General features: G+C 65.9%; 40 protein-coding genes and 1 pseudogene. 17 read left to right on the top strand and 24 right to left on the bottom strand.

The features are described from left to right. From AAFP05_RS05705 to purL, 4 genes are all read right to left on the bottom strand, one after another. Positions 1-2,553 (bottom strand): AAA family ATPase (locus AAFP05_RS05705; protein WP_341728888.1); only part of this gene is annotated, 2,553 nt, incomplete at its 3' end. Between the two features lie 130 nt (positions 2,554-2,683). After that, entirely contained in the window at positions 2,684-3,529 is an 846-nt protein-coding gene (locus AAFP05_RS05700) for a hypothetical protein (protein ID WP_341728887.1), read from the bottom strand. Between the two features lie 140 nt (positions 3,530-3,669). Next, complete coding sequence (locus AAFP05_RS05695; protein WP_341728886.1) at positions 3,670-5,007, bottom strand: M20/M25/M40 family metallo-hydrolase; 1,338 nt, start codon at positions 5,005-5,007, stop codon at positions 3,670-3,672. Positions 5,008-5,183: 176 nt separating this feature from the next. Further along, positions 5,184-7,439: a phosphoribosylformylglycinamidine synthase subunit PurL gene (gene purL / locus AAFP05_RS05690; protein ID WP_341728885.1), complete on the bottom strand. Its 2,256-nt coding sequence runs from the start codon at positions 7,437-7,439 to the stop codon at positions 5,184-5,186. A 109-nt stretch (positions 7,440-7,548) separates the two neighbouring features. Between purL and AAFP05_RS05685 the strand changes: the two genes are divergently transcribed. The 6 genes from AAFP05_RS05685 to AAFP05_RS05660 all read left to right on the top strand — a co-directional run bounded on the left by AAFP05_RS05685 (position 7,549) and on the right by AAFP05_RS05660 (position 13,229). Further along, complete coding sequence (locus tag AAFP05_RS05685) at positions 7,549-8,454, top strand: BadF/BadG/BcrA/BcrD ATPase family protein (protein WP_341728884.1); 906 nt, start codon at positions 7,549-7,551, stop codon at positions 8,452-8,454. A 45-nt stretch (positions 8,455-8,499) separates the two neighbouring features. After that, complete coding sequence (locus AAFP05_RS05680; RefSeq protein WP_341728883.1) at positions 8,500-9,267, top strand: cytochrome b5-like heme/steroid binding domain-containing protein; 768 nt, start codon at positions 8,500-8,502, stop codon at positions 9,265-9,267. A 134-nt stretch (positions 9,268-9,401) separates the two neighbouring features. Next, positions 9,402-10,391 (top strand): ABC transporter substrate-binding protein, encoded by a 990-nt coding sequence (locus AAFP05_RS05675; protein WP_341728882.1) that lies wholly within the window; start codon positions 9,402-9,404, stop codon positions 10,389-10,391. Between the two features lie 57 nt (positions 10,392-10,448). Beyond that, positions 10,449-11,453: an iron chelate uptake ABC transporter family permease subunit gene (locus AAFP05_RS05670; protein ID WP_341728881.1), complete on the top strand. Its 1,005-nt coding sequence runs from the start codon at positions 10,449-10,451 to the stop codon at positions 11,451-11,453. A gap of 10 nt (positions 11,454-11,463) precedes the next feature. Next, positions 11,464-12,477, top strand: coding sequence for an iron chelate uptake ABC transporter family permease subunit (locus AAFP05_RS05665; protein WP_341728880.1), 1,014 nt, complete (start codon positions 11,464-11,466; stop codon positions 12,475-12,477). Beyond that, on the top strand, positions 12,474-13,229 hold the full coding sequence (locus tag AAFP05_RS05660; RefSeq protein WP_341728879.1) for an ATP-binding cassette domain-containing protein: 756 nt from the start codon (positions 12,474-12,476) through the stop codon (positions 13,227-13,229). Before AAFP05_RS05665 ends, AAFP05_RS05660 begins: the two co-directional genes overlap by 4 nt. A gap of 19 nt (positions 13,230-13,248) precedes the next feature. Here AAFP05_RS05660 and purQ read toward each other — a convergent pair whose 3' ends face one another. Both purQ and AAFP05_RS05650 read right to left on the bottom strand, forming a co-directional pair. Continuing rightward, positions 13,249-13,923, bottom strand: a complete 675-nt coding sequence (gene purQ / locus AAFP05_RS05655; protein ID WP_341728878.1) for a phosphoribosylformylglycinamidine synthase subunit PurQ — start codon at positions 13,921-13,923, stop codon at positions 13,249-13,251. Continuing rightward, a pseudogene (locus AAFP05_RS05650) lies at positions 13,920-15,054 on the bottom strand (phosphoribosylaminoimidazolesuccinocarboxamide synthase). Before AAFP05_RS05650 ends, purQ begins: the two are co-directional and overlap by 4 nt. Before the next feature lie 90 nt (positions 15,055-15,144). Between AAFP05_RS05650 and AAFP05_RS05645 the strand changes: the two are divergent. Both AAFP05_RS05645 and AAFP05_RS05640 read left to right on the top strand, forming a co-directional pair. Then, the gene (locus AAFP05_RS05645) at positions 15,145-16,167 is read left to right on the top strand and encodes a hypothetical protein (RefSeq protein WP_341728877.1); all 1,023 of its coding nucleotides are present in this window, start codon (positions 15,145-15,147) and stop codon (positions 16,165-16,167) included. Positions 16,168-16,251: 84 nt separating this feature from the next. Then, complete coding sequence (locus AAFP05_RS05640) at positions 16,252-17,607, top strand: hypothetical protein (RefSeq protein ID WP_341728876.1); 1,356 nt, start codon at positions 16,252-16,254, stop codon at positions 17,605-17,607. Between the two features lie 44 nt (positions 17,608-17,651). Here the strand turns inward: AAFP05_RS05640 and purB are convergent, their stop codons facing one another. From purB to AAFP05_RS05615, 5 genes are all read right to left on the bottom strand, one after another. Next, positions 17,652-19,085, bottom strand: coding sequence for an adenylosuccinate lyase (purB, locus tag AAFP05_RS05635; RefSeq protein ID WP_341728875.1), 1,434 nt, complete (start codon positions 19,083-19,085; stop codon positions 17,652-17,654). 13 nt (positions 19,086-19,098) lie between these two features. After that, positions 19,099-20,331, bottom strand: a complete 1,233-nt coding sequence (gene purD, locus AAFP05_RS05630; protein WP_341728889.1) for a phosphoribosylamine--glycine ligase — start codon at positions 20,329-20,331, stop codon at positions 19,099-19,101. A gap of 118 nt (positions 20,332-20,449) precedes the next feature. Next, the gene (locus AAFP05_RS05625) at positions 20,450-21,280 is read right to left on the bottom strand and encodes an SWIM zinc finger family protein (protein WP_341728874.1); all 831 of its coding nucleotides are present in this window, start codon (positions 21,278-21,280) and stop codon (positions 20,450-20,452) included. Between the two features lie 63 nt (positions 21,281-21,343). Then, positions 21,344-24,679, bottom strand: a complete 3,336-nt coding sequence (locus AAFP05_RS05620; RefSeq protein ID WP_341728873.1) for an SNF2-related protein — start codon at positions 24,677-24,679, stop codon at positions 21,344-21,346. 137 nt (positions 24,680-24,816) lie between these two features. Beyond that, a complete protein-coding gene (locus AAFP05_RS05615) occupies positions 24,817-25,692 on the bottom strand; it encodes a DUF559 domain-containing protein (RefSeq protein WP_341728872.1) in 876 nt (291 codons plus the stop codon). 282 nt (positions 25,693-25,974) lie between these two features. On the opposite strand from AAFP05_RS05615, the gene AAFP05_RS05610 reads away from it, so the two are divergent. The 9 genes from AAFP05_RS05610 to AAFP05_RS05570 are packed head-to-tail and all read left to right on the top strand — an operon-like array spanning position 25,975 to position 35,642. After that, positions 25,975-27,570, top strand: coding sequence for an ABC transporter substrate-binding protein (locus tag AAFP05_RS05610; RefSeq protein ID WP_341728871.1), 1,596 nt, complete (start codon positions 25,975-25,977; stop codon positions 27,568-27,570). Further along, a complete protein-coding gene (locus AAFP05_RS05605) occupies positions 27,567-28,604 on the top strand; it encodes an ABC transporter permease (protein ID WP_341728870.1) in 1,038 nt (345 codons plus the stop codon). Before AAFP05_RS05610 ends, AAFP05_RS05605 begins: the two co-directional genes overlap by 4 nt. Next, on the top strand, positions 28,594-29,442 hold the full coding sequence (locus tag AAFP05_RS05600) for an ABC transporter permease (protein ID WP_341728869.1): 849 nt from the start codon (positions 28,594-28,596) through the stop codon (positions 29,440-29,442). The genes AAFP05_RS05605 and AAFP05_RS05600 overlap by 11 nt, the downstream gene beginning before the upstream one ends. Continuing rightward, positions 29,435-30,988: an ATP-binding cassette domain-containing protein gene (locus AAFP05_RS05595; protein ID WP_341728868.1), complete on the top strand. Its 1,554-nt coding sequence runs from the start codon at positions 29,435-29,437 to the stop codon at positions 30,986-30,988. Before AAFP05_RS05600 ends, AAFP05_RS05595 begins: the two co-directional genes overlap by 8 nt. Continuing rightward, the gene (locus AAFP05_RS05590; RefSeq protein ID WP_341728867.1) at positions 30,969-31,664 is read left to right on the top strand and encodes an urease subunit gamma; all 696 of its coding nucleotides are present in this window, start codon (positions 30,969-30,971) and stop codon (positions 31,662-31,664) included. Before AAFP05_RS05595 ends, AAFP05_RS05590 begins: the two co-directional genes overlap by 20 nt. A 1-nt stretch (position 31,665) precedes the next feature. Next, the gene (locus AAFP05_RS05585) at positions 31,666-33,366 is read left to right on the top strand and encodes an urease subunit alpha (RefSeq protein ID WP_341728866.1); all 1,701 of its coding nucleotides are present in this window, start codon (positions 31,666-31,668) and stop codon (positions 33,364-33,366) included. Next, the gene (locus AAFP05_RS05580; RefSeq protein WP_341728865.1) at positions 33,366-34,019 is read left to right on the top strand and encodes an urease accessory UreF family protein; all 654 of its coding nucleotides are present in this window, start codon (positions 33,366-33,368) and stop codon (positions 34,017-34,019) included. The genes AAFP05_RS05585 and AAFP05_RS05580 overlap by 1 nt, the downstream gene beginning before the upstream one ends. A gap of 40 nt (positions 34,020-34,059) precedes the next feature. Next, positions 34,060-34,836 (top strand): urease accessory protein UreG, encoded by a 777-nt coding sequence (gene ureG, locus AAFP05_RS05575; RefSeq protein WP_341728864.1) that lies wholly within the window; start codon positions 34,060-34,062, stop codon positions 34,834-34,836. Then, positions 34,836-35,642, top strand: a complete 807-nt coding sequence (locus AAFP05_RS05570; protein ID WP_341728863.1) for an urease accessory protein UreD — start codon at positions 34,836-34,838, stop codon at positions 35,640-35,642. The genes ureG and AAFP05_RS05570 overlap by 1 nt, the downstream gene beginning before the upstream one ends. On the opposite strand, the gene serB is transcribed toward AAFP05_RS05570, so the two are convergent. The 13 genes from serB to AAFP05_RS05505 form a co-directional block, all read right to left on the bottom strand. Beyond that, entirely contained in the window at positions 35,609-36,841 is a 1,233-nt protein-coding gene (serB, locus tag AAFP05_RS05565) for a phosphoserine phosphatase SerB (RefSeq protein ID WP_341728862.1), read from the bottom strand. The two genes, AAFP05_RS05570 and serB, sit on opposite strands and share 34 nt — an antisense overlap. A 15-nt stretch (positions 36,842-36,856) precedes the next feature. After that, entirely contained in the window at positions 36,857-38,140 is a 1,284-nt protein-coding gene (locus tag AAFP05_RS05560; RefSeq protein ID WP_341728861.1) for an adenylosuccinate synthase, read from the bottom strand. Positions 38,141-38,303: 163 nt separating this feature from the next. Continuing rightward, positions 38,304-38,978, bottom strand: a complete 675-nt coding sequence (locus tag AAFP05_RS05555; protein WP_341728860.1) for a queuosine precursor transporter — start codon at positions 38,976-38,978, stop codon at positions 38,304-38,306. Between the two features lie 117 nt (positions 38,979-39,095). Next, a complete protein-coding gene (locus AAFP05_RS05550; protein WP_341728859.1) occupies positions 39,096-39,704 on the bottom strand; it encodes a DUF559 domain-containing protein in 609 nt (202 codons plus the stop codon). A gap of 442 nt (positions 39,705-40,146) precedes the next feature. Continuing rightward, the gene (pflA, locus tag AAFP05_RS05545; protein ID WP_341728858.1) at positions 40,147-40,965 is read right to left on the bottom strand and encodes a pyruvate formate-lyase-activating protein; all 819 of its coding nucleotides are present in this window, start codon (positions 40,963-40,965) and stop codon (positions 40,147-40,149) included. Further along, positions 40,962-43,232 carry a formate C-acetyltransferase gene (pflB, locus tag AAFP05_RS05540; protein ID WP_341728857.1) on the bottom strand — a complete coding sequence of 757 codons (2,271 nt, stop codon included), beginning with the start codon at positions 43,230-43,232 and terminating at the stop codon, positions 40,962-40,964. The genes pflA and pflB overlap by 4 nt, the downstream gene beginning before the upstream one ends. A 172-nt stretch (positions 43,233-43,404) precedes the next feature. Then, positions 43,405-44,469: an FHA domain-containing protein gene (locus AAFP05_RS05535; RefSeq protein WP_341728856.1), complete on the bottom strand. Its 1,065-nt coding sequence runs from the start codon at positions 44,467-44,469 to the stop codon at positions 43,405-43,407. 2 nt (positions 44,470-44,471) lie between these two features. Continuing rightward, positions 44,472-45,776 (bottom strand): VWA domain-containing protein, encoded by a 1,305-nt coding sequence (locus AAFP05_RS05530; protein WP_341728855.1) that lies wholly within the window; start codon positions 45,774-45,776, stop codon positions 44,472-44,474. A gap of 44 nt (positions 45,777-45,820) precedes the next feature. Continuing rightward, entirely contained in the window at positions 45,821-47,107 is a 1,287-nt protein-coding gene (locus AAFP05_RS05525; RefSeq protein ID WP_341728854.1) for a PP2C family serine/threonine-protein phosphatase, read from the bottom strand. Beyond that, the gene (locus tag AAFP05_RS05520; RefSeq protein WP_341728853.1) at positions 47,104-49,476 is read right to left on the bottom strand and encodes a tetratricopeptide repeat protein; all 2,373 of its coding nucleotides are present in this window, start codon (positions 49,474-49,476) and stop codon (positions 47,104-47,106) included. Before AAFP05_RS05520 ends, AAFP05_RS05525 begins: the two co-directional genes overlap by 4 nt. Next, positions 49,473-50,639, bottom strand: coding sequence for a hypothetical protein (locus AAFP05_RS05515; RefSeq protein WP_341728852.1), 1,167 nt, complete (start codon positions 50,637-50,639; stop codon positions 49,473-49,475). The genes AAFP05_RS05520 and AAFP05_RS05515 overlap by 4 nt, the downstream gene beginning before the upstream one ends. After that, positions 50,636-51,880, bottom strand: a complete 1,245-nt coding sequence (locus AAFP05_RS05510) for a hypothetical protein (protein WP_341728851.1) — start codon at positions 51,878-51,880, stop codon at positions 50,636-50,638. The genes AAFP05_RS05515 and AAFP05_RS05510 overlap by 4 nt, the downstream gene beginning before the upstream one ends. After that, on the bottom strand, positions 51,877-52,956 hold the full coding sequence (locus AAFP05_RS05505) for an AAA family ATPase (RefSeq protein WP_341728850.1): 1,080 nt from the start codon (positions 52,954-52,956) through the stop codon (positions 51,877-51,879). Before AAFP05_RS05505 ends, AAFP05_RS05510 begins: the two co-directional genes overlap by 4 nt. Position 52,957: the final 1 nt, after the last annotated feature.

The following is a 52,957-nucleotide window of genomic DNA, read 5'->3' as shown; positions in this document are numbered from 1 at the left end:
TGCGTAGCTGAAGCCGTCGAGCAGCAGCGCCGCCACCTCTCGTTCTCGGATGCTCAGCGATCCCAGTGGATCGGCTGATGCCGGCGTCCGCTGTTCGGCCTGAGCGAGATAGCCAGCAGCTCCGAGGCTCGCATAGCGCTGCTTCGCCAGCCCGGCCGCTTCGGCAGCGAGGACACGGTCGGAGACCTTCGCGGATACCCGCGCCAGATCGGCATGAAGATGCCCCGCGTACAGCGGTAGCTCCATGTTGACCAGCGTCGTCGCCTCGATCAGCTGCTGATGCGCTGCCGCCGCATCCCCGGCCCGCTCGCGCGCCAGACCACGCAGCCAGGGCCGACACCACGTTACCCAGTCGGGCACGATCATGTCGGTCTCGATAGCGTTCAGGTGCGCGTCCACATCGTCGAGTTCGGCAGCCCAGATTTTCGCGAATGCCATATGAAGATGCCAGATCGCCCCCGCCGCGTTGGCTGCGGATGTCACGCCGCTGCCGAAGGTAGAGCGGAGCCGCGATAGGTACTCCGCCCGGCCGGATTCCCCACCGGCATGCAGCCGGACGACCTGAGCCTGGATCAGTACCGAGACCGCCTCGTGCCACGGCAGGTCGCGCAGTACCGCCTCGGACTCGCCGAGGAGCAGGTCTGCCTGTGTGAAGTCACCGCGCACCGTCGGTACCAGTGGACGCACCGCCTGAACCAGCGGATGCAAACGCCCGGGAGAAAGGTCGGCGGCGGCCTGAAGCTCCAGCGTCGCACGCTCGAACTCCCCGTCATGCCACAGCGCAAATCCAAAGAGTGCGTGGTTCACGCCGCTCACGCCGTCGACGCGTCCACTGCGCACCCGCGAGACGACCTCGGAGAGATCCCGGCGAGCGTCAGCAGCAAAACCGCAGAGCGAATAGACGGCACCTCGCCAGCTGAGTCTGTCGGTATCGGCCATCGGTGTTTCGCGGGCCTCGATCGGCACCGCTTCGAAATCCCTGCGGATGTGGTCGAAGTCGAACTCACGCGAGGCCACCTGACCGGCGACGCGCAGATAGTAGGGCCGTAGCGCGGGATCGGCGTCGGCATCATCGGGCAGCGAATCGAGGATCGTCTTGATCTGGCCCGTCGGGAAGCCGGAGACCAGCATCGTCCAGGCCTTGAGGACGAGCAGCCGCGTCCTGGTCAGACCGTCGGTATCCGCGATCGTCGCCGCAGAAGGAAGCTCGAGCGTCCGGCGGGCGTCCGCGACTCGGTTCTCGGCGATGAGTAGCCACGCAAGCACGACCGTGCGGCGGGCGATGTCTGCCATCAATCCGATCTCAACCAGTTGCGCCCGCACCGATGCGAGATCGCCGGCCAGCACGGCAGCCAGCTGCGCATCGAGCCAACGACGCTCGCGCACGGGCACCGACGAACTCAGCTGGGATGCCCAGCGCAGCAGCTGCGCCTCCCGACGGTGGTCAGGGGCGGCGTGCGCGATGCCGGCCGCATCCTCGAGATCGGCCGCCAGCAGATCGTCCCTGCGCTCAACCGCCGCCACCGCGTGTTCGAGGCGTTGCATCGACGAGGTGAGCAATTCGGACGCCTGCTGGTGCATATGACGTCGCTCGGCCGGTGGAATCGACTGATATACCGCTGCTCGCACCAATGCATGGACGATCCGTACCTCCGCGAGCGGAACGGTGGCGCGGACGACGATCAGCTGGCTGTCCGCGAGCAGCTCCAGAGCGTCGGCGGGGTCGTCGACCTGGGCGATAGCGGCGGCGTCAAGCCGATCGACCCAGTCCGATCCCACCACGGCGATCGCGCGCAGCAGGCGCGCCGCCTGCGGGTTCATCGCCGAAAGCCGTGCGTCCAGATCGCGCGCCAGCTCGATCGGGGCAGGTAGATCGTCGGGTCGTGAGAGATATTCGATGCCGTACTGCGTCAGCAGCGACCGCAGATACATCGGATTGCGACCGGTGTGGCTCCACAGCCGCTCCACGAACCCGTCGGGGATCTCTGTGCCGGCCGCAAGCTCTCGGATCATCGCGTCGGCCTCGTCCAGATCGATGCCATCGAGCCGCAGCACAGTCGTCGATGGGGCAAGGTCCAGCTGGCGCTGCCAACGATTCCGAGCACTCGCCGCAATCTCGCGGGTAGCGACCGCCACCAGTAGGCGATCCCCTCGAACTCGATCCAGCACGAGGCGAAGGGCGTCCAGCGACTCCCGATCGGCCCACTGCGCATCGTCGATGGCGATAACCAGCGGATCGTCGCGACTTCGCTCGTCGATCAAGCGCCGCAATGACTGGGCCGCTACCGCCGGGCTGTGCGGCGTCCCGTCGTCGGTGCTGGTGCGGACGACTCCGAGTTCTTCGAGCAGGCCGTAGTGCGGCTGGTAGACCGCGTCACTGCAGGTCGCCGCAACGATCACGAAATCCGGAGCGGCGTCGAGCAGCGCGCGCAGATGTGTGGTCTTTCCGGTGCCGCTGGCGCCTTCGATCAGAACAACACGCGGCCGTCCGGCGCGAGCATCAGCGATCGCCGCGTCGAACCGTGCCACTCGCTCAGGCCGCAGAAGCTGCATGGGCCCCTTCCCTTGACCTGACCAGGAAAGCAGAGTCTGACTTCGGGGTCAACGCAGCCCTCGTGGCCCGGGCCGCAGCTCTGTACCGGCCGACGGCAGTTTTCGGTTTGGCGCTCGCTGGGAGTCCGGATCAGTAGCTCTCGACGTGCGGGGTGACCACCGAGTTACCGACGAGCTGCGCCACCTGTTCGCACAACTGGTCCAGTGTGGTGACCTCGTTCTCGAAGGCCGCGAAGACCGAGTAGGTCTCGGTCGGCTCGACGGTCAGCATCGTGATGCCGGTGCAGTCGACATCGGCGCACAGCACCTGATCCCAGGTATGCGGGCATCCAGCCAGCGCCGACTGGCGCGAGCACATCCGCCCGCCGATCGCACCCTTCAAGACTGCATCGCGGACCTGACGCAGCGAATCATTGCTGATGGCCATCACCATGTGATGCGCATCGAACTCGTCGTAGGCAGACGGGAACACCGGACCGGCATCGGCCGAGACCAACTCGCTGAAATCGAAGGATCGAACGCCGGCGCTGTCATGGATCAGGCAGCGATCAGTGTCGATGACACCCAGGCGGCCATCGGCCATGCTGGCGATCGCCGCGACGTCGTTGGGCAACTCGCCCGAAGCGATCAGCTCGTCGACGATCCACTCCGGCTGCCATTCCAGCTCGCCCAGCAGGTGCACCGTAGCGGCCACCAGGCGGAACTGCGGATCGGGCGATTCCTTGGTGATGTCCATTCGGATGTTGAAGCGATCACCCTCGACCATCTGGCCGACGGGGTCTGCCTCGTCCGGGCAAGCCGCGATCACAAGCTTGCCGCTACGGGAGATGCCATGGACCAGGGCTTCGCAAGAGGTCATGGGAGCTGTTCGGTAGGCGAGAAACGAAGCGCTGCCCGCACCACGCACGATGCGCTCGGTCATTGAGCGCGCCGTTCGGTCGCAGTCGATGGCCTCGACGGGGATGCTTTTGGTCATATGAGACGAACCCCTCTCGTATGTCGTCTTAGGTAAGGCTAGGCTCAGACGGCACCAAAAGAAAGTTGATCTCAGACATTTCCGCAAGTTTCCCGTTTTCTATTGCGCGACGGGACCTGCGGACCTTCCCGTCATCGCGGCTACTCGGCCAGTCTCGCGAGCAGCAGAGCCTCCGCCAGGCAGACCGCTTCCCAGTCCGGCAGATAGAGCGACTCGTCGATGCCATGCATCCGGCAATCGGGATCACTCACTGCGGTGGCCAGCACACCGGCCTGCGGGAAGGTGTTCTGGAACTCGGCAATCATGCCGATGGTGCCGCCGGTGCCGATCTGCATGGGGTCCACTCCGAAGGCCTGATGCCACGCCCAGTTCGCCTTCTCCTCAAGATCCGCAGACAACGGCGTACGGCAGGGCTCGGCTGCCTCACCGTCGATGATCGTCAGCCGGGCACCCCATTCGATCTTCGCCTCGAGGTGCCTGCGCAGGCACTCGAGCGCGTGCGCGCCGGTGTCGCCGGGAGCGACGCGCAACGAGATGCGGGCCTTGGCCGCAGGTATCAGCGTGTTGGACGAGGTCGCGATCGGGGTGGTGTCGAGCCCGATGATCGAGATGGACGGCTTCAGCCAGGTGCGCGCCGCGATCGGTCCACTGCCGATCAGCTGGACGCTGTCGAGCACAGCAGAATCGCTTCGCACGACCTCCTCGCGCTGCTCGACGGACGTATCCTCGCTACTCACCAAGCCCTCGACGGCCACATTCCCGTCCCCGTCGTGCAGGCTGGCCAGCAAACGACACAACGTGGTCAAGGCGTCCGGGACGACCCCGCCGAACTCGCCGGAATGGATAGCGTGGCTGAGAGTCCGCACTTCGACGACGCAATCGACCACGCCTCGCAGGCTGGTGGTGAAAGCTGGCTGCCCGATCGCCCAATTGCCGCAGTCGGCGACGATGTAGAGGTCCGCAGCCAGATCGTCCGCGTTCTCGGCGAGGATTCGTCCCAGGGTGGGCGACCCCATCTCCTCCTCGCCCTCGATCAGGACGATGACGTTCACCGGCGGCTTGCCGTCGAATGCGCGCAGCGCCGCCAGATGTGCGGCGACGCCGGCCTTGTCGTCGGCGGTGCCGCGTCCGAAGAGCCGATCACCGCGGCGCTGAGCGGCGAAGGGTGCCGATGTCCATTCGGCCGGGTCGCCGGTCGGCTGCACGTCCATGTGCGCGTAGAGGCAGACCGTCGGTTTGGCGGGGTCGGCGTCGAAGTGCGCGATGATCGCGGGCTGGCCTGCGGAGTCGACCACCTTCACCCGGTCGCAGTTCAGCGCATCCAGGTGCCCAACGATCTCGTCTGCCACCCGCTGCATGTCGGACGCATGCTCTGGCTGGGCACTGATCGACGGGATCGCCACCAGCCTGATCAGATCGTCGGTCACCGATGGCAGCACAGCCTCGACGTTTTCGCGGATCGCAGCAAGATCAACCATGGCCTTGACCTTAGCGCGTCCAGTCGGACGTTGATCGCCTTCCGACGGGAGGGTCACGTTGGTGCGTCCGGCAGGACGTTTTGGTCGCCGACGCTCGCCGAAAAAATAGGCTCGCTTCCCGTCGACCACGGCCGCCCCGCGACCCACACAGCTCACTGGCCGAAAGCGTCAAAGATTCACGCCATCGCAGCGGGAATCGGGGCTTCCCAGGCGGAGCGGATCTCGTCCAGCGGCAATGCGAAGAGCCCCTCGACGATCAGTTCGCGCTCCCGGTTGACCTCACCGATCCGCGAAACCGGAACGCCGTACTCGGCGCACAACGCAACGAAGGCGTCCAGTCTCGCCGATTGCACCGACACCAGAGCGCGCGCCGGAGTCTCGCTGAACAGCGCTGCGGTGGCGTCCAGGCCCTCGGGCAGGGCGACAGTCACACCGTGGCCGCAGCGCAGGCACGACTCGACCAGGGCGATCGCCAGGCCACCGTCGGACAGATCGTGGGCACCGCTCAACAACTCCTGCTTGGCGGCCGCGATCATCACCACCGCGAGCGCCTGCTCGGCATCCAGATTCGGGAACGGAGGCAGTCCCCCGAGATGATCGTGGATCGCCTGTGCCCAGGCAGAGCCGCCGAGCTCTTCCTTGGTTTCGCCGAGCAGCAGCACTGCGTCTCCGGGAGTCCCGAAGCCCATCGGAATGCGCTGACGCACATCGTCGATCACTCCGAGGATCCCGACCTGCGGGGTGGGCAGGATATTGCGTCCGCCGGTCTGGTTGTAGAAGCTGACATTGCCGCCGGTGACCGGCACACCGAGTACCCGGCAGCCATCCACCAGACCCTTGATCGCCTCGACGAATTGCCACATGACTTCGGGATCTTCCGGTGAGCCGAAGTTCAGGCAGTCGGTCACCGCCACCGGCTGGGCGCCGGAAACGGCCACATTGCGGTATGCCTCCGAGAGCGCCAATTGGGCTCCCAGGTAAGGATTGAGCTGGCAGTAGCGTCCGTTGGCGTCGGTCGCCAGCGCGATACCGAGATTGGTCAGCTCGTCGATGCGCAGCATGCCTGCGTCGTCGGGTTGGGCGAGCACCGAGTTTCCGCGTACGAAGCGATCGTATTGGTCGGTCACCCAGCTGCGGTCGCAGAGATTCGGCGAAGCAACCAGCTTGAGCAGCTGGTGAGCCAACTCCGCACCCGCGTTCGAACGCGGCAGATGGTTGTCGTGGTCGGCATTCAGCACGTCGATCCACTCCGGACGCAGCTGCGGACGATCGTAGGTCGGCCCCTCGTGGGCGACCGTACGCGGATCGACATCGACGATGCGTTCGCCATGCCAGTCGATGAACAGCCGGTTGCCTTCGATGAGCTCACCCACGACGGTGGCCTGGACATCCCACTTTGCGCAGATCTCCATGAAACGATCAACGTCGGAAGGTTCGCAGATCGCCATCATGCGCTCCTGAGACTCGCTCATCAGGATCTCTTCGGGGCTCATCGTGTAGTCGCGCAGCGGCACCAGATCGAGTTCGCAGTGCATACCGGTCTCACCGGCAGAAGCCAATTCACTGGTCGCGCACGAGATGCCCGCCGCGCCGAAGTCTTGCAGCGCAGCGACGACGCCGGCCGCGAACAGTTCGAGAGTGCATTCGATCAGCAGCTTCTCCATGAACGGATCGCCGACCTGCACCGCCGGGCGCTTCGACGGTTTGGAGTCGTCGAAGGTCTCGGACGCCAGGATCGATGCCCCACCGATGCCGTCGGCGCCGGTCGAGGCTCCGTACAAGATCACCTTGTTGCCGACGCCGGTGGCCTTCGCGAACTTCAGGTCCTCGTGCCGCATGACCCCGACGCACAGCGCATTGACCAGCGGATTGTCCGCGTAGGTCTCGTCGAAGTAGACCTCCCCGCCGATATTGGGCAGGCCCAGGCAGTTGCCATAGCCGCCGACACCGGCCACCACGCCCGGCAGTACTCGCGCGGTGTCCGGCGCGTTCAGGGGGCCGAAACGCAGGCCGTCCATGACCGCGATCGGACGAGCGCCCATGGCCAGGATGTCGCGGACGATGCCGCCGACGCCGGTCGCCGCACCCTGATAGGGCTCGACGAAGGACGGATGGTTGTGTGACTCGGATTTGAAAGTGATCGCATAGCCCTGGCCGATGTCGACCGCACCCGCGTTGTCGCCGATGCCTGCCAGCAGCGCTCCCCGCGGAGTCGTCTGCGGCAGTTCGCCGAAGCGCTTCAGGTGGATCTTCGAGGACTTGTAGCTGCAGTGCTCCGACCACATCACGGAGTACATCGCCAGTTCGGCGCCGGTTGGACGGCGTCCCAGCAGCTCATGGATGCGCTGGTACTCATCGTCCTTGAGCCCGAGCGCAGCCCAGGGCTGCTCGGCATCCGGCGTTTCGCGGGCATTCTGCACTGTGTCGACCACATGCCAAGGCTAGCCGAGCGCGGGCGGCTTACCACTGCGTGATCGCGTTTGCGGCTCTGGTTCGCCGGTTCTGGTACATATCCGCCGATCCTGAGCCAGGCTAAGAACCATGAGCACGGTGCTGAGCCTGGACGCAGGACAAACGCGTTGCCGCCTGAGGGCGCCGGACGCCAGAGTCGTCGAGATCGGCGCGGTCATCACCGACCTTCCGGTGCTCCCCCAACTCGCCGACAGGATCCGAGCGGGCATCTCGGAATTCGGGCCCGTCGATGGCGTTGCGATCGGCTCGACCGGCCTGCCCGCCGATGCAACCGCGTCCGAGTTGCTGTCGCGGGTCGGTGGCGACGGCATCACCGATATCTGGCTGGCCCACGACTCGATCACCAACTACCTGGCCTCGCTCGGTGTCCGTCAGGGAGTGATGGTCGCCGCGGGCACCGGTGTGGTCACGCTGGCGGTCGGCCCGCAGCGCCTCGCCCGGGTGGACGGCTGGGGCTATCTGATCGGGGACGCCGGCTCCGGCTATTGGATCGGGCGGGCCGGATTGGATGCCGTGATGCGCGCCTTCGACGGGCGCGGGGCGGCCACGGCGCTGACCCCGGTCGTGGTGGCCGACTTCCCCGATCTGCCGAATCTCTACCTGAGCCTGCAGAACGACGAAAGTAAGGTCGCGCGGATCGCGTCCTATGCACAAAGCGTCGCCGATCTCGCCGACAGCGACGAGGTCTGTCACCGAATCTGCCTGGCTGCCGGACGAGAACTCGCCGCCTCGGCACTGGCCGGGCTTGAACAGGCCGGCTTGGACGAGGCCGGCGCCATCCCGGTCGGGCTCAACGGACGACTCTTCGGCTCGGCCATCGTGCGCAACAGTTTCTGCGCACTGGTGCTCGAGCGGCATCCGCAAGCCGAGTTCGTCGACGCCCACGCGAGCAGCCTGACCGGAGTCGGCCTGCTGCCGGACGTGCCCGCGGAGATGCCGCTCGCCCACCAGATCGACTACGCGGTCGCAAGGTGATCCAGTTTCATAGGTGATTGACCGATCAATCACCTATGATGAGGCATGTTCGACACCATAGATGGCCTACCCGTTCACCCGTTGGTAGTACATGCCGCAGTGGTCTTGCTGCCGCTGTCGTCACTGGCGCTGCTCGCAGTCATTCTCGTCCGACGCTGGCGCCGACCCTACGCCTGGCTCGCCGTCGCGGGGGCCGTGATCGGCACCGGCGCGGCAGCGATCTCCGTATTGTCCGGACGCCAATTGGCCGCGCACGTCGGCACCCCCGACCGCCACGCGCAGTTGGGCACCCTGCTGGCCATGGTCGCGGTCGCGCTCAGCCTGGCGGCGCTCGGCTGGTGGTTCTCGCAGCGACGGGCGACCACCGACGCCGATTCTGCCGCGACTCGTCTGCTCGGTTGGCTGACCGTGGCACTGGCCGCCGTCGCCCTGACGCTCACCGTGCTGGTCGGCCATAGCGGCGCTCAGGCCGCGTGGGGCGGCCGTATCGGCGAATCCTCCACGGGAAGCTCACCCGCCCCGAGCGGTTCGGCGTCGCCGGATGGATCGGGCACCGGGGCGGACGAGTCCACGATCGCGCCGCGGATCACCTTGGACGAAGTCGCCCAGCACGCCTCAGCGGACTCCTGCTGGGCAGCGATAGCCGGCAATGTCTACGACCTGACCAGCTGGATCGGCGAGCATCCCGGCGGCAGCGAACGCATCATCGCGCTGTGCGGCACCGACGCCACCGACGCCTTCAGCGCCCAGCACCGCGGCAATCAGCAGGCCAACGATCAGCTGGCCGAACTAAGGATCGGCACACTCGAATAGACCCGGACGCATCCAGCAGGCAAATCGTCGAAGACTGGACCAAAGCAGAAGGTTAGGCTATCCTCATCGGAACAAACGGACAGCCCCCAACAGCGCCGCCCATTCCCGGCGTCGCTGCCGACCGAGGAGAACTCTTGCTCTCACGCAGACCACTTACCGCCGTATCCGTTGCCTTGCTGACGGCCCTGTCGCTCACTGCCTGTGGTGGCGGTGCCGACAGCTCGTCCACCCCCGAAACCTCCGGGAATGCGACCTCGGTGACCATCGAGGACAACAACGGAACTCACACCATCACGACTCCCCCGACCTCGGTCGTGGCGCTCGACAACCGCACCTTCGAGACCCTGTCGCAGTGGGACGTCCAGCTCGCTGCCGCCGCGGTCTCGCTGATGCCCGACACCATCCCCTACAAGACCGACGCCTCCATCGTCGACATCGGCACCCACCGCGAACCCAATCTCGAGGCGATCGTCGCCGTCGAACCGGACCTGGTCATCAACGGCCAGCGGTTCACGCAGTTCCAGGATCAACTCGCCGAACTGGTACCCGACGCCGCGATCATCGACCTCGACCCGCGCGACGGCGAACCCTTCGACACCGAGCTGAAGCGCCAGACCACGGCGCTCGGCGAGATCTTCGGCAAGCAGGCCGAAGCCAGGCAGCTGAATGACGATCTCGATACCGCCATCGCTCGTGTCAAGGCCGCCTACAACCGCGACGACACGGTGATGGCGGTCAATACCTCCGGCGGCGAGCTCGGCTACATCGCTCCCCATGTCGGACGCACCATCGGTCCGCTCTACGACGTGCTCGACCTGACCCCGGCGCTCCAGGTCGAAGGAAGCGACGACCATCAGGGCGACGACATCTCGGTCGAGGCGATCGCCGGGTCGAATCCGACGTGGATTCTCGTCATGGACCGCGATGCCGCCGTTGCCAAGTCCGATCCGGGCTATCAGCCGGCCGCGGATCTGCTGGCGAATTCCGAGGCACTGGCCAATGTGAGCGCGGTGCAGCAGGGCAATATCGTGATCATGCCCGCGGATACCTATACCAATGAAGGCATCCAGACTTACACCGGGTTCCTGAACTCCTTCGCGGACGCTCTCGAGGCCAAGAAGTAGAACCTGGTGGTGGCGGGGTGGACATTTCACCCGATGGCCATCCCGCCGTCACCACTCATGATGAGTAGACATCACACCGCAGATGCGACACCACAGGCGCGCCCCCGATCACAGCGCAGGCTCTTCGACCCCTGGCTGATCGTCGGGGTGTTCGTCGTGGCCGCGCTGCTGGCGCTATCCCTGTTCACCGGCGTCTACGACGTCGTCAACGGTGCCGACGGCAAGCAGATCTTCGCCATCACCCGTATCCCGCGCACGATTGCCCTGGTATTGGCCGGTGCCGCGATGTCGATGTGCGGCCTGGTGATGCAGTTGCTCACCCAGAACCGTTTCGTCGAGCCCACGACCACCGGGACAACCGAATGGGCCGGGCTCGGGCTGGTCGTGGCCATGGCCTTCCTGCCTGCTTCCGGATTGACCGTGAAGATGGCGGTCTCCATCGGATTCGCGTTCATCGGCACCATGGTCTTCTTCACCTTCCTGCGTCGCGTCTCGCTGAGATCGTCGTTGATCGTCCCGATCATCGGCATCATGCTGGGCGCGGTCGTCGGCTCGGTCTCCACCTTCATCGCGCTTGAGGCGGACGCCCTGCAGAGCCTCGGGGTCTGGTTCGCCGGAAGCTTCACCTCGGTACTCCGCGGCCAATACGAACTGCTGTGGATCGTCGCGCTGGTGGTTGTCGCCGTCTTCGTCGCAGCCGATCGATTCACGGTCGCCGGACTGGGCGAGGACATCGCCACCAATCTCGGCCTGAACTACAACCGGATCGTCCTGCTCGGCACCGGGCTGATCGCGGTCGCGACCGGCGTGGTCACCGTTGTGGTGGGCAATCTGCCCTTCTTGGGGCTGATCGTGCCCAATATCGTCTCGATGGTGCGCGGGGACGATCTGCGCAGCAATCTGCCCTGGGTGTGCCTCCTCGGCATCGCGATCGTGACGATCTGCGACATCCTCGGACGCACCATCATCTCTCCATTCGAGGTGCCGGTATCGCTGATTCTGGGCATCGTGGGCGCGGCAGTGTTCATCATGCTGCTGCTCAGGCAGCGTCGCCGTGGCTAGCGCGGCCGCCGTGACCAAACCCTCGCCGCGCACATCAGCCTCGCTTGCCGATCGAGGGGCACGACGCTACTGGCTCATCCTCGGCACGCTCGTCGTCTTGTCGCTGGTCTTCGGGTTCGGGCTGCTCGCCTGGGACAACCCGATGCCGGTCGGCAGCAAGGGCTTCTGGACGATCGCCAAACTGCGAGCCACCTCGATCGTCGTGATGGCGGTCGTCGCATTCTGCCAATCGACAGCGACCGTCGGCTTCCAGACCGTCACCAATAACCGGATCATCACACCGTCGATCATGGGATTCGAGTCGCTCTATGTCGCGATTCAGACCTCGGCGATGTATTTTCTCGGAGTCGCAGGCATCATCGCCATCCAGGGCGTCCCGCAATTCTTGATGCAGGTCGCGTTGATGGTTACGATGGCCGTCGTGCTCTACGGCTGGTTGTTGAGCGGAGAATACGCAAATCTGCAGGTGATGTTGTTGATCGGCATCATCATCGGCACCGGGCTGGGTTCGGTATCCACCTTCATGCAGCGCCTGCTCACGCCGAGCGAATTCGATGTGCTGTCGGCCCGGCTCTTCGGCAACATGTCGAATGCCGATCCGGCCTATCTGCCCTATGCGATTCCGATCGCGCTCGCCGCGGGAGGACTGCTCATCGCCAGGTCGAGGACGCTGAATCTGATGGCGCTCGGACGCGACGTCACCGTCAGCCTCGGAGTGAATCATCATCGCGAATTGATCCGTACCTTGAGCCTGGTGGCGGTGCTGATGGCGATATCCACCGCGCTGGTCGGGCCGATGACCTTTCTCGGATTCCTGGTGGCCACGCTGGCCTACCAGCTGGCCGATACCCACGATCACCGATTCATCTTCCCGATGGCCGCACTTTGCGCGTTCGTGGTGCTCAGCGGGGCCTATTTCGTGATGAAGAACATCTTCTATGCCCAAGGCGTGGTGTCGATCATCATCGAGATGGTCGGGGGCTCTGTCTTCCTCTTCGTCATCTTGAGAAAGGGACGCCTGTGATCACGTTGCGCGAGGTGCGCAAGAGCTATAGTTCCGAGGTCGTGATCGGTCCGGTCGATCTGACGATCCCCACCGGCGGTATCACCGCTCTGGTCGGCCCGAACGGCGCCGGCAAGTCGACGCTGCTCACCATGATCGGGCGGCTGCTCGGCCTGGACGCGGGCACCATCGAGGTCGCCGGCTTGGACGTGTCGACCGCGGATTCGAACGACCTGGCCAAGATCTTGTCGATCCTGCGCCAGGAGAATCATTTCGTCACCAGGCTGACTGTGCGCCAGCTCGTCTCGTTCGGCCGTTTCCCCTATTCGAAGGGACGCATCACCAGCCTGGACGAGAAAGTCATCAGCCAGGCGATCGACTTCTTCGACCTGGCCGATCTGGAGAACCGCTATCTCGATCAGCTCTCAGGTGGTCAGCGCCAACGCGCCTATGTGGCGATGGTGCTGTGTCAGGAGACCGAATTCGTGCTGCTGGACGAACCGCTGAACAACCTGGACATGCGCCATTCGGTACTGATGATGCAACATCTGCAACGTGCCGCAGCCGAATTGGGCCGAACGATCATGATCGTCTTGCACGACATCAATTTCGCCGCCCACTACGCCGATTTCATCTGCACCGTCAAGGATGGGTTGATCACCCATTTCGGGCCGTCCAGCGAGGTCATGAACGCGGAGATGCTCAGCCAGGTCTTCGACACCCCGGTCGATGTGATCGACGGCCCGCGTGGCCCGCTGGCCGTGTACTACTGACCAACCAGCGGCGCGAGATCTAGTTGGTGAGCGCCAGGAAATGCTGCACCGAACTGAAGAAGGTCAGCCCGTCCCTGGTCAGACTAGTGAGTGCTTCGACGCTGTGCTCGGGATGCGGCATCAGGCCGACCACGTTGCCGCGTTCGTTGGTGATACCGGCGATATCGTTGCTCGACCCGTTGGGGTTGTCGACATAACGGAAGACCACCTGGTTGTGATCCTCCAACTTGCGCAAGGTGTCCGGGGCGGCCTGGTAGTTGCCCTCGCCGTTCTTCAACACGATGGTGATCTGCTGACCGACCGTGAAATCGCAGGTCCAGACGGTGTCGGCGGTCTCCACGCGCAGCTTCTGCTGGCGGCAGACGAATTTGCGCTGCTGATTGCGGATCATCGCGCCCGGCAGCAGATGCGATTCGCAGAGCACCTGGAAGCCGTTGCAGATGCCGAGCACGGGCATGCCTGCGTTCGCGGCACGCACGACCTCGTCCATGATCGGAGCGAAACGGGCGATAGCGCCACAACGCAGGTAGTCGCCGTAGCTGAAACCGCCCGGCAGTATGACCGCGTCGACGCTGTCGAGCGAATCGGATGCATGCCACAGCGACACCGGTTCGGCCCCCGACAGTCGCACCGCGCGCAACGCGTCGTGATCGTCGAGAGAACCGGGAAAGGTGACGACGCCGATGCGGCTCACGACTCTTCCACCCGCACGTCGAAACTCTCGATCACCGTGTTGGCGAGCAGTTTCTCGGCGGCATCCCGGATCTGTTCGATGCGCTCGTCCGTCAGGTCTCCGTCAACCGTGATCTCGAAGCGCTTGCCCTGGCGTACGGTCAGACCCCGATAACCCAGGCGCTGAAGCGACCCGGTCACCGCCTTGCCCTGAGGATCGAGGATCTCGGGCTTCGGCATCACGTCGACGACTACTCGTGTCATATCGGAAGCTTATCGTCTAATCGAGCGTCAGTTCGCGACCCGTCAAGCGCTGGAAGGCCGCCAGATAGCGTTCGCGGGTCTTGGCCACGACCTCGGCGGGCAGACTCGGCGGTGCTGCGTCGGACGAGCGGTCCCAACCCGAGTCGCGGACCAGCCAGTCGCGCAGATATTGCTTGTCGAAGCTCGCCAGCCTGCCCTGCGACCATTCGTCCGCATCCCAGAACCTGGACGAATCGGGCGTCAGCACTTCATCTCCCAGCACCAGCGTGCCATCGGGACGCAGCCCGAACTCCAACTTCGTGTCGGCCAGCACGATGCCCCGCTCGCGAGCGATCTGCTCGGCTCGCGCGTAGATCGTCAGCGTCGCCTCCCGCAGCCGCGCGCCCAGGTCGTCACCGATCTCGGCGCACATGGTTTCAAAGCTGATGTTCTCATCGTGCTCGCCCAACTCTGCCTTGCGTGCCGGCGTGAAGATCGGGGTCTCCAGGCGCGAGCCATCGCGCAGGCCCGCCGGTAGCGGCACGCCGCAGACCGTGCCACTCGCCTGGTATTCGGCCCAGCCCGATCCGGTCAGATAGCCGCGCGCCACCGCTTCGATCGGCACCATCTGAAGGCTCTCCACGATCATCGCGCGCCCGGCCACCGCCTCAGGGACCTCGGTCGAGATCAGGTGATTGTCGATCAGGTCTGCGAGTTGGTCGAACCACCACAGCGTTAGCTGGGTCAACACGATGCCCTTACCCGGGATCACGGTGTCGAGCACGTAGTCATAGGCAGAGATATTGTCGGTCGCCACCATCAGCAACTGGCCCGGATCGTCGAGCGCATAGAGCTCGCGCACTTTGCCGGCATGGACGAGGGGCAGCCCGAGGTTCCCGTATTGGCTCACGCCGTAAGCCTATGACCGCCCGCCTGCGGAGTGGCGCCCGGACCAGTCCGTGAAGCGGCCACTAATCTTGACTGCGAGGAGGATCCACTGGTGCATGAGCTCGTTTTCTTGGTGGCCGGTCTGCTGATTCTGGCCGCAGCCATTGCAGTCGTGCTGGTGCAACGCAGGCCCGCCCAGAATGTGCAGGCCGCGATGCGCGCCGGTCTTCTCGAACCCGAGGAACCCCTGACTCCCCCGGCCGACCTGCGCCCAGGGATGGCTGTTGCGCTCACCTCCGGCGAGGTGAGCGTCCGCGGTATCAGGCTCACGCTGCTCGATCTGGCCGTGCGCGGCTACCTGCTGATCACCCCGGCCTCGACGAGTTCCGGACGCCCGACGTGGCAGCTTCAACGCACCGCCAAGCAGGCCGACGGCGCATTGCTCGACTACGAGCGTCTGCTTGTCGACGGTTCTCCCAGCGACGGTCACGTGATGCTCAGCGACCTCACGAAGGATCCCGCCAGGCCGCTGGAGAAGGCTCAGACGGCATTGCGAGCGCAGATCGACCAGCAGCACTGGTTCGTCACCGACGCCCGGGCACGCCACTCGAGATGGGGCTGGATCGGCGCTCTGGTGCTCGTCCTCGGGCTGCTGGGCACTGCATCCATGTTGATCGACTGGGTTGCGACCGATGATTTCCGCGGCGTTATCGGTGGCCTGGCCGTCGTTGCAGCAGGCATCTCGCTGGCGTCCCTGGGACGTATCCGCAGCCAACACACGCCCGACGGGATGCTCGCGCGAACCCGCGCCGAGCAACTGAGATCCGCGCTACAGGCCTTGCGTCCCGAAGACATCGCGGTTGCCAACGCAGGGGCCGAGTTCAGTCGGCTGCTACCGTGGGCGATCGGTTTCGGCACCGAGGACGATCTCGCCAAGGCTGTGGACCAGGAGTTGCGCCGAGCCGCCAATTGGGGCCGGCAGACGGGCCTGGAGCTGAACTGGTTCGTTACCGAACCGCAGGAGGTGCAGTCGAATGCCGACGCGGCCCAGCAGCTGTGCACCGAACTGGCAGCAGTGGTCAACCGCAAGACGAACGGACGCGAGCATGCCCAGCGCGTGTCGAGCCACGCCTAGTCGGCGCCTGTGTCACCGACCATCGCCACCGAGTATCACCACCGAGCAACTAGACTGTCGCTGCGAACTTGAGGAGGCGCGACGATGACCACTCCGCCGAACGCTCCGGGACAAGGTCAGCCATCCGGCACCTTTGGTCAGGGCGGACAGAACCCGGACGGACACGGACCTGGCGGCTCCGGCAGCTATGGCCAGGCCAACCCTGGTGTGTCGGGCCAGCCAGGCCAGAACCAACCGGGCCCGCGATCCGTCCACGGATCGGGGTTCCCGCAGCCGGGGTTCCCGCAGCCGGGGCCCGCGCAGCCGGCTTTCCAGCCCGGACAACCGGGACAGCAAGGCTTCAACTATTACGCCGCGCAGCCGGGCCAGCCTCAGGCCCGGCTGCGGCAAGGACCCCAGTTCGGGTACGGCCCAGGCGGTCCGGCCACCCCGCCCAGCTATCGGTCGAACCCCAAGAATGCTGCAAACGCGAAGCGACGGCGACTGATCGCACTGGTCGTGGTCGCGCTGCTGATCCTCGGCATCGGCGGCTATCTGGGCGTCAACTGGTTCACCTCACGAAACGACGAGCGCGATGCCCAGGCCGCGATGACCGGACTGCTGACAGCGCTTCAGGCCGGAGACGCGAGCACGGCGCTCAGCTACCTCGATGTGGATTCCTCGCTCACCGACGGGCAACCATTGCTGACCAACGACGCCATCGCCGGCAATCCCGATTCGTTCAGCTTCAATCCGAGCTTCGTGGTCACACACTCAGGTGGCGTTTTCAGCCAGCAGGCCAGCGTCCAGATCAACGGGACCACCCGGGTCGTGGAGTGGGACGCCAGCGAGGTCGATGGCAGCTGGAAGATCGACGGTTCCGAAGTCTTGGGGCGGGCCGGCTTGGAGACCGGCCAGTCCGTGCAGATCAACGGGATCCCGGTGGGCCCTGGCCCGCTCGACCTCAGTGTGCTGCCGGGCAGCTACACGGTGGCCTCCGGGCTGGCGCTGCTGTCGTACGCGCCGGGTCAGGCGGACTTCGACATCTTCACCGGTGGCCAGACGACAATCGAGGCCGATCTGATCGTGGCCGATGGTGTGCAGCAGCAAGTGATCGACCAGGTCCGCGGTATCCTCAACGGCTGCGTGGCCGAGAAGGTCTCCCCCGGCACGTGCAATTGGGTGCTGGGCTTCACTAACGGCCATGCGGTCGATGGGACGATCGTCTGGGCGTTGTCGCCCGATGACCCGGCGTCGCAGCTAACGGTTCCGAGCAGCGGCTGGTCCGCGAGCGATGCCTTCAGCCAGACATTCCCGGTGCGCTACCAGACGACCGCGTCGGGTGAGGGCCAGCTGACCGACGGCAGTCGTGCCACCTTCGACAGCTACGTCCTCACCCGGACGAGCTACTTCAGCCTCGATCTGTCGGGCGAGGCCCCGGTGGTCAAGCTGGTTTCCTGACCGCTGCCGAGGGTCTTCAAACGACAAGTGGCCTGGTCAACGGGTCACAGCACGGCCCCGGGATGGTACGCGGCCGCCTGCGGATCGGCGTCCACCAGTGGCGTGATCCGCGCGACCACGCGCTCAACCTGGCGAGCCGCCGCTCCGGTGAGCTCCAGCGGGGCGCTCACCAGGTGGTCCAGTTCGTCGCGGCTCAACCCGAGCCGGGAATCGGCCGCCAGTCGATCGAAGAGCCGATTCGTCCGCTCACCGGTGGCACGCATCTCCAGAGCCACGGCGACCGCGTTCTCTTTGATCGCCTCGTGAGCGTCCTCGCGTCCGACCCCCTTGCGTACCGCAGCCATCAGCACCTTGGTGGTGGTAAGGAACGGCAGATAGCGATCAAGTTCGGCAGCGATCACCTTCTCGAATGCCCCGAAGCCGGACAACACAGTCAGGAAGGTCTCGAAGAGTCCGTCGAGGGCGTAGAACGCGTCCGGCAGCGCGATCCTGCGCACCACCGAGCAGCTGACATCGCCCTCGTTCCACTGATCGCCGGCCAATTCGCTGATCATCGACAGATAGCCGCGGACAACCACCGCCAGCCCGTTGACCCGCTCGCAGCTGCGGGTGTTCATCTTGTGCGGCATCGCGGACGAACCCACCTGCCCCTTGGCGAAGCCCTCGGTGACCAGCTCGTTTCCGGCCATCAGCCGGATGCTGGTGGCGAGACTCGAGGGGGCCGATGCCGTCTGGGCGACAGCGGACAGCGCGTCGAAGTCGAGCGAGCGCGGGTAGACCTGGCCGGTCGAGTCGAGCACCTCGGCAAAGCCGAGCCCGGACGCAATGCGCTGCTCGAACTGGTCGAGTTTGGCCAGATCGCCGCCGAGCAGGTCGAGCATGTCCTGGCTGGTACCTACCGGGCCTTTGATGCCGCGGGCCGGGTAGCGTCCGATCAGGTCGTCGAGACGGGCATACGCGATCAGCAGTTCGTCCGCGCAGCTGGCGAACCGCTTGCCGAGCGTGGTGACCTGGGCGGCGACATTGTGGCTACGCCCGGCGATCGGCTGAGCGCTGAAGCGGACAGCGAGTTCGCCGAGGCGACCCAGTGTCGTGACGGTACGCGAACGGATCAGCTTCAGCGATTCGAGCACCTGCATCTGCTCGACGTTTTCGGTGAGATCGCGGCTGGTCATACCCTTGTGGATGTGTTCATGGCCGGCCAGCGCATTGAACTCCTCGATCCGAGCCTTCACGTCGTGCCGGGTGATGGCCTCGCGCCGGGCGATGGAGTCGAGATCGACCTGATCGATCGCCGCAACATAGTCGGCGATCACGTGATCGGGATCATCCCCGCCGAATTCGACACCGAGATCACGCTGGGCTTCGAGGACTGCGATCCACAGTCTGCGCTCGGCGATGATCTTGTTGATCGGCGACCAGATGGCGCGCATCTGTTCGGAGGCATAGCGGGTAGCCAAGACGTTCGGAATGCTCAACTGATTCTCCTTGTCAGATGACTTTGGAAGCGATATCCGAGCGGCAGAAGCCGGTCGGGAAGTCGATCTCGGCGATCTGGTCGTAGACCGCTGCACGTGCCTCGGCGAGGCCGGACCCAGTGCCCACCACGACCAGGACCCGCCCGCCGGCAGCGACCATCTGTCCGGTTTCGTCGAGCGCGGTGCCCGCGTGAATGACGTGCACCCGATCGGTGTCGGCGGGCAGCGCGATGCGTCCACCCTTGTGGGGCGATTCGGGGTAACCCTGGGCGGCGAGGACGACGCAGACCGCGGCGCGGTCGTCGAAATCAAGTGGACCGATTTCGGCAAGGGTGCCGGTGGCAGCCGCATAGAGCACCTGACCGAGGGGGCTGCGCAGCAAGGGCAGCACGGCCTCGGTCTCGGGGTCGCCGAACCGGGCATTGAACTCGACCACCTTGGGCCCGGCCGAGGTGATCGCCAGTCCGACGTAGAGCAGGCCCGCGAAGGGGATACCCAGTTCACGCATCCGCGCCAGGGTCGGGGCGACCACGCTGGCCATCACGTCGTCCACGGTGCCGGGCGCCAGCCACGGCAGCGGTGTGTAGGCGCCCATTCCGCCGGTGTTCGGGCCGGCGTCACCGTCGCCGACACGTTTGAAGTCCTGAGCAGGCTGCAATGCCAGGGCATGGATGCCATCGGTGATCACGAAGAGGCTGGCCTCGGGGCCGTCGAGGTACTCTTCCACGACCACCTGATCGGCGCCTGCGCCGTGGTCCAGGGCTGCCTGCCGGTCGTTGGTCACAAGCACGCCCTTGCCTGCGGCCAGCCCGTCATGCTTAACGACATAGGGGGCACCGAACTCGTCGAACGCCGCCGCCAGTTCCTGCTGGCTGTGGCAGACGCGGTGGCCCGCGGTTGGTACACCGGCCTCGGCCATGATCTGCTTGGCGAAGGCCTTCGAGCCCTCCAGTTGAGCGGCGGCGGCGCTCGGACCGAAGCAGGCGATCCCGGCCGCGCGCACGGCATCGGCAACGCCGGCCACCAACGGAGCTTCAGGCCCGATGACGACCAGGTTCGCGCCGGTCTCTGTGGCCAGCCGGGCGACCGCGTCCGGATCGCAGATGTCGACCGGGTGGTTGGTGCCGATCGCGGTCGTCCCGGGGTTGCCGGGTGCGATGTGCACGGCAGCAACGCCCGGGTCATGGGAGATGGCAAGGGCCAGGGCGTGTTCTCGTCCACCCGACCCCACCACCAAAACGGTCAACGGACTGCCAGTTTGGGCTGCGCTCACGGGGTGAGTCTAGTCGTCGCAACGCGCTTCAGTGGTCGCCAGATCGCTCCGGAGCCATCCCACCGGCCCGCCGGAACTATCTGGGGAGCAATCAAGCGCGTTGGTCAACGGCTGCAAACGCGAGATAGGCGGGGCGCAGCAGCTCGGTCACGCTGCGGTGACGCACAGACAGGTCCATCGGTGGCGCCTCATCGAGCAGTGCGGCCATCGACGACTGCCGTGCCACAAGCTGTGGCAGCTCGCCCTGCAGCGCGAAGAAGGAGTCAAGGCACTCGGACAGTGGCTTACCCTGGCCCTCCGACGCACCGGCGGGGCCAATACCCGACTTTCGCAGGGCGGCCAAGTTCTCAAGCAGCTCGTCGCGCTCCCGCCCACGCCAGGCGAGAATCGCGAACGGATCCTCGTCGAAGCGCTCAGCAAGCAGATAGCAGACGGCCGCCAGATGCTTACACGGCACCTCCCAGTCGGGACACGAACAGTCCATGCTGAGATCTCGTGCCTCGGCCGGGAAGAGCGGCAAGCCGGCCTTGGTGAAGACCTGCTCAATGTCATCGGGGATCTCTCCACTGAGTAGCTGCGCCAGGTACCAAGCGTCAGCGGCAAGCGTCTCCTCGATCCGCGTCCACTCGGCTTTGCCGAATGCCTGCACTCCGATCCGCACCCGGTACGGCCGCGATCGGCTTCCCTGCACCTTCGCGCTCACCATTCCGGGCAGGATGGCCAACTCCATGACTTGGCCGCGCCTGGCATAGTTCTTTCCGCGTTTCAGCCGGCTTCCGACTCCGAATCCTTCGAGCACCTCGATGAACCGCCGCGACCACCAGCGCGTGCCGATTGCGCCCCGGGTACTGCGCGCCTTGATTCCGCCGTCCACCGTTCGCGGTCGCGACGGTGTATAGAAACCGTCCCAGGACTTGTTCATCTCACGTGCCTTCTGCTCATGGGCTTTCTGCTCGCCGCCAATCCCCGTCTCGGGTTCACCCGACTACTCACCGACGGCCTCCGCCGAGAGCGTGAAGAGCTCACGCAGCTCACCTGTTGACAGCCGCGTCAGCCACTGTTCGCCGTCGGCAACCACCAGATCCGCGAGCGCCTGCTTCTCGGTGATCATGTCGTCGATGCGCTCCTCAAGAGTTCCGGTGCAGATGAACTTGTGTACCTGCACATTGCGTTTCTGGCCGATGCGAAATGCACGATCGGTCGCCTGATTCTCGACGGCAGGATTCCACCAGCGATCGAGGTGAATGACATGGTTCGCTGCTGTCAGGGTGAGTCCGGTGCCCCCTGCCCGCAGTGACAGCAGGAAGATCTGCGGACCATCGCCGCTCTGGAACAGCGAGACCATTTCGTCGCGTTTGGCCTTCGGAGTCTTGCCGTGCAGATAGGCAATATCGGCGCCGAAGCGGGCTGCTAGGTGAGGCAGCAGCATCTCCGCGAACTCGGTGAACTGGGTGAAGCACAGTACGCGGTCGCCCTCGGCGGTGATCTCGTCCAGGATCTCTTCGAGCCGCGCCACCTTACCGGAACGCGCGCCGATCGCGGTGCCGTCGTGCAGCAGTTGCGCGGGGTGGTTGCAGATCTGTTTCAGCTTGGTCATTGTGGCGAGAACCTGGCCGTGGCGCTCGATTCCCTCCGCTATCTCGATCTTGCGCATCATCTCGCCCACCACCGCTTGGTACAAGGAGGCCTGCTCAACCGTGAGGCGGCAGTACTGCTTTGTCTCGATCTTCTCCGGCAGGTCGCCGGCGATGGCGGGGTCGGTCTTCAGCCGCCGCAAGACATAGGGCCGAGTGACGCCGCGAAGCTTCTCAGCCGCATGCACATCGTGGTAGCGCTCGACCGGGATCGCGAAACGGGTGCGGAACAGCTCGCTCGAACCGAGCAGACCGGGGTTCAGGAAATCCATGATCGACCACAGCTCGGATAGCCGATTCTCTACCGGCGTGCCCGTGAGCGCGATTCTGTGATCGGCTTTGAGTCTTCGAACGGCCTTCGCGGATTGCGACAGGCTGTTCTTCACGGCCTGTGCCTCGTCGAGGACGACACGGCGCCACTCAACAGCTTCCAGTTCCTCAAGGTCGCGCAGCGCAGTGCCGTATGTCGTGACGACCAGGTCGGTCGTCGTGAGCAGTTCGCCGAGGTGCTCGCCGCTGGCTCGTCCGGGACCATGATGCGCGTAGACCCGCAGACCGGGGGCGAACTTCGCCGCCTCGCGCTGCCAGTTACCGACCAACGACATGGGGCAGAGCAACAAGGTAGGACGATGCTCGGGCGCCCCGCTCCCAGGCGCGCTGAGAGCCGAACCCGACTCGTCTGGATCGCCACCACCAGAACCCGGGGCTCCACCGGATCGTTCCAGTGCTTCAAGCGCCAACAACTGCACCGTCTTGCCCAGTCCCATGTCGTCGGCGAGGCAGGCCCCGAGACCGATTCTTGACAGGAATGCCAGCCAGGAAAGCCCCCGCTGCTGATAGGGCCGCAGACGGGTACAAAACTGGTCCGGCGCGTCCACTACTTCAAATGCCCGCGGAACGGTACCGGCAAGCAGCTCCCCCAGCCAGCCGTCGGCTTCCACGGCCGTGATATCGAGCGGCAACTCATCGGCCCCGGCGCCGAGAGCCGCAAGGGACAATACCTCGGACACTGTCTTGTGCCCGGGCCCCGCTTCGCGCAGAATCTCCAGGCCGCGCTTCAGCCGGTCTGGGTTTATTGTCACCCACTGGCCCCGAAACTGAATAAGCGGCGCTTTGGCTGCGGCCAGCGCTTCGATCTCATCGTCGGTCAGCTCCTGATCGCCGATGGCGAGGCGCCACTGGAAGTCGCAGAGCTGGTCGCGGCCGAGACTCCCGCCTTCGCTCTGGGCGTCACTTGGGGTGCTCGCGCTCGCCTTCAGCCCCAGGCTCGGACGATGATCCCACCAACTCGGTAGCTGTACGCCGAAACCGGCCTCCTCCAGCCTGGGAGCGGCACGCGATAAGAAGTCGTACGCGCCGTCGCTGGCCAGATCCATGGCTACCGGTTTGGCAGCGCGTAATCCACCGGCCAATGCCGGGTAGATGCGACTGGCTCGTCCCAGCTCGGCTAGCAGAAGCTCGGACGGATGATCAAGCCACCGCTGCAAAGCACCGTCGTCTTCCCAGACCTGCGGAGCCGCGACGAGCAGACTCGGATCGACCGCAGACTGCAGCAAGAACTCCACCCGCCATTTGGTGCCTCCGGCCGTGGTTCGGTCGCCAGCCTGGGCAGCAGCGTCGGCCGGGTCGAGAAGCGGGTTCGGGAGTGAAGCGGTGTCGAGGCCGGCATCGTCCCCAGCGGGCAGCCCGGAGTCGATCAGCACATCATGGTCGGCGCCTATCTCGGCCAACCGGAACACCGCATGCGCTGCGCCTGGCCGGGGAGCACCCACCTCGTCCCAGGCCGCGAGTTGGCGCTCGAGTTCGGCGAATTCTTGAGGAACCGCCACGAAGTGGCCGTCGGGTGATTGCAGCGCCTGTATCCAGGCTTCGGCGGCGGGTTGTGTTCGGGGCGCGCGACCTCGGCGCGGCGGAAGCAAGGACATGTCGGCAAGCGACGCCCGCGCTGCGCAGTCAACCAGCACGGCCAACGCATCCTGCGCAAGCTCGTAGGGTTCGGCCCCCATGACCTGGGCGTTCGGTTCCGACATCGGCAAGACTTCGGCCCGGCAGACGGGAGGCATCGTGTTGACGAGAGCCTGGAAGACGAGCAGATCTGGTCCGGTGAGCACGGGGCGCCAACGCGCGATAGCAGAGGTGAGGTCGTTCGAGCTGCGATCGTTTGCCTCGGATTCGGGGTGCTTGAGGCCCGGCCCACCACGATCGGCGGGTTGTATCAGCGCAGTAGGCAGGACCCGCCCGGCGGCCACGAGGTCGACCGCGAGATCGGCCAGCTCGGTCAGGTAGCGGATCGAGGCACCCTCGCGAACGTCGTCGACTTGCCGATCGGGATTGCTCAGCCAGGCAAGCGCCCTCGCCGGCGCCAGCACTGCGACCGGCACTGACCACCTCAGCAGTCCGGGCTCGTTGCGGGCCCCGCGCCTCGGAGCCAGACGCACCATCTCAGGCGAATCCAGTGGTGACTTTGCCGTTGAGGGCAGCTGCAAGACCACCGGATCCAGATCGTCGCCGGTGTCGGCGAGTATTGCCGCGAGTTGCTCGTGGTCGGCTGCGAACGGGTGCCGGCGGGCGCTACGCAACGCCTGGCTCCGGCTGGTCATCGTGCGCCCGGAATCCTCGGCCCAGAGCAGCAGCCCGCGGGCCCGGCCCCACAGCCCATGTAGTACCAGCAACCTCTTTCCCACCATTCTTCGTTGTCTGCCGAACCTGCTCACCAGCCTAGAGCAGGAGCAACATGCTCCGGTGCTCCCCAGCTGCCCCGGCAGCGATCAAAACGACGCCCCGGAGGCATCTGGGGAGCAATCAAGCGCGTTGAGCGGCGCGATCACGCCCACTGAACGCCGAGTTGCCGAGCTCGCGCCTTACAGATCTGTTTCACCAGGGCAGCGAAGCGGGCAGGATCATCGAAGACATCCTTCGCGGTGAAGCGCACCACCTGCCAGCCGCGAACTGCCAACTCCTCATCGCGTCGACGGTCTCTCGAAAACGCGCGCTCATCCCCGTGATAGGTGTACCCGTCGATCTCGATGATCAGCTTGAGCGGGTCGAACGCGATATCGGCGATTATCGATGCCGTGATGGGCAGATTCGCCTTCCAGCCATGTATCCCAGCTGCCTGGAGAGCCTGGTGGCCAACGCGCTCCGCCGCGGACCAGGGCTGACTGGCTGATTTTGCCAAGAGGCGGGCGCGCTGCTGGTTCCCCGGCCTGCCCGGGATAGCAGCCAACGCCGCCGTCATGTCATCGAGCCGGATCCGGCGGCGCAGTGCGTCGTCGACTACCGCGCTCCCCAGAGCCGGAATCAGATCGACAACAGTCAAGGCCGCACTACTGACGCGGATACCTTGGTCCGAGGTGATCAATTCTGCTGGTATCTGCCGGTGTGTCGCCCGCAGCCAACCTCGAGAGTGCAGTCGCCGTGACGCGACCTCGATCACCTGGCACTCATCTGCTCCGAACAGGCCATGCAGCGCCGCTGCGGCCTGGCCAAGGATCACTGCATCGGGATCGGATTCCATCACCGCCCGCATCTTGATCGTCAGATCGCCGGCTTCGCCGGTGCGCGCGTAGATGGCCGGCAGAACCCGCTCGATGTCACCTTGCTTCAGTGCCCAACTGATCGCGCCCCTCAATTGGGGCAGTTTCGCGCGATTGATCACACCACCGGTGGCAGCCAGGACTCCTAATAGATCTGTGTGCATGCCGGAAGGATCGGCAAGCCGCCCCCCGGATCGGTCAAACGGACAACACACTGTGGATAACTCGACGGTCTCTGGCGAACCGGATGGTTCAACATGCTTCAGTGCTCCCCAGCTGCCCCGGCCGCGATCAAACCGACGCGCTGGAGCCAGCGGGGGAGCAATCAAGCGCGTTGGATCCTCACAACCTGCTGCGCGCTGCTGACGGTCACCGTGTAACTGCTGTGTAACGGCAAGTTGATAACGTCACCCTTGAAGGAAGACTCCCGCCGGAGGAAAGGCATCATGCGCATCTCGATGTGGCTCACCACCGTGGCAACGGCAGCCGTTCTCAGCGCGTGTCAGGCCCCGGCATCTGTGCCCTCGGTATCGGTTGGTTCCGCGCAGGCCGGGGCGATCTTGCGGCTGGCGGAGACGAACGAATACGAGACTCTAAATCCGCTGGAGTACACCTTCTCGATCACCTCGAAGTTCTACGATTCGCTGGTCACCGTGGGCGCCGACGGTCTCGAACCGGAATTGGCCACCCAACTGCCGATAGCCAACGACGATCTGAGCCAGTGGACGGTTCACCTGCAAGAAGGAGTGACGTTCAGCGACGGCTCGGCCTTCGACGCCGACGACGTAGTGGCGACCTACCAGGCGGTGCTCGACCCGGCCACCGCATCACCACTACGCGGAAACTACGGGTTGTTGACCTCGGTCGAGGCCACCGACCCGTTCACCGTGGTCTTCACGCTCTCGGCACCCTATGCCGCCTTCCCGGTGCTGCTGACCCTGGGGATCCCCGCCTCCGAGAAGGTCGGCGGCTCCATCCTCGATTCGACGCTGACCCGCCAGCCCGACGGCACCGGCCCGTACACGTTGGCCGACTGGCAGCAGGGCAGTTCCATCACCCTCCAGGCCCGGGACGACTATTGGCGCGGCAAACCGGCCGTCGAGACCATCGTCATCGGGTTCGTCAGCGACGAGAACGTCCGCGCGCAACGGCTGCTGAGCGGCGACTTCGACGGAGCCCAGCTCTCGCCGCTGGTCGCGTCGCAGCTCGACGGCCAGCAGGGGCTGGAGATCTTCACCAACCCGAGCGGCGACTACCGTGGCATCACATTGCCCCAGAGCCTGCCCATCTTCGCCGATCCGCAGGTGCGGATCGCACTCAATCTGGGCACCGACCGGCAGGCCATGATCGCCGGCATCCTGGCCGGTCACGGGCAGCCGACGAGCACCCCGATCACTGCTTCCTTCGGGGACGCTTTCAACCCGGACGCCACCTTCGGCTATGACCCGGAGCGGGCTGCCGCTCTTCTCGATGCCGCCGGCTGGACACTGGGTTCCGATGGCATGCGGACGAAAGACGGCGTCCCGTTCTCGTTCGAGCTGATGTATTTCGCCGAGGACACCGTGCGGCGCGACGCGGCGCAGGCCTTCGCCTCCGATGCGGCCAAGCTCGGGATCGAGGTGCGGCTGCTGGCAGTCGACCGTGCGCAGGCCAGACAGAAGATCGCCACCACCGCATTCGTCTTCGGCGGCGGAGACGTGCCCTACGATCCCGACACCCAGGTCTTCAGCGCGTTGCATTCGTCGTTCGCCGACTATGACCCCAACGACCCGTATTCGAATCCCAGCCAGTACCGCAATCCGGCGGTGGACGAGTTGCTCGACAAGGCCCGTGGCGAGGTCGATACCGCGCTTCGTGACGCGGATTACCGCGAATTGCAGTCGCTGCTGATCGCGAACCCGCCGACGGTCAGCCTCTTCGTCCTCGATCACAGCTACGTGGCACGCGGGCTCGACCGGTACTCCCCCATCGAGCATGTCGTCGAACCCCACGAACACGGCGTGGCCTGGGGGCCCTGGTGGAATGTGGCGAGCTGGCGATGAGCACCACGCCCGTCAGCACCGAACCGCGCGATCGGGTGCGGCCGCGCCGCCACCGCAGTCGCGCGGCACTCGCGGCACGGCTGGTGCTTCGCAGGCTCGGCTGGCTGATTCCGCTGCTGATCGGGCTCAGTCTGCTGGTCTTCGTCTTGGCCGGCTTCGCACCGGTCGATCCGACCGCCGCGTTCCTCGGCTCGCAGGACGAGTTCACCAGTGCCGCCGGACGCGAGGGTATCCAGAGCGCGGTGGCGCAGCTGCCGTGGTGGCAGACCTGGCTGAGCTGGCTCGGCGGCGTGCTGACCGGGCATCCGGGTTACTCGATCTCGGCGCGGATGCCGGTGGCCGACGTGGTGTCGGCCCGTCTGCCGTGGACGCTGCTGCTGATGACCGGTGGCCTGCTGGCTGGGTTCGTGGTAGCCGTCCCGCTCGCGATCACGGCCGCAAGGCGGCCACAGGGCCTGCTGGCCCGTGGGCTCGATCTGTTGATGTGGGTGCTCGCGGCGGTGCCGCCGTTCCTCGTCGGACTAGGCCTGATCGCCGTCTTCGCACTCGGATTGCAGGCGCTGCCCGCCGGCGGCATCACCACCCCGGGGGCGCCGGTCAGTTTCGCCGGCACCTCGCGACACATGATCTTGCCGGTCGCCGCGGTCACCGCTGGGCAGCTGCCGTGGATCACTCTGCATCTGCGAAAGGCACTGGTCGAGGCATCCGACGATCCGGGGGTGCGGGCCGCTCGGCTTCGCGGGATTCGCGAGCATCGGGTCTTCGTGCGGCATATTCTGCCCACCGCGATGATCCCGGTGCTGGCGATCACCGGCGCCCGGCTGACCGAGGTGATCGCCGGCTCGGTGCTGGTCGAGCAGATCTTCTCCTGGCCCGGACTCGGGCAATCCCTGGTGGCGGCGGCCCTGGCCCAGGATTTCCCGCTGCTCGGCGTGGTGTCGATGCTGCTCGCCGCGATGGCTCTGATCGGCGGCCTGCTGGCCGATCTCGCCCTGGTCCGGCTCGATCCGAGGACCGATCCCGATGAGCTATGACCTGGCACTTCCCCGCGGGCGGACGCGTGGGCTCGCAATGCCCCGGGTCTCGTGGTCGCGTGCCGTGGCCGGCCTGGGGTTGGCTGCGCTGGTGGTGTACGCGGTCGTCGTGCCGTTGACGAATATGGTGCCGTTGACCGATGTCTCGTATCAGGTGGGCGCTCGGCCACCGAGCCTTGAGCATCTCTTCGGCACCGATCTCGCCGGACGAGATCTGTTCGTCCGGTGCGCCTACGGCCTGCGGGTCTCGATCCTGGTGGCGCTGGCCGGCGCGTTCAGCGCGATCGTGCTGGGTTCGGCGGTCGGCCTGAGCTGCGGGCTGATAGGCGGACGCTTCGACCGTCTGGTGATGCGGATCGTCGACGGGATCAACTCGCTCCCGCATCTGCTGCTCGGCATCGTCATCGCGGCCACCTTCCGCGGCTCGCTGCTGGCGATCATCATGGTCGTCGCACTCACCCACTGGCCGCAGACAGCCCGGCTGGCCAGGGCCGAACTGCTGGCCATCTCGGTGCGCGACCACTATCGGGCCGCGATCACCCAGGGCTTCACCCGCGCCCAATTGCTGCGCCATCACGTTTTGCCGCGGCTGTTCAGCCAGCTCAGCGTGGCATTCGGGCTACTCATCCCGCATGCCATCTGGCACGAGTCGACGCTCACTTTCCTCGGGCTCGGGCTGCCGCCGCACCAGCCTTCGCTGGGCTCGCTGTTGAACCTCGGCCAGCAGGCACTGCTCACCGGCAGCTGGTGGACGCTGGCCGCCCCGGCCGGACTCCTGATCATCACAACGGTGGCCATCACCGCAGTGGTCAGCCCGAGGGAGCACCGCCATGGCTGAGCACACCAGCCACGCTTCGCACGATCACGCGCGGGCACAGATCACGGTGCGCGGGCTCGAGGTCAGCTATGGCGACCGATCCGCACTGAAAGGCATCGACCTCGATCTGCGCCCGGGCGAATTGCATGTGCTGCTCGGATCGTCGGGGGCGGGCAAGACCACCATTGTCAACGCGCTGACCGGAATGCTGCCACGAACCGCACGACTGGGCGGCCGGATCGAGCTGGATCACGGCGAAGCCCACTGGAATCTGGTTGGGTTAGGCCCGAGGGCCTTCCGTTCGCGTATTCTCGGCAGGATCATCGGCACCACCATCCAGGGATCGGTCAGCGCGTTCACCGCCACCAGCACAATCGGCACCCAGTTGCGGGAGGCCATCGGGGCCATCTCGCCGAGAACCGGACTGCTTCCCGTCCACCCGCATCTGACAAGCTCGGACGATCAGCAGCGGCTCCGCGAGCTGTGTTGGGCCGCCGGCGCGGAGATCGACTGGCTCGGCCGCTACCCGCACGAACTGTCCGGTGGTCAGCTGAGCAGGCTGGGGCTGGTGGCGGCCATGATCGGTCATCCGCCCGTGCTGCTGGCCGATGAGCCGACCGCCGGCCTCGATGGCGAATCCGCGGCCGGCCTGATGAATGCCCTGGCGAGCTTCGCTCACAGCGGTCACGCCGTGCTGCTCATCACCCATGAGGCGGGGCTTGCGCGTCGGTTCGGGGATCTCGTCTCGGTCATCGAGAACGGAACCATCACCGCCCAGGGCGATCCGCGCGAACTCATCGCGCCACGCCGAGTCGTCCGGCGCTCGGCCGCGGCTGCTCCTGTTGAGCCGGGGCCGGGCTTGGCGGCCCGCCGGGTCACCCGAGTGCTCGGCGGACAGCAGATCGTCCGAGACCTCTGCCTCGAGGTGCCGCGCGGCCGGATCGTCGGCCTGGCCGGGCCGTCCGGGGTGGGCAAGTCAACACTCGCGTCGATGATGGCGCTGCTGGCCGCGCCGGACGCCGGGGCCATCGAGCTCGATGGCCGGACGCTGACCCAAGCAGGACTCCGGCTGCCCCCGCAGGTGCGCCGCAAGGTCGGCTGGGTCTGTCAGCAGCCGTTCACCGCGATGGACCCGCGGATGAGCCTGGCGAAGGCCATCGAGCTACCGGCCCGGCTCGCGGGGCTCGACGTCCGCGCCGAGGAAGCGGCCGGGTTGTGCGGACTGCCCACCGACGTGCTCGTCCGTCGTCCGGATCAGGTATCGGGGGGCGAACTGCAACGGGCCTGCATTGCCCGGGCGCTCGCGCTGCAGCCCGATTACCTGGTGCTCGACGAGATCACCGCCATGCTCGACCATCGAACAGCCGATGACGTGCTGAAACAGGTCGGGGCAGCAGCGGACGAGCACGGCATCGGTGTGCTGCTGATCTCGCACGATCAGCTCGTACTGGACGAGTTCGCCGACTTTGGTTGGCGGCTGGAACCGGGCAACGATGGACCAGCATTGCGTCGGGCAGATGACAACAACGAGATCGAGGAGTATCACAATGCATCTCACTCCAGGTGATCAGGAACGGCTGATGCTTGCGCTGGCCGGAATGGTGGCTCGCGACCGGCAGGCGCGCGGAGTCAAGCTCAACTACCCCGAGGCGGTCGCACTGCTGACCTCGTGGGTCGTCGAGCGGGCGCGCGACGGGGCGAGCGTGGCCGAGCTGATGCAATCCGGACGCGAGGTGCTCGGCCCCGACGACGTGATGCCAGGGGTCGCCGACCTGATCACCGACGTGCAGGTGGAGGCGATGTTCCCCGACGGACGCAAGCTGGTCACCTTGCATCATCCGATCGCCGGGGGCAGCGGCGAGGGACCGGGCGCCATCCGGGTCACGCCGGGGACCGTCGAGATCAACGCGGACCGTTCTGCTTCGGAGCGCATCGATCTGACGATCACGAATACCGGCGACCGGCCCGTGCAGATCGGCTCGCATCTGCATCTGCCGGACGCGAACTCGGCGCTGGCTTTTGACCGTGACAAGGCGTTCGGGTTCCGGCTCGACATCCCGGCCGGCACCTCACACCGCTTCGAGCCGGGGGTCAGCCGCACCGTGCAGGCGGTGACGATCCGCGGACGACGTCGTGTGCCCGGGCTGCAGACGGGCAAGACCGACGGCGGCGATCTCGGTCGGCTGCCCTCGCCCGCCGGCAGCACCACCGATAGCGACGCCGACCAGACCAAGGAGTCCTGAGATGCAGATCAGCCGCGAGAAGTACGCGTCGCTCTACGGCCCCAGCGCCGGCGACCAGATGAGGCTGGCCGACACCGACCTATGGATCGAAGTCGAGCAGGACCTGACCTTCGGAGGCGATGAGGCGGTCTTCGGAGGCGGCAAATCGATCCGCGAATCCATGTTGCAGGGATCGGTCACCAGCGCCCAGGGCGCCCCCGACACCGTGATCACCAACGCGATCGTCCTCGACTGGTGGGGCATCGTGAAGGCCGATGTCGGCATCAAGGACGGCATGATCGTCGCGATCGGCCGGGCGGGCAACTCCGATGTCAGCGACGGCGTACATCCACAGCTGGAGATCGGGCCGTCCACCGAGATCATCAGCGGCGAGGGCAAGATCCTGACCGCGGGCGGATTCGACTCGCATGTGCACATGATCTCGCCGTCGCAGACGGTGGAGGCACTGTCGACCGGAATCACGACCATCAGCGGCGGCGGCACCGGTCCGGCGGAAGGCACCAAGGCGACCACGGTGACCCCGGGTCCCTGGCATCTGCGCCTCATCCACCGCGCCTTCGACCCCTTCCCGGTCAACGTGCTGCTGCTCGGCAAGGGCAATACGGTCAGCGCCGAGGGACTGGCGGAACAGGCGCTGGCCGGCGCGGGCGGCTACAAGGTGCATGAGGATTGGGGCTCGACCCCGGCCGCTCTCGACGCGGCACTGCGCGCCGCCGACGAATGGGGCCTGCAGGTGGCGTTGCACTCCGACTCGCTGAACGAGGCCGGCTATGTCGAGTCGACCATTAAGGCGATCGCCGGACGCTCGATCCACACCTTCCACACCGAAGGCGCGGGCGGCGGTCACGCCCCCGACATCTTGAAGCTGGCGAGCGAGCCCTACGTGCTGCCGGCGTCCACCAACCCGACGCTGCCACACACCAAGAACACCGTGGACGAGCACCTCGACATGCTGCTGGTCTGTCATCACCTCAATCCCAAGGTGCCCGAGGATCTGGCGTTCGCCGAGTCGAGGATCCGGGCGACCACGATCGCGGCCGAGGACATCCTGCATGACATGGGTGCGCTGTCGATCACGTCGTCCGATGCGCAGGCGATGGGCCGGATCGGGGAGGTGATCACCCGAACCTGGCAGGTCGCGCACGTGATGAAGGCCAGGCTGGGTGCGCTCGGTGGCGGTCTGCCGGCAGACAATGAGCGGGCCCGCCGCTATGTGGCGAAGTACACGATCAATCCCGCTATCGCGCACGGGGTTGACGCCTTCATCGGCTCGATCGAGGCCGGGAAGATGGCCGACCTGGTGCTCTGGGACCCGCGCTTCTTCGCGGTACGCCCGGAGATGGTGATCAAGGGCGGTGCGGTCGTCTGGGGTTCGCTGGGCGACCCGAATGCGTCCATCACAACTCCGCAACCGACCCTGGAGCGGCCCACCCTCGCCGCGCCGGCGGGCGCGGAGTTGTCGGTCTCGTTCGTCTCCCCCGCCGCGCTGGACGCCGGGTTGGCGTCCACACTCGGGTTGCGCCGCAGACTGCTTCCGGTCGCGGGAACCCGGCAGACCACCAAGGCCGATATGAAGAACAACGCTGCCACACCGCAGATCGACATTGATCCGGAGACCTTCGCGATCGACATCGACGGAGTCCGTATCACCCCCGACCCGGTCGATGAGTTGCCGATGGCCCAGCTCTTTACGCTCTACTGATGACCACGCAGGCCATGATGCTGGCGTTTCTGGCCGATGTGCGTTTGCCGGTCGGCACACATACCCAGTCGGCGGGCCTGGAGCCCGCTCTTCAGGCGGGCATGCCCGTCGATGCGGTGACAGAGTACGTGGTCACCAGGCTGGCGACGGTGATCGAGGTGGAGGCCGCCACCGCGGTAGTGGCCCGATTCACCGAGCTGGCCCGCGGTGAGCTGGATCCGGTTGAGCGTGCGTGGGCGGCGCGGACACCGAGCAGGGCGCTGCGAGACAATTCCCGCCAGCTCGGACGCGGCCAGGCCAGATTGGTCGACGTCTTGTGGCCCTCGGCCGGTGGCGAGCGGTGCGGGCGCTACAGCCGCGCCGTGCTGATCGGGATCGCGGCTGCCAGGTCCGGGCTCGGATCCTTCGAGACGGCCTCGCTGATCGGCTACGACGATCTGCAATCGGTGACCTCCGCCCTGCTCAAGCTCGAGCCCACCGACCCGGTGCAGGTCGCCGCTGTGACCAGGGATCTGCTGCCCGAGGTGGATGCGATGGCCGAGCGGGTCGCGGGGCTTACTCGTCCGGACGACATCCCTGCCCATGCGGCGCCCCAATTGGAGCTATGGGCCGAGCAGCACTCCCACGCGACCGAGCGGCTGTTCCATGCCTGAGACCAATTCTCAGATCCGAACCAGAACCAAGGAGCACGATATGTCCATGCGAGATCAACAGATGGTATCGGGAAACCCCCGAGCGGGACTTGATGTCCCCGGCGCACCGACCCGCGCGATGCGGCTCGGGGTGGCCGGGCCGGTCGGCACCGGCAAGAGTTCGCTGATAGCGACGATCTGCCGGGCGCTGTCGAGTTCGCTCTCGCTGGCCGTGGTGACCAATGACATCTACACCGATGAGGACGCCCGGTTCTTGAAGGCAGCCGGGGTGCTCGACCCCGAGCGCATCCGCCCGGTCGAGACCGGAGCCTGCCCGCACACCGCGATCCGCGATGACGTGACGGTGAATCTGCTTGCCGCGGAGGACTTGGAGGCTGATTTTGCGCCGGTCGACATCGTCTTGATCGAGTCGGGAGGCGATAACCTGACGGCGACCTTCTCGCCTGCACTGGTCGACGTGCAGATCTTCGTCCTTGATGTGGCGGGCGGCGGCGACGTGGTGCGCAAGGGCGGCCCGGGCATCGCACGCGCCGATCTGCTGGTGATCAACAAGACCGATCTGGGACCGTTCGTCGATGTCGATGTCGAGCGGATGATCAGGGAGGGACGCGAGGTGCGCCAGGGGCGTCCGGTGATCGGGGTTTCCCGCAAGGATCCGGAATCGATCGCCGCGCTGGAGCAATGGGTGATGGATTCACTGACGAGCTTTCGTAGCGGCCATCATGTGGCCGTGGATCCGGGCCCGATGGCTCCCCATGTGCATGCGGACGGCACGGTGCACTCCCATGCCGGCGGCGCGCACGATCATCAGCATTGATGCGTACCCGCATCGTCATTGAGCCTGGACGGCGCGGACCGCGGATCGAGTTGCGCGGCGATGTACTGACGCCGCGGATCTTGTCGACCGGACCGCGTGGCAGCGCACAGATCGCCCTGGTCGCAACCCAGATGCTGCTGTTGGCGGGGGATGACATCGGCATCGACGTGCTCGTCGGCACCGGCTGCACGCTGGAGATCGTCGAGCCGGTCGGCACCGTGGCGTATGGCGGCGAAGGCGAATCCCGCTGGGGCATCTCGATCGAGATCGCCGACGGCGGCACGCTGATCTGGCAAGGCCAGCCGTTCGTGATCTCGGATGATGCCCGCGTACGCCGCTCCACTCGAGTGACGCTGGGCGAGGGTGCCCGTCTGCTCCAACGCGAGGTCCTCGCATTCGGACGATCCGGACAGCAAGGTGGCGATCTGGCGAGCGAGTTTCACGCGTATTCCTCCCGCATGGGTGCGGCGCTGCCGGTCGATGGTCACCACCCGGAAGGTCCCCGGCATCGTTGTGCGCCTCTGCTGATCGAGGACCTCGATCTGAGTCACGGTCGGCGCGGTCGCGTTGGTGTGCTCGGCGAAACCAGAGTGCTCGACTCGATCATCGCGCTGGGCTGGCGCCCTGAGGCAGAGGCATCGGCCGGGGTGACGGCTTTCGAGCTGGCCGAGCCCGGCACCCTCCTCAGGCAGCTCGGACGCGAACACACCCACCAGCAGATGGACACCTGCTGGCGCGCGTGGCATGGCGAGCTGTCAGGCTTGGGATGCGCTCAGCCCTTGCGAGCTCTCAGCTTCGACACTTGACTCAGCAGCGGACCCAGTTCGCGGGCAGCAGCAGCGTCCACCACCTCTTCGCGGCTGAAGCCGAGCAGGAAGAGCACGGCGTCGAGATACGGCAGGTTCAACGAGGTATCAGCAGACGCCCGCACGGCAGGCTTGGCGTTGAACGCCACACCGAGACCTGCCGCAGCGAGCATGTCTAGATCATTCGCCCCGTCGCCGATGGCAACGGTTCGTGACAAGGGTAATCCCTCGGCTACCGCGAATTCGCGCAGCTTCTGGGCCTTCGCGGCCCGGTCGACGACCGCTCCCTGGACGCGTCCGGTCAGCACGCCGTCGACCACCTCGAGCGAGTTCGCATGCACATGAGTGATGCCGAGTTCAGCTGCCAGCGGTCCGACGATCTCGATGAAGCCGCCCGAGACCAGCCCGATCGCGAATCCCAGATCCTGCAGGGTACCGACCAGGGTCCGGGCCCCCGGTGTCAGCCGGATCGCGTTGCGGACCTCGTCAAAGACGGACACCGGCAGCCCGGCGAGCTTCGAGGCACGCTCGTGCAGGCTCTCGGCGAAGTCGATCTCGCCGCGCATCGCAGCGGCGGTCACTTCGGCGACTTCGGCCTCGCGTCCGGCATGCGCTGCCAGCAGCTCGATCACCTCGTCGCGGATCAGCGTGGAATCGACATCCATCACGACCAGCCGGCGGCCCTGCCGCGACAGCCCCGCCGGCGAGACGGCGACATCGAAGCCCGCCTCGGCCGAGGCACGAGCCAACGCCGGACGCAGGTCGACGACCTCGGCGTGCGAGACCCAGAACTCAATGCTGGTCATCGGCTGGCGCGACAGCCGGCGGCTGCGGTCGATATTGCCACCGTGCTCGCTGATCACTCGGGCGGCGGCCGCCACATGCTCCGCCAACAACGGCCTGCCCAGCAATGTCACGACCACCCGCTTGGGGCGCGGCGGATTGTCGCCGACACCTTCGGTGATGTGGAGCGTCACACCCAGCCGAGCACAGGTTCCGGCGAGCCGGTCGGTCAGCTCGGTGGCGTCCGCGGGCAGCGCACCGAACAGCAGCGCCAAGATCAACTGCTCCCGCACGACCACCTGTTCGAAGTCGAGAACCTCGGCCCCGGTACGCGCGATGGCGTCCATCAGCTGAACCGTCATGCCCGGCGCATCGGTGCCGGTGATGGTCGCGGCCAGCGTCTGCCGGTCGTTCATGATCGCGAATGCCGATCAGATCAGCGGATTGATGATGATCGACTCTTCGCGACCCGGGCCGACGCCGATGCCGCTGATGCGGCAATGGACCAGATTCTCCAGGTAGTGGACGTAGGCCTGGCAGTTGGCGGGCAGCTCGTCGAAGCGGCGCGCGGCGGAAATGTCCTCACTCCAGCCCGGCAGGTACTCGTAGATCGGCTTGGCAGCGCACAGTTCGGGCTGGGTCATCGGATACACATCGCTGCGGACCCCGTCGATGTCATATGCCACACAAACCGGGATCTTCTCCCAGCCCGAGAGCACGTCGAGCTTGGTGAGGAAGATATCGGTGCAGCCGTTGATCTTGGCCGCGACCTCGACGATCGGGCCGTCGAACCAGCCACAGCGGCGCGGACGACCGGTGGTTGCGCCGTACTCGCCGCCATCTTGGCGCAACTTCTCGCCGTCGGCGTCCAGCAGTTCGGTCGGGAACGGGCCTTCCCCGACGCGGGTGGTGTAGGCCTTCGCGATCCCGATGACCCGGTCTATGCGGGTCGGACCGACCCCGGTGCCGGTGCAGGCGCCGCCGGCGGTGGGATTCGAGCTGGTGACGAACGGGTAGGTGCCGTGGTCGACATCGAGGTGGTGCGCCTGGGCGCCCTCGAAGAGCACGACCTTGCCTTCGTCCAGAGCGTCGTTGAGCAACCGGCCCGAGTCAACGATGTACGGACGCATCCGCTCGGAGTAGCTCAGCAACTGCTCGGTGATCAGCTCGGCATTGATCTCGCGACGGTTGAAGATCTTGACCAGCGTCTGGTTCTTCTGTTCCAGGGAAGCGACGACCTTGTCATGCAGCAGGTCGGCGTCCAGCAGGTCGGCGGCACGTAGACCGACGCGGTTGACCTTGTCGGAATAGGCGGGACCGATACCGCGACCGGTCGTCCCGATGCGCTTCTTGCCTGCGAACCGTTCGGTGACCTTGTCGAGGGTCTGGTGATAGGGGGTGATCAGGTGAGCGTTCGCGCTGATCAACGGATGGTCGACGGTGACGCCGCGCTCGGCAAGCCCGTCGAGTTCGTGGTACATGACCTGGGGATCGACCACCAAGCCGTTGCCGATCACGGTGACAGCGTTGCGGTTCAGGATGCCTGCCGGCAGCAGGTGCATGATGAACTTCTCCCCGTGGGCCACGACGGTGTGACCGGCGTTGTTGCCGCCCGAGTAGCGGACGACGTAGTCGACCTGCTCACCGAGAGCGTCGACCGCTTTGCCCTTGCCCTCGTCGCCCCACTGGGCGCCCAGAACGATGATGCCCGGCATGTTTGCATACCTTCCTGTTCGTCCCGGTCGATTCCTCCCGGAACACAGCGAAACCCTCTGCTTGAGGTAGTCAGCAAGAGGGCTCTTGCGACCTCACTCTAGCTGGCCGGTCTGGCTGCGGCCAACGATGCCCACCATGAGGCCACGCGATGAGCCATCCGGCTCAGGACGCCGGAGCATCTCCCCAGTAGGTCGGCTCCTTCTTCTTCAGCCATCCGATGGCACGCGCGGTGACCGGCATCAGCGCGTACTGGACGAGGATCTTCCAGAGAAATCCGAAAAACGTATAGCTGAGCCACTGGTTGAACGTGGTGATGCCGATCACCGGCGCCGCGATCGTGCAGAAGACGATGGTGTCGACCGCCTCCCCTGCACCGGTGGACGATGCGAGGCGCTGATAGAGCCGTTTCTCCGAATGCCGCCGCTTACCGCTCCACATGATCAAAGAGTTGGTCGTCTGTCCGCCCGCATAGCCGGCCATGCTGGCCAGTACCACCTGCCAGACCGGGCCCAGCGCAAGTTCGAGCGCCTGCTGGTGGGCGATGCCGTAGTCATCGTCGAATCCGGGCAGTGCGATCAGGATCGCGTAGATCAGCACCGACGCGGCATTGGCGACGAAACCGGTGATGATCGCTCGTTTCGCGGCGCGCGGGCCGTACACCTCGGTGATCATGTCGCCAAGGATGTACGCGAGCGGGAAGAGGAAGAACGCGCCATCGGTGATGACCGGGCCGAAGACCACGCCCTTGGAGGCACCGATGCTCGACAGAACGACCACGACCGCCATCGTGGCGAGCATGATGGCGTAGTTTCCGGATCCGATGCTGGCATATCTCACGGTGGGCCAGTCTAGAGGCTCGGGGCGCCCGCCCCCATGTGCCTCGTCTTCTTCAGTTAAGGGCTTGGATCGATCCAAGCCCTCGGTTTCCCGCTGACCGGCCTCAGGTGAAGAAGATCAGGCACGCCGCCAGGCAGCTAGGGCTGCCCAGGTCTGTTCCAGAACGGTCTCGGGTTCATTCCAGATCATCATTGGCGTGAACCGCAGGATTCGCCAGCCGTCGGCAGTGAGCCAATTGCCGCGCGCTCGATCGGCCTCGAAACTCGCTACTTGCGTGTGGTACTTGCGCCCGTCGACTTCAACAATGAGCTTCGGAACATCAAAGGCAATGTCGGGCACAACGAGGTGTTCACCGCAGCTGATCTTTCGATTGCCAACCCACCCGTCGATGCCCGCCTGTCGGTAGAGCATCTGCAGATTCATCTCAGGCACGGACCACGGATTGCCAATTGCCCGAGCCAGGCATTCCTTCCTGACTCCAGTCTTCAACCTGTGCGCGACAAGGTCGTTGGCCCGGGCCAACGAGTCGGCATTCACGGCCCCTCGTCGTAGCCCCTCGCATAAGGCGGCCCACTTCCCCATCATCGCCATGTCCAACACCGTCAGCTCCGGATTGGTGATGATCGCGGTGCCCCGGTTCGCTCGCAATTCCACCGGCACCTTGATCTGATGCAGCCGCACGATCTTCGGAACAACATCGGTCTGGGGGCCGGCCAGGTCGATCATGCCGTCGGGGCAGTCAGGCCAGAAGGAGGCCCGCGCTGCAGCAGGACCCATCAAAATATGGCCTGGCCGCCAGGTGTGCACTGCCCTTGCTCGGATCACCGGGTCATCAACGAGGTCCGCAGCCACCAGCACGCCCGGACAAAGCCGAACCAGTGTGCCTGCCGCGATCGCGCGAGTGAATTTGTTGCGCAGTGGCCGGTAGTCCGCGGCGGCGATGACACCACCGCCCGCCCTGAGGGCATCCTCAATGCTCATACCTGAAGGATCGGCAAGTCCCCCGGCAATCGGTCATCTTCCTTCGAGGCTGTGGATAACTCCCCCGTGCCTCATCTTCTTCAGTTGAGTGCGCGGATCGATCCAAATTGCCGATTTCAGGCTTAAGCGGACCCAAGTGAAGAAGATCAGGCACACCTGGGGGCTCGAAGATGCGTGCGGCGTCTGCTCAGTAGACCGTGAGCCCGCGATCCTGGAAGATCGCCCGAGTGGCCTCGATCTCGGAGGCCGACGGCGGCTCGGTATCGGCCAGCTGGTATGCGAGCCCCAACTCGGCCCATTTGGAGCGGCCCATCTGATGGAAAGGCAAGACCTCGACCCGGCTCACCGATCCGAGCGACGCCGCGTAATCGGCGATCGGGGCGATGGTGGCCGGATCGTCGGTGAGCCCGGGCACCAACACGAACCGGATCCAGATCTCGATGCCGTGATCGTCCAAGCGGCGGCCGAACTCAAGAGTAGGCTCCAGGCGGCGCCCGGTCACGCGCAGATAGGTGGCCTCGTCGCCGGCCTTCACATCGAGCAGGACGAGATCGACATCGGCGAGCATGGCGTCGTCGGCGTTGCGGCCGAGAAATCCAGAGGTATCCAGCGCGTTGTGGATCCCCATTTCCTTGGCACCGCGCAGAATCTTCCGGGCGAAGGCAGGCTGCTGCAGCACCTCCCCGCCCGACAGAGTAATGCCGCCCCCGGTCGCGCGGAAGACACCGCGATAGCGCCTGATACGCGTCAGCAGATCATCGGCGAAGATCGGGACTCCGGCATGCGCATTCATCGTGTCGGGGTTGTGACAATACTGGCAACGCAGCGGGCACCCGGCCAGGAAGGTGGTCATCCTGGTGCCCGGGCCGTCCACTGCTGTCACGAGTTCCCAGGAATGGACCGTGCCGACCTCACCCGTGCGCTGCCCCATCAGCAACTCGGTACGGCCGAGATGTTCGGCGGTGGGGATACCGCCGAGCATGCTCGCCCGAACCGGAGAACTCACAGCGACTCGTGGAAGGTGCGCGAGAGCACGTCCAACTGCTGTTCACGGGTCAGCTTGGTGAAGTTGACCGCATAGCCCGACACCCGGATGGTCAGCTGCGGGTAGTTGTCCGGATTCTCCATGGCATCCAGCAGCGTCTCACGGTTGAGCACGTTGATGTTCGCGTGGTAGAGCCCCTCACCCATGCCGGCATCCAGGATGCCGACCAGGTTGCTGATCCGCTCGTCCGGCGTGCGACCGAGCGCGGGCGGGGTGATCGTGTTGGTCAGCGAGATGCCGTCCAGCGCGTCATCGTAGTCGAGCTTGCCGACGCTCATCATCGACGCGATCATGCCGTGCGTGTCGCGGCCGTTCTCCGGGTTCGCGCCCGGGGCGAACGGGGTGCCGGCTTCGTGCCCGCACGGGAACGCGCCGGTCGCCTTGCCGTAGACCACGTTCGAGGTGATCGTCAGCACCGACTGGGTCGGCACCGCGTCGCGGTAGAGCTTGATGGCCCGGATCTTGCTCATCACGGTTGAGACGACCAGCCGGGCCAGCTCATCGGCGCGATCATCGTCGTTGCCGTAGACCGGGAAGTCCCCCTCGGTGATGTAATCGACGACCAGACCCGAGTCATCGCGGACCGGGGTGACGGTGGCGTACTTGATCGCCGACAAGGAGTCGGCCACGATCGACAGGCCCGCGATGCCGCAGCCCATCGTCCGGACGATCTCGTCGTCGTGCAACGCCATCTCTATGGCCTCGTAGGCGTACTTGTCGTGGCTGAAGTGGATGATGTTCAGCGCCTCGACATAGGTCTCGACAGCGTGAGTGAGCATCGCATCGTACTTGGCCCAGATGGTGTCGAAGTCCAGCGGCCCGTCGCCGTCGATCGGCGCGAAGCCGGGCACGATGAGCTTGCCGCTCATCTCGTCGCGGCCACCGTTGATGGCGTAGAGCAGCGCCTTCGCCGAGTTCAGGCGGGCGCCGAAGAACTGCATCTGCTTGCCGATGGCCATCGGCGAGACGCAGCAGGCGATCGCCGTATCGTCACCCCAGTGGCAGCGGATCTCGGCGTCCGACTCGTACTGGATCGCGGAGGTCTCGATCGAGATCAGCGAACAGAAGTCCTTGTAACCGGCAGGCAACTCGGGATCCCAGTAGATGGTGATGTTGGGCTCGGGAGCCGGGCCGAGATTGCGCAGGGTCTGCAACAGGCGGAACGAGGTCTTGGTGACCAGCGTGCGGCCATCGTTGGCGAAGCCACCGTCGGACCAGGTTGCCCAGTAGGGATCACCGGAGAAGATCTGGTCGTAGTCGATGGTGCGCAGGAACCGGACGATGCGCAGCTTGGTGACCAGCGCGTCGATGACCTCCTGGACGCCGGACTCATCGATCACGCCGGCCGCGAGATCGCGTTCGGCGTAGATGTCGAAGAATCCGCTCAGCCGGCCGATGCTCATCGCAGCGCCGTCCTGGCTCTTCACGCTCGCAAGGTAGGACAGATAGGTCCACTGGACCGCCTCGGCGAAGCTGCCGGCGGGGCGGGAGAGATCGAAGCCGTAGCTGTTTCCGAGGTTCTTGAGCTTCTTCAGCGCCTTGATCTGCTCGGCGTGCTCCTCGCGGTAGCGGGCCCAGTTCTCGCTGAACGGCTGGTCGATGACCGAATCCATCTCGGCCTGCTTCTCGGTGATCAGCCGGTCGACGCCGTACAACGCGACGCGCCGGTAGTCACCGATGATGCGTCCACGACCGTACGCGTCGGGCAGCCCGGTGAGTAGATGGGACGAGCGGGCGGCGCGAATCCGCGGGGTGTAGAGGTCGAAGACGGCCTCGTTGTGGGTCTTGCGGTAGCGAGTGAAGATCTCCTTGATCTTCGGGTCGGGAGTCATCCCGGCTTCCTTGATGGCGGTCTCGACCATCCGCCAGCCGCCGGCCGGCATCATCGGCCGCTTCAGCGGGGCGTCGGTCTGCAGACCGACGATCACGTTGTCGTCCGCGCAGATGAACCCGGCGGGGAAAGCGTCCACGTCGCCGGGGATGTGAGTTTCGATGTCGTAGACGCGCTTGGCTCGCTCCACCGAAAGGTAGTCGCGCTGCAAGGTCTCCCAGACGTTCAGGGTCTTGGCGGTGGGACCGGCTAGGAAGGCCGCGTCACCGGTGTAGGGGGTGAAGTTGCGCAGGATGAAGTCGCGCACATCAATGGAATCTGACCAGTCGCCGGGGGTGAAACCCTCCCAGGCCTGGTCGAGGTGGAATGGTGCACGTGCCTTAACCTCGGCGGTCATCTGTCTCCTTTTGGCCGAAGCGAACCGCGCGGCTTGGCAACGGGGTACGCCCCAGGGAGCTCTGTCCGCAAGTCAAGCTGCGAGCAGGTTTACCTGCCGACCTAATGTTACCCTGCACTGTATTTATTTACATCATCGCAAGTTGCCATCGAGACTCGCTCGGCCGGCAGCGTCACAAATCGGCTTCCTGTACCAGCGCCGGACGAACCACGATCCGAGTCCAGGAGCCGACGTAGATGCGATCGTGATGGCCAAGTTCGACGCGTCGGGTGATCGGTTCGATCGGCAGCGGCTGGTCGATTCGTCCGACATAGGTGCCGTTGGACGAGCCGAGATCCTCCACGAACCACCGCACACCGTCGGTGGTCAGAGCAGCTTGGCGGCGGCTGACCCCGGTGTCGGTGCGGCAGTCGATATCGGGATGGGCATCTCCGGAGGTGCGTCCGACGACCACCCGCGGGACCCGAAGCGCCTCGATGATCGGTTGGCCGGGAGACGGCAGTTGTTCCGGGGCCTGCTGCATGCGATACCACTCCGGGTCGATCCAGATCTCCGCCACCCAGCGGGCGGTGCTGCCGGCCCGGGTGGGCGCGAAGCCCGGTGAAGCCGACGATGCGCGCAGTGCCGGGGCCGACCCCTGGGAGGGCTGCGGCTGGTACGTGCCCTGAGCGATCCGCGGCGGCACCGAGATCGCACGCAACGAGTCGGGGTCAGGCAGGTCGGGGCCCGGATCACCCAGATCGAGAGCGGCAGCCACGGCCAGATCCGGAGCGGCCGGATGCGGCACAACGGAAGCGGCCGAGTCCACCACCAGAGGGCTCTTCGTCTCAGCGTGGCCGGGCGCCTCACCGAGATCGAAGTAGCTCGGCGCGACTGCTGCCTGCGGAGCGGGCGGCTCGGCGGACGATGGCTTCGCACTGGCGGCCGATTCCGGCTCGACGGTGGGCTGCACGTCTGCTTGTGCCTCGAATCCTCTGGGCAACGCACCGGTGAGGAAGTCGTAGCCGCACGTCTCGCAGAAGAAGGCACCTGCGGCGGCTACCGAATGGCAGACCGGGCAGGTCTGGTTGCCCTGCCGTGTGGGCGGGACCGCCGGACCGGGTGGCAGCACCTGACCGAGTACACCGGGTTGGCCCCTCGCCGGCCGCACCGGCGTGGCAGCGGCGTCGATCGGCGCCCCGCAGACCGAGCAGTAGTCATCGGTCAGGCTCTGATGTCCTGCGGCACATCGCGCCATCGCTACTCCGCCTGTCCGCCGTTGCCGCCGGACTGGCGCGTCCGGGTGGTCTTCGTCGAGGCAGTATCCAGCGCCATCTCGTCCGCCTTGTCGACCTTGGTCTTCAGCCGCACCGTGCCGCTGCCGGGATCGACCACGTCGACCACCTTGCGCAGTTTCGTGGTGGCCTCATGGTTGCCGGTCTGCTGGGCCAACTGCACCGCGCGCCCCAGCTTGCTGGTTGCCGTCGACAGGTCGCCGGCCTTGCGCGCGGCCAGCCCTTCTTGAATGGCGGCCGCCAGTTCGGTCTGCCCGGTGTAATGCGCGACTTCGTCGTTGATCTGCGCGGTCAGCGAGTCATCGCTCGACCACATCGCCTTGACCAGACCTTGCGTGCGCGGCTGCTCACCGACCACCAGTTGCACACGCGCTGCCAACTGTTCCTGGCCGACCGCCTTCGCCGGCAGCCGCACCGCAATGTGATAGTCGCGTTCCTCATCGCCCCAGGCGCCAGTCCCGAAATCCACCGTCAGTGGATTCACGGGCTGCCCCTGATAGCTCAGATCCTCCACCGTCGGCGACACCTGCCGGACGAACAGCAGCTGGGCGCCCTGCGGCGTCCACACCCGCAGGTTCGCGGACGACACGCCGCGGCTCATCGAGGTCTGCATGATTCTCGCGAACTCCGCGGCCATCATCGCAGGATCGGGAATGATGTCGAGAGTGCCCATCAGAGCGCGAGCGATCTTACGCACCTCGGATACCACCCAGTAGGTGCCGATGCCACGGCAGTCGCACTGGAACCTGCCGGCACAGGCGCGGATCGCGGCGTCCAGCTGCTCGGGGGTCTCGTGTTCGTCCGCGCCGTCGGTCAGCAGCAAGGCATGCCGCTGGGTGACGATGCCGCCCATCGAGTTGAACAGGGCGAGGGTCAAATTGAGCCAGCGTCCGATCGCGGTGCCGCCGTCGGCGACAAGCCGGCTGATCGCATCCTTCGCCTCGCGGCGGGTGCGCGTGGTCATCTGCACCATGCCCGGCCCCGACTGGACGATCGGGTATGCGAGGTATGCCTCGTGGGTACCCGAGACGACCGCGAAGTAGGTGCCGTCCAGAATGTTGTCGAGGGCGACCATGGCAGCCTGCCGAGCAGCCAACATGCTGCGTTGGCCCATCGATCCGGAGCAGTCGATGATGATGATCTCGCCCGCGGCACCGTCCGATCCGGCGCTTCCCGCATCGCTGACCCCGACCCGGACGATCGCGTTGACATCCGTGCCGCCATCGGGCAGGTATTCGTTCTGATAGACCGTGGAGTCGAACTGGGCCACGGATCGTCCTTTCGTCAGCAGGCGGCTTGCGCAACCCAGCCAGATTAGCTTGCGGTGGGCGGCGGAACCGGCCGGGTGCGCGTGGTAGGGGCTTCCAGGTCGTCCTCGGCTTCCCCGGCGGTCATCGGGCTCTGCACGGCGGGAGGCTCGATGCGGGCCAGAGCAGCGGTGATGTTGTCCTCGCCGCCCTGCTCGATTGCCCAAGCCACCAGCTCTTGCGCTACCACGAGTGGGCCGTCCGGATGCTTCGCGGCGACCGCGTTCACCAACCGGGCCATCGCGGCGGGATCGGAGACATAGTTCCACAGCCCATCGGAGCAGACCAGCAACCAACCCGGCCGGTCGGCCACCAGGCTGGCGAGGGTCGGCGTCACGTCTGGGGCATCGCGTCCCAGCCAACGGGTGATGACATGACTGTGCATGCCGGATTCGGCGATCGTCCGGTCGACACCGGCCGCGATCTGCTCCTGGGCCATCGAGTCGTCGGTGCTGAGCAGTATTGCCTCGCCGGCGTCGGGAATCCAGTAGACGCGCGAGTCCCCGAGCGTCGCCGAAAGCAACTGGGATCCATTCACCAGACCGACCGCCAGTGTGCTGGATGCCGGGCTGGCCTCGCCCATGTCGGAATTCGCCAGCACCGCCTGGTTGGCGAATTGTGCGGTCTGGGTCAGCACGGCCCGGGTTGCCGATTCGGCGGCCAGGTTGGTCAGATTCCAGTCCCACTGCGTATGGCTGGCAATGTGGCTGATCACGGCGCGGGTCGCCGCCAACGATGCGCGGTCGGAGTCGGTGGACATCGACACCCCGTCGCAGACCGCCAGCACGGCGCGCCCGCCGATCTCGCCGGTCGCATCGAGCGCCATCGCGTCCTCATTGCGCGGGTGCCGGATGCCTCGATCGCAGACTCCCGCAACCCAAGGCGCCGGCTGCTCCTCCAGATGGTCGCGACCGCTGGGCGCCTTGGCGCCGCATTGCACGCAGTAGCCGTCCCAGTCGATCTCGCCGCCGCATTTCGGGCAACTGCGCACCTGAGGTGTGAAGACCCGTCCCATCACCGCCCCCGCAGCGCCATGCCGTGCGATTCCGCCCGGACTCTGCGCGGCGGCCTGCTCGGCTGCCCGGTCGGCGGCGGCGTCCGCCTCGGCCGTGGCGCTGAGTTCAGCGTCCCGCTGCCAATGCGAGGCCTCGGTCGAGCCGTAGAGCCTGCGCGGGCGGCCGCCGCCTCGCGGCTGCGACCAACTGAGCGGCGATGACGAGGTCTCCGGCGGCTGCGACCAACCCGCCGCGGACGGCTCGACGGCTTCGGAATCGGGTGCGTTCTGTTCACTCACAACAGGCTCCATCTGCGGGTCAGGTCGGCTTGGGTGATCAGACGTCTACGTTCGTCATCGTCGCGCGTCCACACCGCCAGGTCTCGATAGGCGCGCTCAAGTTTCGGACGCAGATTGCGTTCGGTGGCCGGCTGGCCGTCGAAGGCACCGACACCGCGGCCACGGTGGGTATGCACCTGAGCGAGAGCCTTCTCGAGTATCTCGGCCTCCAAGCCGGTGGTGGTGATCTGATCGAGCTTCGCGGCGTGAATCGCTTGCCAGGCCTGGTCGAGGTCGGCCAGTGTCCCCTCGCGCTGCAACACCAGCTTCGCCTGCGTCGTGCGGGCGTCGGAATAGCCGCGGCTGGTCGGCGGAACCAGTCCGAGAGCGTCCAGGGCGCCTTCCTGGTCGCTGCGGGCGAGCCGGATCCGGGTCATGGCGAATGCAGCCGGCGTCACATAGGCGGCATCGGTGCTGGCACAGATCGCGAAGAGCTCCTCGGCCAGCGCCGGTTGCTCGCCGTGCTCGCAGACCACGGCCAGCGCGTATTTCGGCGCCAACTCGCCGGGCAGCTGCGCGTAGACCGTGTTGAACGGCGCCTGCGCCTCATACCAGGAGTGCGTCTGGACGGCCTGCAGGCCCTGCATCCAGATCGCCCGCCAATCCCACGGGTCTACCTTGAGCAGCTCACGGACGATTCTGGACACGGTCTGGCGGTCACCCAACCCGAGCGCAATCTCGATCTGGGCGAGCATCACCTGGGCAGTGCGCTGCGGTGCGCGCTCCAGCGCGCCCATCCGCTGCCGGGGGTCGTCCAACGTGATCGCGGAGACCCAGCTCGTCATCGGATCGGACGGATCGGGCAGCAGCCTGGGTAGCTGGCGCCAATCGGTCCCCTCGCTGGCGGTCATCGGCACGCTGAACAGCGTGGACGGTGCCGACGTCGTGGCGGCACCCGGAGACCGCCTGGCCACGACCTCGCGGAGCACACCCATCGCCTGCACCCTCAGATCTTCGGCGGACTGGAAGCGGTCGGCGGGCAGCGGCGCGCAGGCTCGCTGCACCAACCGGTAGAACGAGTCGTGCTCGGCGAACAGCGGCATCTTGCTGAGCGGCGGCAGCGTGTCGACATACTCGCTCTGGTAGCCGCGGAATTCCGAGCACATCACCAGCAGTGCGCGCCCGAGCGTGAAGATGTCGCTGGCCACCGACGGACCAGTCTCGGCCACTTCCGGTGCCTGATAGCCGACGGTGCCGAAGATCGGAGAGGTCTGGTCCGCGATGCGGCGCACCGCACCCAGGTCGATGAGTTTGACCGAATCACCCACCTGCATCAGGTTGTCGGGTTTGAAATCGCAGTAGAGCAGGCCGCCTTCGTGCAGATAGGTGAACGCCGGCAGGATCTCGATCAGGTAGGCCAGCGCCCAGTCGACCGGCAGCGGATCATGGCTGCCCTTGTTGGCGGTCTTGCGCTCCTTCAACAGGTCGGTGATCGAGCGGCCGGGCACGTACTCCATCACGATGTAGCGGGCATCGCCGTGCTGGACGAAGTTGTAGATCTCGACGATCAGCGGATGCTCGACGGCCGCCAGGAACTCCTTCTCGGATTTCGCCGCGGCGAAGGCATCATCGTCCGAGGCATTCAGCAGGCCTTTCAGCACCACCCAGCGATCGGAGACGTTGCGGTCGCGGGCCAGGTAGATCCACCCCATGCCGCCGTAGGCGATGGCACCGGCGACTTCGTACTGCTGGGCGATCAGCTCGCCGGGCTTGATCGCCGGATAGAAGCTGAACACGGTGCCGCATTTCTCGCAGCTGCCCTGGGGATCGCCGGGTTTGCCGTCATGGCCACGGCCGACCGGCTCGCCGCACTTCGGGCAGTTGCGCCGGGGCTCGGGGACAACCGGATCGCTCAATACCGCCTTGGCCGGATCGATCGACGGTGCGGGTGGCACCGTGGTCACGCCCGCCCCGATGCGGGTGTGGCTGCGATGCGCATCCGAGCGGGACGAGGTGCGCGCAGCCCCGGGGCCGGCGAGCGCAGAGCCCATCAGCACGGTACCGAGCTCTGCCGCGGTGGCGGTGGTTGACAAGGTGGTGCCGAGCAGCTGCGGCGTCTTACTCGGCGGTTTCGCGTCCGGAGGATTGCCGCAGACGTTGCAGTAGCCATCGACGATGGTGCCGCGGCAACCTGGTTGCGGGCAGTGTCCGCCCCGTTGGCCCAGCCGGGACTCGGAGGCTCCCCGGGCCGACGGCGCGGGGCTCGGCGGCTGGGTGCGTAGCTGCCCCGGTTCGCTGCCCGCCGTGAACGACGAGACCGGCGGCATGCCGCAGACATCGCAGTAGCCGTCGACGATCGTGCCGGTACAGCCGGGCTGACGGCATCTCATCGGTCAACCGTACCGCGGGCTCCTGCCAGGCCGGCCAGCCAGGCGACGTAGCGACGGCAGGTCTCCATGAGCGAGGCGAGGGCCTCGGTGGGCTGCGGAGATCTGCGAGCCAGATCGTCGGCGACCCCGAAGAGCGCCGTCAGCTGCGGATCTGCGAGTCGCTGCTGGTCGACCTCCGAACGCAGCGTGATCAGCTCGTTGGCCAGCATCTGCGAACCGCGCAACGCCTCCGAGTACGCCCGGGCCACGAAATCCATCGCCTGCCCGACCTGCTGCAACCGGACGATGTACTGCTCCAGCGCGGCCCGGTCAGCGCTGGGCACCGGTCCGAGCGCGGTGACGTCGGGTACCGCGTACTTCGGCGGATTGCCGACCGTGGCGACCACCTGGTCGACCATCTCGTCCAGCTGCTGGCTGCGGGCCAGCAGATCGGCGCGCAGCCGCTGGGCGGCATCGGCGCGCTCGGCGGTCTGCTGTTGGGCTTGAGCATTGGCGCGGCGCTGGACGCCACCGACAATCAGGTCGCGTTCGAAGGTCGCTGCGTCAGCCTCCAGCGGGCCCAGCAGACCACCGATGTCGCCACCGCGGCCGGCCTTGTCGTTGATCGTGGTCAGACGCTCTTCCAACTGGGCCAGCCTGGCCCGGGCCGCACCGGACGTGGGTGGCGGCTCCAAGGCCACCTGATCGCGCAACCGCTCCATGCTCGCCCGCAGATCACGCAACCGGGCGACCGCCTGGGTTCCGGCCGGGTCGAGCTGCAGCCGACTGCGCAGCTGCCCTATCAGTGCGTCCGACATCCGGCAGGCCTCCGGTAGCGACAGGCCGCTGGCGGCGGTGCCACTCCAGGAATCGTCGTCCAGCCGGCCCCAGACCAGCGACGACAGCTGTTCGCGTTCCCGGACCTGGACCCGGCCCCGGTCCCAGACCTGCAGCAGCCGGCGGTAGCGGGTCTGGATCGACTGCCACAGCTGCAGGCTCAACGCCATGTCGCGCGTCAGTTCGTCCACGTGCTCGCTTTCTTGCACGGCCACGTCGAGCGCTCCGAGTTCGGAGCGGCGGGCCTCCAGCCACTTGTCGAGAGCAATCAGATAGGAACGCAGCTGCAAGGTGTCGATCGCTTCACCCAGGCGTCCGGGGGCCTCGGGTGCGTTCACGGGACTCATCGGTACCTCCGTAACGATCCGCTCAGGCCGGCGACCGAGCTGACGGCTGCGATGACCATGATCCCGGCGACGAGGATTGCCTGCGCTTCGACCGTCGCGGCATGGCCGGACAAGTCGGCATCCACCTCATTGCCGATGGTCGATGACTGATCGGCGAGCCAGGAAACCAGCCAGTCATAGGGTTCCTGGGCCGAGGCCACCAATTCGGGACTGGGCGGGTCGGTGGCGGCCACCAGCTGGTCGTGGGTGCTGATCATCTGGCTCAACCGGTCGGTGGCGTCGGCGCTCCCCAGTTCGGTGAGCGCGTCACTCGCTTGGCCGGTGGCGTCAGCATAGGCCTGCGCCCCTGAGGCGGAGTCGGTGATTCCCAGGAGCATGCGTCCCTCGATCGCCTTCGCTTCGGTGACAGCAGCGTGGGCCTTGGCCACGGCGGCGGCCTGGGTGACTCCGCTGGTCTGCACGGCGGAGATACTCATCGCGGTCGTGGTGACCAGCTGCGTGACGATCACCAGCGAGGCGATGGCAGCTGCCAGCCCGAGCATCAGGCCAAGGTTGACAACCCGCCGGGTGCGTCTGGCAACCACGACACTCGCGACGACCAGCAGCAATACCGGCACGGCCAGCACCGCGATCAGCCATTGCTGGTTGTCGCCCTGGGATTCGAGGACAGCCGTGTGCGCCGCGATCTGGGTGTCGAGCAGCGGAAGCAGATCGTTGACCAGCACCTCGCTGGCCTGGCGCATGTCATTTTGGCTACCGGTCTTCATCGCGACACTCAGCTGCGCCAGATAGTGGCCGAGGGCCGTGTTGATCTGCTGCAATGCCAGCGAATCACTTGGGCTGGCGGCGGCTGCGGCAATCAGCTCCGCGGACGCAGAGTCGGCCAACCCCAGATAGCCGGCGTCCGGGGCCTGCCCATCGGTGGCCATCAGCAGCGCTTGGGTGGCCGCCGCCTCGGCACCCAGCAGGTCGCTGCGCACGGTCTCCAACCGCAGCATCTGCTGGGTCGCCACGTTCACACGCTCCACCGACTGCCGGTTCTCATTGAGCACCAGCGGGGCGATCACGGCGACAGCCAGACAAGCGATGACCAGCACGGCCCGCCACCAGGCGATCACCGACGATGTCGTCATGGTCTTGGTGCCGTCCGGCTGCGACGGCGCGCTCTGCCGGGCCTGACTCAGCCCTCCGCCCCTGCTCCAGGCCTGGCGCGGGTCGGTTGATTTCGCCACCGCGGTCATTGGGTCTCCTCCGGCTCAGTGACCAGCTCGTCCCCGGGTTCGATGACCGAGTCCCCACCGATGTCCTCACGAGTGAGCAGCCTCAGTTGCTCCACGGTAGGGGCCGGAGTATCACGTAGCCGCCAGGCCTGGTGCCCGATCGCCGCCTCCAAGAGGTTGCGGCAATAGCGTCCGTTGCCGAAGGTCTCGTCGCGTATCTGGCGGGACAGGTCGAACTCGAACGCCTCCAGGGCTTCCTCGCCGAGGTCGTAGTCGGATTTTTCGACCATCTGCTTGAAGATCTTGATCAGTTCGTCATCGGTGTAGTTCGCGAACTGGATCTCGGTGCGGAAACGACTTGCCAGGCCGGGATTCTCGGCGATGAAGGTGGCCATCGGGGCGGGATATCCGGCGACGATCACGACCAGATCGTCGCGGTTGTCCTCCATCTCCTTGACCAGCGTGTTGATCGATTCCTCACCGTACTGGTCGCCCGACAGCGAATAGGCCTCGTCGATGAACAACACGCCACCTAGTGCGGACGCGACGACATCCGCTGTCTTGGTGGCGGTCTGCCCCAGATAGCCGGCCACCAGCTCCGAGCGGTCGACCTCGACCAGTTGTCCTTTGCTCAGCAGCCCGACCGCCTTATAGATGCCTGCGACCAGCCGGGCAACGGTGGTCTTGCCGGTGCCAGGGTTACCGACGAAGACCAGATGCCGGGTGATGGTCGGCACCTTGAGCCCGGCCTCCGCACGCAGCGCCTGAACGTGCAGCACGGCCGTCTGTCGTCGGATCTCACCCTTGACCTCTCTGAGCCCGATCAGGTCGTCCAGTTCGGAGAGGAGTTCTTCGATGCTGCGCTCGGGTTCGGCGTGCTCCTCGACGGCAGGTTGGGTGCCTGCCGGCGCGGCGGGGGCCGCAGCCCGGGGATCGGCCTGCGGGACAGCGGGGATGCCCGTATTCATGGATTCAGACCCGGTCGATGGCTGGAGGACCGGAGAATTACGCAGCTGCTCGATCCGGGCCTGGTTGACGCGCAGCTGTTCGAGCACCGATTCGAAGGCCTGATTGCCGACCTGAGTGAACTCGTCCATC

Source organism: Brooklawnia sp. (genome assembly GCF_032229645.1).
Lineage (GTDB): Bacteria > Actinomycetota > Actinomycetes > Propionibacteriales > Propionibacteriaceae > Brooklawnia.
The sequence above is the reverse complement of the archived record's forward strand: the minus strand, read 5'-3'. Positions and strand labels throughout refer to the sequence as shown.

Excerpts from the sequence above, each read along its gene's own strand:
- AAFP05_RS05535 (WP_341728856.1), bottom strand. The coding sequence starts at position 44,469 with ATGGCGCGATGTGCCGCAGGACATCAGAGCCTGACCGATGACTACTGC.
- AAFP05_RS05590 (WP_341728867.1), top strand. The coding sequence starts at position 30,969 with ATGCATCTCACTCCAGGTGATCAGGAACGGCTGATGCTTGCGCTGGCC.
- AAFP05_RS05695 (WP_341728886.1), bottom strand. The coding sequence starts at position 5,007 with ATGGTTGATCTTGCTGCGATCCGCGAAAACGTCGAGGCTGTGCTGCCA.
- AAFP05_RS05640 (WP_341728876.1), top strand. The coding sequence starts at position 16,252 with ATGACCACTCCGCCGAACGCTCCGGGACAAGGTCAGCCATCCGGCACC.
- AAFP05_RS05595 (WP_341728868.1), top strand. The coding sequence starts at position 29,435 with ATGGCTGAGCACACCAGCCACGCTTCGCACGATCACGCGCGGGCACAG.
- serB (WP_341728862.1), bottom strand. The coding sequence starts at position 36,841 with ATGAACGACCGGCAGACGCTGGCCGCGACCATCACCGGCACCGATGCG.
- AAFP05_RS05550 (WP_341728859.1), bottom strand. The coding sequence starts at position 39,704 with ATGATCGACCTGGCCGGCCCCCAGACCGATGTTGTTCCGAAGATCGTG.
- AAFP05_RS05680 (WP_341728883.1), top strand. The coding sequence starts at position 8,500 with ATGTTCGACACCATAGATGGCCTACCCGTTCACCCGTTGGTAGTACAT.
- AAFP05_RS05605 (WP_341728870.1), top strand. The coding sequence starts at position 27,567 with ATGAGCACCACGCCCGTCAGCACCGAACCGCGCGATCGGGTGCGGCCG.
- AAFP05_RS05510 (WP_341728851.1), bottom strand. The coding sequence starts at position 51,880 with ATGACCGCGGTGGCGAAATCAACCGACCCGCGCCAGGCCTGGAGCAGG.
- AAFP05_RS05520 (WP_341728853.1), bottom strand. The coding sequence starts at position 49,476 with ATGAGATGCCGTCAGCCCGGCTGTACCGGCACGATCGTCGACGGCTAC.
- AAFP05_RS05620 (WP_341728873.1), bottom strand. The coding sequence starts at position 24,679 with ATGGTGGGAAAGAGGTTGCTGGTACTACATGGGCTGTGGGGCCGGGCC.
- AAFP05_RS05585 (WP_341728866.1), top strand. The coding sequence starts at position 31,666 with ATGCAGATCAGCCGCGAGAAGTACGCGTCGCTCTACGGCCCCAGCGCC.
- AAFP05_RS05505 (WP_341728850.1), bottom strand. The coding sequence starts at position 52,956 with ATGGACGAGTTCACTCAGGTCGGCAATCAGGCCTTCGAATCGGTGCTC.
- AAFP05_RS05560 (WP_341728861.1), bottom strand. The coding sequence starts at position 38,140 with ATGCCGGGCATCATCGTTCTGGGCGCCCAGTGGGGCGACGAGGGCAAG.
- ureG (WP_341728864.1), top strand. The coding sequence starts at position 34,060 with ATGTCCATGCGAGATCAACAGATGGTATCGGGAAACCCCCGAGCGGGA.
- AAFP05_RS05570 (WP_341728863.1), top strand. The coding sequence starts at position 34,836 with ATGCGTACCCGCATCGTCATTGAGCCTGGACGGCGCGGACCGCGGATC.
- AAFP05_RS05685 (WP_341728884.1), top strand. The coding sequence starts at position 7,549 with ATGAGCACGGTGCTGAGCCTGGACGCAGGACAAACGCGTTGCCGCCTG.
- AAFP05_RS05700 (WP_341728887.1), bottom strand. The coding sequence starts at position 3,529 with ATGACCAAAAGCATCCCCGTCGAGGCCATCGACTGCGACCGAACGGCG.
- pflB (WP_341728857.1), bottom strand. The coding sequence starts at position 43,232 with ATGACCGCCGAGGTTAAGGCACGTGCACCATTCCACCTCGACCAGGCC.
- AAFP05_RS05580 (WP_341728865.1), top strand. The coding sequence starts at position 33,366 with ATGACCACGCAGGCCATGATGCTGGCGTTTCTGGCCGATGTGCGTTTG.
- AAFP05_RS05625 (WP_341728874.1), bottom strand. The coding sequence starts at position 21,280 with ATGAACAAGTCCTGGGACGGTTTCTATACACCGTCGCGACCGCGAACG.
- AAFP05_RS05610 (WP_341728871.1), top strand. The coding sequence starts at position 25,975 with ATGCGCATCTCGATGTGGCTCACCACCGTGGCAACGGCAGCCGTTCTC.
- AAFP05_RS05515 (WP_341728852.1), bottom strand. The coding sequence starts at position 50,639 with ATGAGTCCCGTGAACGCACCCGAGGCCCCCGGACGCCTGGGTGAAGCG.
- AAFP05_RS05670 (WP_341728881.1), top strand. The coding sequence starts at position 10,449 with ATGATGAGTAGACATCACACCGCAGATGCGACACCACAGGCGCGCCCC.
- AAFP05_RS05600 (WP_341728869.1), top strand. The coding sequence starts at position 28,594 with ATGAGCTATGACCTGGCACTTCCCCGCGGGCGGACGCGTGGGCTCGCA.
- AAFP05_RS05615 (WP_341728872.1), bottom strand. The coding sequence starts at position 25,692 with ATGCACACAGATCTATTAGGAGTCCTGGCTGCCACCGGTGGTGTGATC.